General features: G+C 30.0%; 48 protein-coding genes (1 of these 48 running past the window's edge). 13 read left to right on the forward strand and 35 right to left on the reverse strand.

Going from position 1 to position 57,671, the window contains the following annotated elements:
- Positions 1-164 precede the first annotated feature (164 nt).
- Positions 165-1,229, reverse strand: a complete 1,065-nt coding sequence (locus AXF11_RS03160; RefSeq protein WP_068154849.1) for a zinc-binding alcohol dehydrogenase family protein — start codon at positions 1,227-1,229, stop codon at positions 165-167.
- Between the two features lie 168 nt (positions 1,230-1,397).
- Here AXF11_RS03160 and AXF11_RS03165 point away from each other — a divergent pair, with 168 nt between their 5' ends.
- From AXF11_RS03165 to AXF11_RS03195, 7 genes are all read left to right on the forward strand, one after another.
- Positions 1,398-1,847 (forward strand): MarR family transcriptional regulator, encoded by a 450-nt coding sequence (locus tag AXF11_RS03165; protein WP_068154852.1) that lies wholly within the window; start codon positions 1,398-1,400, stop codon positions 1,845-1,847.
- 66 nt (positions 1,848-1,913) lie between these two features.
- Positions 1,914-2,660, forward strand: a complete 747-nt coding sequence (locus tag AXF11_RS03170) for an ABC transporter ATP-binding protein (protein ID WP_068154853.1) — start codon at positions 1,914-1,916, stop codon at positions 2,658-2,660.
- Positions 2,653-4,167 carry an ABC transporter permease/substrate-binding protein gene (locus AXF11_RS03175; RefSeq protein ID WP_068154855.1) on the forward strand — a complete coding sequence of 505 codons (1,515 nt, stop codon included), beginning with the start codon at positions 2,653-2,655 and terminating at the stop codon, positions 4,165-4,167. Before AXF11_RS03170 ends, AXF11_RS03175 begins: the two co-directional genes overlap by 8 nt.
- Before the next feature lie 448 nt (positions 4,168-4,615).
- On the forward strand, positions 4,616-5,701 hold the full coding sequence (locus AXF11_RS03180) for a hypothetical protein (RefSeq protein ID WP_068154858.1): 1,086 nt from the start codon (positions 4,616-4,618) through the stop codon (positions 5,699-5,701).
- A 241-nt stretch (positions 5,702-5,942) separates the two neighbouring features.
- Positions 5,943-6,992 (forward strand): hypothetical protein, encoded by a 1,050-nt coding sequence (locus AXF11_RS03185; RefSeq protein ID WP_068154860.1) that lies wholly within the window; start codon positions 5,943-5,945, stop codon positions 6,990-6,992.
- Between the two features lie 204 nt (positions 6,993-7,196).
- Positions 7,197-8,834: a L,D-transpeptidase family protein gene (locus tag AXF11_RS03190; RefSeq protein WP_231724755.1), complete on the forward strand. Its 1,638-nt coding sequence runs from the start codon at positions 7,197-7,199 to the stop codon at positions 8,832-8,834.
- Positions 8,835-8,856: 22 nt separating this feature from the next.
- On the forward strand, positions 8,857-10,464 hold the full coding sequence (locus AXF11_RS03195) for a L,D-transpeptidase family protein (RefSeq protein ID WP_068154864.1): 1,608 nt from the start codon (positions 8,857-8,859) through the stop codon (positions 10,462-10,464).
- Between the two features lie 59 nt (positions 10,465-10,523).
- Here the strand turns inward: AXF11_RS03195 and AXF11_RS03200 are convergent, their stop codons facing one another.
- The 15 genes from AXF11_RS03200 to AXF11_RS03265 form a co-directional block, all read right to left on the reverse strand.
- Positions 10,524-11,975, reverse strand: a complete 1,452-nt coding sequence (locus AXF11_RS03200; RefSeq protein WP_082729368.1) for a ComEC/Rec2 family competence protein — start codon at positions 11,973-11,975, stop codon at positions 10,524-10,526.
- Positions 11,976-12,518 (reverse strand): type II secretion system protein, encoded by a 543-nt coding sequence (locus AXF11_RS03205; RefSeq protein WP_068154866.1) that lies wholly within the window; start codon positions 12,516-12,518, stop codon positions 11,976-11,978.
- Positions 12,519-12,703: 185 nt separating this feature from the next.
- Entirely contained in the window at positions 12,704-16,276 is a 3,573-nt protein-coding gene (nifJ, locus tag AXF11_RS03210; protein ID WP_068154868.1) for a pyruvate:ferredoxin (flavodoxin) oxidoreductase, read from the reverse strand.
- A gap of 287 nt (positions 16,277-16,563) precedes the next feature.
- Positions 16,564-17,400 carry a sulfate ABC transporter permease gene (locus AXF11_RS03215; RefSeq protein WP_068154870.1) on the reverse strand — a complete coding sequence of 279 codons (837 nt, stop codon included), beginning with the start codon at positions 17,398-17,400 and terminating at the stop codon, positions 16,564-16,566.
- Between the two features lie 25 nt (positions 17,401-17,425).
- Positions 17,426-18,289, reverse strand: coding sequence for a sulfate ABC transporter permease subunit CysT (gene cysT / locus AXF11_RS03220; protein WP_068154872.1), 864 nt, complete (start codon positions 18,287-18,289; stop codon positions 17,426-17,428).
- Between the two features lie 53 nt (positions 18,290-18,342).
- Positions 18,343-19,377, reverse strand: a complete 1,035-nt coding sequence (locus AXF11_RS03225; RefSeq protein ID WP_068154873.1) for a sulfate ABC transporter substrate-binding protein — start codon at positions 19,375-19,377, stop codon at positions 18,343-18,345.
- 16 nt (positions 19,378-19,393) lie between these two features.
- The gene (locus tag AXF11_RS03230) at positions 19,394-21,082 is read right to left on the reverse strand and encodes a sulfate adenylyltransferase subunit 1 (protein ID WP_082729369.1); all 1,689 of its coding nucleotides are present in this window, start codon (positions 21,080-21,082) and stop codon (positions 19,394-19,396) included.
- Positions 21,082-21,984, reverse strand: a complete 903-nt coding sequence (gene cysD / locus AXF11_RS03235) for a sulfate adenylyltransferase subunit CysD (RefSeq protein WP_068154875.1) — start codon at positions 21,982-21,984, stop codon at positions 21,082-21,084. Before cysD ends, AXF11_RS03230 begins: the two co-directional genes overlap by 1 nt.
- A gap of 400 nt (positions 21,985-22,384) precedes the next feature.
- Positions 22,385-22,513, reverse strand: a complete 129-nt coding sequence (locus AXF11_RS11000) for a hypothetical protein (RefSeq protein WP_257720979.1) — start codon at positions 22,511-22,513, stop codon at positions 22,385-22,387.
- A 147-nt stretch (positions 22,514-22,660) separates the two neighbouring features.
- A complete protein-coding gene (locus AXF11_RS03240; RefSeq protein WP_068154877.1) occupies positions 22,661-22,987 on the reverse strand; it encodes a 4Fe-4S dicluster domain-containing protein in 327 nt (108 codons plus the stop codon).
- The gene (locus tag AXF11_RS03245; RefSeq protein ID WP_231724756.1) at positions 22,971-24,677 is read right to left on the reverse strand and encodes an adenylyl-sulfate reductase subunit alpha; all 1,707 of its coding nucleotides are present in this window, start codon (positions 24,675-24,677) and stop codon (positions 22,971-22,973) included. Before AXF11_RS03245 ends, AXF11_RS03240 begins: the two co-directional genes overlap by 17 nt.
- Positions 24,678-24,701: 24 nt before the next feature.
- Positions 24,702-25,766, reverse strand: a complete 1,065-nt coding sequence (locus tag AXF11_RS03250) for a sulfate/molybdate ABC transporter ATP-binding protein (protein WP_068154881.1) — start codon at positions 25,764-25,766, stop codon at positions 24,702-24,704.
- Between the two features lie 24 nt (positions 25,767-25,790).
- A complete protein-coding gene (locus AXF11_RS03255) occupies positions 25,791-27,500 on the reverse strand; it encodes a nitrite/sulfite reductase (protein ID WP_068158196.1) in 1,710 nt (569 codons plus the stop codon).
- A 176-nt stretch (positions 27,501-27,676) separates the two neighbouring features.
- Complete coding sequence (locus tag AXF11_RS03260) at positions 27,677-28,348, reverse strand: potassium channel family protein (RefSeq protein WP_068154883.1); 672 nt, start codon at positions 28,346-28,348, stop codon at positions 27,677-27,679.
- Between the two features lie 16 nt (positions 28,349-28,364).
- A complete protein-coding gene (locus tag AXF11_RS03265; protein WP_068154885.1) occupies positions 28,365-29,705 on the reverse strand; it encodes a TrkH family potassium uptake protein in 1,341 nt (446 codons plus the stop codon).
- Positions 29,706-30,324: 619 nt separating this feature from the next.
- Between AXF11_RS03265 and ppc the strand changes: the two genes are divergently transcribed.
- Positions 30,325-33,138, forward strand: coding sequence for a phosphoenolpyruvate carboxylase (ppc, locus tag AXF11_RS03270; RefSeq protein WP_068154887.1), 2,814 nt, complete (start codon positions 30,325-30,327; stop codon positions 33,136-33,138).
- Between the two features lie 88 nt (positions 33,139-33,226).
- Here ppc and AXF11_RS03275 read toward each other — a convergent pair whose 3' ends face one another.
- Positions 33,227-37,726 (reverse strand): PolC-type DNA polymerase III, encoded by a 4,500-nt coding sequence (locus AXF11_RS03275; RefSeq protein ID WP_068154889.1) that lies wholly within the window; start codon positions 37,724-37,726, stop codon positions 33,227-33,229.
- 136 nt (positions 37,727-37,862) lie between these two features.
- Between AXF11_RS03275 and AXF11_RS03280 the strand changes: the two genes are divergently transcribed.
- The 3 genes from AXF11_RS03280 (at position 37,863) to AXF11_RS03290 (ending at position 40,351) form a co-directional block, all read left to right on the forward strand.
- Positions 37,863-38,684 (forward strand): tetratricopeptide repeat protein, encoded by an 822-nt coding sequence (locus AXF11_RS03280; RefSeq protein ID WP_068154892.1) that lies wholly within the window; start codon positions 37,863-37,865, stop codon positions 38,682-38,684.
- Positions 38,685-38,747: 63 nt separating this feature from the next.
- Positions 38,748-39,695 (forward strand): DUF4037 domain-containing protein, encoded by a 948-nt coding sequence (locus tag AXF11_RS03285; protein ID WP_068154894.1) that lies wholly within the window; start codon positions 38,748-38,750, stop codon positions 39,693-39,695.
- A gap of 23 nt (positions 39,696-39,718) precedes the next feature.
- Positions 39,719-40,351 (forward strand): DUF4125 family protein, encoded by a 633-nt coding sequence (locus AXF11_RS03290; RefSeq protein WP_068154896.1) that lies wholly within the window; start codon positions 39,719-39,721, stop codon positions 40,349-40,351.
- Positions 40,352-40,445: 94 nt separating this feature from the next.
- Here the strand turns inward: AXF11_RS03290 and AXF11_RS10565 are convergent, their stop codons facing one another.
- From AXF11_RS10565 to AXF11_RS03305, 4 genes are all read right to left on the reverse strand, one after another.
- Positions 40,446-40,583 (reverse strand): hypothetical protein, encoded by a 138-nt coding sequence (locus AXF11_RS10565; RefSeq protein ID WP_156440373.1) that lies wholly within the window; start codon positions 40,581-40,583, stop codon positions 40,446-40,448.
- Between the two features lie 121 nt (positions 40,584-40,704).
- Positions 40,705-41,766 (reverse strand): hypothetical protein, encoded by a 1,062-nt coding sequence (locus AXF11_RS03295; RefSeq protein ID WP_068154898.1) that lies wholly within the window; start codon positions 41,764-41,766, stop codon positions 40,705-40,707.
- Between the two features lie 252 nt (positions 41,767-42,018).
- Positions 42,019-42,585 (reverse strand): cob(I)yrinic acid a,c-diamide adenosyltransferase, encoded by a 567-nt coding sequence (locus AXF11_RS03300; RefSeq protein WP_068154900.1) that lies wholly within the window; start codon positions 42,583-42,585, stop codon positions 42,019-42,021.
- A 32-nt stretch (positions 42,586-42,617) separates the two neighbouring features.
- The gene (locus tag AXF11_RS03305; protein ID WP_068154902.1) at positions 42,618-44,159 is read right to left on the reverse strand and encodes a YifB family Mg chelatase-like AAA ATPase; all 1,542 of its coding nucleotides are present in this window, start codon (positions 44,157-44,159) and stop codon (positions 42,618-42,620) included.
- Positions 44,160-44,377: 218 nt separating this feature from the next.
- On the opposite strand from AXF11_RS03305, the gene guaA reads away from it, so the two are divergent.
- Entirely contained in the window at positions 44,378-45,931 is a 1,554-nt protein-coding gene (guaA, locus tag AXF11_RS03310) for a glutamine-hydrolyzing GMP synthase (protein ID WP_068154904.1), read from the forward strand.
- A 250-nt stretch (positions 45,932-46,181) separates the two neighbouring features.
- On the opposite strand, the gene AXF11_RS03315 is transcribed toward guaA, so the two are convergent.
- The 12 genes from AXF11_RS03315 to AXF11_RS03365 form a co-directional block, all read right to left on the reverse strand.
- Entirely contained in the window at positions 46,182-46,832 is a 651-nt protein-coding gene (locus tag AXF11_RS03315) for an NUDIX hydrolase (protein WP_068154909.1), read from the reverse strand.
- A gap of 24 nt (positions 46,833-46,856) precedes the next feature.
- Complete coding sequence (locus tag AXF11_RS03320) at positions 46,857-47,258, reverse strand: hypothetical protein (protein ID WP_068154911.1); 402 nt, start codon at positions 47,256-47,258, stop codon at positions 46,857-46,859.
- A gap of 84 nt (positions 47,259-47,342) precedes the next feature.
- A complete protein-coding gene (locus tag AXF11_RS03325) occupies positions 47,343-48,488 on the reverse strand; it encodes a restriction endonuclease subunit S (RefSeq protein ID WP_082729370.1) in 1,146 nt (381 codons plus the stop codon).
- Between the two features lie 8 nt (positions 48,489-48,496).
- Positions 48,497-50,539, reverse strand: a complete 2,043-nt coding sequence (locus AXF11_RS03330) for an HsdM family class I SAM-dependent methyltransferase (protein ID WP_156440375.1) — start codon at positions 50,537-50,539, stop codon at positions 48,497-48,499.
- 65 nt (positions 50,540-50,604) lie between these two features.
- Positions 50,605-51,786, reverse strand: coding sequence for a phosphopentomutase (locus AXF11_RS03335; protein WP_068154916.1), 1,182 nt, complete (start codon positions 51,784-51,786; stop codon positions 50,605-50,607).
- Between the two features lie 75 nt (positions 51,787-51,861).
- On the reverse strand, positions 51,862-52,440 hold the full coding sequence (locus AXF11_RS03340; RefSeq protein WP_068154918.1) for a hypothetical protein: 579 nt from the start codon (positions 52,438-52,440) through the stop codon (positions 51,862-51,864).
- A 21-nt stretch (positions 52,441-52,461) separates the two neighbouring features.
- Positions 52,462-52,959, reverse strand: coding sequence for a hypothetical protein (locus AXF11_RS03345; protein WP_231724757.1), 498 nt, complete (start codon positions 52,957-52,959; stop codon positions 52,462-52,464).
- 22 nt (positions 52,960-52,981) lie between these two features.
- On the reverse strand, positions 52,982-53,440 hold the full coding sequence (locus tag AXF11_RS03350) for an immunity 51 family protein (protein WP_060918367.1): 459 nt from the start codon (positions 53,438-53,440) through the stop codon (positions 52,982-52,984).
- Between the two features lie 277 nt (positions 53,441-53,717).
- The gene (locus tag AXF11_RS03355; RefSeq protein ID WP_060918368.1) at positions 53,718-54,404 is read right to left on the reverse strand and encodes a hypothetical protein; all 687 of its coding nucleotides are present in this window, start codon (positions 54,402-54,404) and stop codon (positions 53,718-53,720) included.
- Positions 54,405-54,485: 81 nt separating this feature from the next.
- On the reverse strand, positions 54,486-54,593 hold the full coding sequence (locus AXF11_RS10395) for a huntington interacting protein HYPE (RefSeq protein ID WP_082729371.1): 108 nt from the start codon (positions 54,591-54,593) through the stop codon (positions 54,486-54,488).
- 6 nt (positions 54,594-54,599) lie between these two features.
- On the reverse strand, positions 54,600-54,779 hold the full coding sequence (locus AXF11_RS10400; RefSeq protein ID WP_082729372.1) for a hypothetical protein: 180 nt from the start codon (positions 54,777-54,779) through the stop codon (positions 54,600-54,602).
- A gap of 281 nt (positions 54,780-55,060) precedes the next feature.
- Positions 55,061-55,414 carry a winged helix-turn-helix transcriptional regulator gene (locus tag AXF11_RS03365; protein ID WP_068154920.1) on the reverse strand — a complete coding sequence of 118 codons (354 nt, stop codon included), beginning with the start codon at positions 55,412-55,414 and terminating at the stop codon, positions 55,061-55,063.
- 132 nt (positions 55,415-55,546) lie between these two features.
- Here AXF11_RS03365 and AXF11_RS03370 point away from each other — a divergent pair, with 132 nt between their 5' ends.
- Complete coding sequence (locus AXF11_RS03370; RefSeq protein WP_068154923.1) at positions 55,547-56,347, forward strand: amidohydrolase family protein; 801 nt, start codon at positions 55,547-55,549, stop codon at positions 56,345-56,347.
- A gap of 325 nt (positions 56,348-56,672) precedes the next feature.
- Here AXF11_RS03370 and AXF11_RS03375 read toward each other — a convergent pair whose 3' ends face one another.
- Entirely contained in the window at positions 56,673-57,428 is a 756-nt protein-coding gene (locus AXF11_RS03375) for an endonuclease/exonuclease/phosphatase family protein (protein WP_335338997.1), read from the reverse strand.
- 6 nt (positions 57,429-57,434) lie between these two features.
- Positions 57,435-57,671: the end of a DKNYY domain-containing protein gene (locus tag AXF11_RS03380; RefSeq protein ID WP_231724758.1), read on the reverse strand. The gene runs 267 nt beyond the window's last position; 237 of the gene's 504 nt are visible here — the last part of the coding sequence; the start codon falls outside the window, past its right edge — the gene reads right to left on this strand; its stop codon occupies positions 57,435-57,437.

Below are 57,671 nucleotides of genomic sequence, written 5' to 3' on the forward strand. Positions count from 1 at the left end.
GAGTTTTTTGTCAGTGCATAAAAATGTCGAAGACTAGCCGGGGTGCAGGGGTGCGGCGATGAGCACTTCTGCTTAAAAAAGAAAAAATTATTTTAGTAACTTTCTGGATTGAATGAAAAACTTAAAATAAGATTTTTTATTTACCCCTAACTATTTTACTTTAATTAATCTACAACCACAACAACTTTCCCATTCGCCATATTTCCTTCCAAAAATTCATGTGCATCTGCAATTTCATCTAATGAGAAAACTTTTGAAATCTTAGGTCTAATCGAATGTTTTTCAAGAAAATCAAACATTTCATTAACTGTATCTTTATTGACATTTGTGCTGTCAAATGAAGTTAAATACGATTCTGAAATGATGTCTACCAACGGCTCAAAATATTCAATTATCCATCCACCAAGACATCCTGTCATACAGACAATTCCACCTTGCTTTACTGATTTTAGTGATGATTTCAAAGTTGGTCTTCCAATTAATTCCAAAACTTTATCCACGCCATCTGGGAACAATTTTCTCAGATTTTTATCAAAATTTTCATCTCCAACAATCACTTCATCTACACCTTTTTCCTTCAAAAACTGCTCTTTAGATGCACTTCTGCTCGTAGTGATAACTCTCGCATTGATAGCTTTTGCCAACTGAATAGCTGCTAATGCCACCGACCCTGTTCCACCTCGAATTAAAAGTGTTTCTCCTTCCTTTAATTTTAAACTTTTAAAAAGTGAGCCATATGCTGTATAATAAAGTTCTGGATACGCTGCAATTTCTGACCAGAAAATATTTTTTTCTGTGATTTCCAAATTTTCTGAAAATCTTTCTTTTAACAATTCTTTGCTTTTTAATTCGATATTTTTGAAAGAATCTTTTTCATCAGGCAATCTATAAACCTGATTTTTGGGAATTAAAATATATTCTGCATAACTTCCGTCAAATTCTCTTCCCATGCCATTCATCATCGAAAAAACTTTGTCTCCTTTTTTAAAATCACTGTTAGACGGATCTTCCACAACGCCGACACATTCGATCCCAATTACTCTTGGAAGTTTTACCGATGGCGAATTTCCTTGACGAGTGAAAATTTCCGCTCTATTTATTCCAAATGCCTTTATTTTCACAAGAATCCAATCTTTTTTCACTTCTGGAATTGGAACATTTTTTATTTTCATTTCTTCAGCACTACACGGTTTTTCAAGCACCATTGCTTTCATGAATTTTCTTTTCATAAATTTTAACTTCCTTCCTTTTGTTTTTTTATTTTTAAAACATTTTATCATTTTTATAAAAAATATTTGACTTTTTTATTACTATATAGTAATATAAATTTACGATATAGTAATATTTTTATATAAATATATTATCATATAGTAATAATTTTGTAAAGGAGGAAATCTATGAAATCAAACTCTGGATTTTATATAAGCAGAATAAAACAAGTAAATACTAGACTTTTGAATAAATTTTTGGCACAAAAAAATATAACGGCGTTTAATGGAGAGCAAGGTCGAATTTTGCATGTACTTTGGGAAAATGATGGGATTAGTAACAGAGAATTGTCGAAAAAATCTGGTCTTGCTATGAGTTCGCTTACAACGATGCTTGAGCGGATGGAAGAAAAAAATTTATTAATACGAAAATTTTGTCCGACTGATAAACGGAAAAGTTTAATTTTTTTGACAAATTATGCTAAATCTTTGAAAAGTGAATATGATGAAATTTCTGATAAAATGAATGAAATCTCTTTTGAAGGAATTTCAGATGAGGATCGATTGGCTTTTGAGGCAACTTTAGAAAAAGTTTTGTATAATTTTGAGAGAGCTGAGCAAAAATTTAATAAAAAATAATTGAAAATGCCGAATGAATTCTGAAATTTATAAAAAATTATTTGGTGTCTAATTGGAGGTAAATAAATGATAGAATTTATCAATGTTGGAATGACTTATCCAAATGGGAATGTTGGATTAAAAAATATTAATTTGACTTTAAATGAATCTGAAATTACGGTTTTTATTGGACCGTCTGGGAGCGGAAAAACTACACTTTTGAAAATGATTAATCGGTTGGAAGATAATACGACTGGAGAAGTGAAAATTAATGGTAAAAATGTGAAAGACTACAATATTCACAAAATGCGTTGGGATATTGGATATGCTTTGCAGCAAGTGGCACTTTTTCCGCATATGACGGTTGAAGAAAATATTGCAATTGTGCCTGAATTGAAAAAATGGAAGAAAGAAAAAATTGATGCAAGAATTGACGAGTTATTAAATATGGTTGGACTTGAGCCTGAAAAATATCGAAAAAGAAATCCTCCGGAATTGTCTGGTGGAGAAGCACAAAGAGTTGGAATTGCAAGGGCTCTAGCTGCTGATCCAAAAATTATTTTGATGGATGAACCGTTTAGTGCATTAGATCCTATCACTCGTGCAAATTTACAGGAAGATGTGAAAAAACTTCAGAAACAAATTCACAAAACAATTGTTTTTGTAACTCATGATATCGAAGAAGCATTTTTATTGGGGGATAAAATTTGTATTATTCAAGACGGCGAGTTAGTTCAAGCTGGAACAAAACACGAAATAGTCTCAAATCCTAAAAATGCTTTTGTGAAAAAATTTATAGCTATTAAAAAGAAAGAAGGTGAAATTTATGAATAAATTAATTTTGACTTTTTTAGAAAAAAAAGACGAACTTTTTAGTGGAATTGTGGAACATATTCAAATTTCTTTTATCGCACTAATAATTGCTCTAATTATTGCCATTCCACTAGGTATTTATTTAAGCTATCACAAAAAATTAGCGAACATTGTTATTGCGATTAACGGCGTTATTCAAACTATACCGTCTTTAGCAATTTTAGCACTTTTAATACCAATCGTTGGAATTGGAAGAAAACCTGCGATAATTGCTCTTACACTTTATGCTCTGCTTCCAATTTTACATAATACTTATACTGGTATTACTGGCGTAGATCCAATGTATATGATAACTTCAAGAGCTTTAGGAATGAATAAATTTCAGCAACTTACAAAAGTTCAGCTTCCACTGGCTATGCCTGTAATAATGACAGGAGTTAGAACGGCTGCTGTTTTGATTATAGGAACTGCCACACTAGCTTCCCTTGTTGGTGCTGGAGGACTTGGTAAACTGATTTTACTTGGTCTTGATAGAAATAACAACTATTTGATTTTGTTAGGAGCTATTCCTGCTGCTTTACTTGCAATTTTATTCGATTTCATCTTTAAGCAATTGGAAAAATTGAGTATCAAAAAAATATTAATTCTCCTAATTTTAATCACATTTGCGTGTCTTTTTGGATCAATTAGCAGTTTTAATAATACAAAAAAAGATAAATTGATAATTTCTGGAAAACTTGGTTCGGAGCCAGAAATATTGATAAATATGTATAAAATTTTGATTGAAGAAAATAGCAAACTTGGCGTTGAGTTAAAACCTGGACTTGGAAAAACTTCTTTTGTATTCAATGCCTTGAAAAATGGCGATATTGATATTTATCCTGAATTTTCAGGAACTGCAGTTTTCACTTTCTTGAACGAAACTCCTGTGAATAACAATGCCGAAGATGTTTTCAATCAAGCCAAAAAAGGTATGGAAACTAAATTTAAAATGGTTATGTTAAAACCTATGAAATACAATAATACTTATGCAATCGCTGTTAGCAAGAAATTTGCCAATGAAAATAATTTGAAGACAATTTCTGATTTGGCGAGTGTGAAAGATAAGATAAAGGCTGGATTTACAAGGGAGTTTAATGATCGTGAAGATGGTTATCCTGGACTTAAAAAATTGTATCAGTTTGAAATTCCGAATATTAAAGAGTTCGAGCCGAAACTTCGTTATGTTGCTGTTCAAAGTGGCAATATTAACTTGGTTGACGCTTATTCTACTGACCCCGAACTTGCTCAGTATAATATGGTTATTTTAAAGGACGACAAGCATTTATTCCCGCCATATCAAGGTTCTCCGATGATGCGGGAGGAAACTTTGAAAAAATATCCTAAATTGAAAAAGATTTTGGAAAAATTGAGTGGCAAAATTTCAGATGAAGAAATGTCGACAATGAATTACCGTGTTTCTGTAAAAGGTGAGAACGCTTACAACGTGGCAAAGGAATATCTAAAGAAAAATAAAATTATAAAATAAAAAATGTAAATTTGTTTAAAATAAAATTTTTTATAATTGATAAAATAATTTTTTTATGGTAAAATACTCTTAGAAATATTATTGTTAAAAAGTTATTCCTACTTCTAATTATTTAGGTCCTTCCCGGCAATGCTGCAATTTTTTGAAAGCTCCGGGAATAAATATTAAGAATAATACGTACAATAATATTTCAACTAAAATTTATTATGAGGAATTGTCAATAAAAAGTCATTCCTTATTTTTATACCTTATCTTTAAATCTAATATTTTATAAATTTTTCTTAAACCAAAAAAGAATAAAATTCAAAAAAAGAAAAAAATTTTTAATAAGGTATTGCAAATTTTAAATTATGAGGTATAATAATTGTGTACCAGTTAGGTACTTATTAATTTTAGTTAAGATAAAATAGTATTTAAAATAAAAATTTAAAAGTTGGAGGAGAAAAAAATGAAAAAGTTATTAGGTTTATTAGCAATGATATTGGTTATATCTTCACTATCTTTTGCTGAAAATGATCAAGACGTTTTAAAGGACATTTCATTAGATTCTAAATGGAGTCAAACTTACTATGATAAAGATGGAAATGACGCAAATAGACTTGGAAATGAAGGATTTAAGAAAAAAAACAAAGAAAGATTCAGATGGACTGAAGAAGTACAAGGAACTTTAGGTCTTAACAACGAATGGGGATTAGATGCAAATTTCCATTATCGTGAACATAATGATAGATTTTATGAAAATGGAAAAAGAACAGGTGCCAAAGGATCAGAAAAGTTTTCAGCTATAGAATTTGCTAAAGCGGCTCAATGGGGTTCTCTTGACACAACTACAAAATTGGGATGGAGAAACTGGACTTATCGTGAAAACGGTGGAGTTGGTTCTCAACACACAGTTGGACAATCAAACGAATTTTATTTTGGACCTACATTTAATCTAAAAGTATTCGGACAAAATGTAACAACAACAGCTGAAGCAGTATATTTCAATCAAAGAGGTACTGCTAATCAAGACTCTAGATATTACACAGTTCGAGATAAAAATGGTGAAATTAGAAAAACAGACGGATTAGGAGCGAATTTAATCTTTAATATTGGAAACACTATTTTTGACAATGGATTTGGAAAAGCAAATTACTATGTTGATTTAGCTCACTACTTAAGAGACGGGAAAGCTAAGGACGCCAAGGATTCAGTTGCTTTAGCATATTTAACAGGAGTTGGATATCAAACTCCTAGTTTTGCAGGATTCTATGCTGGATTAAATGTTGAAAATGAATTTAAAAAGAGAACAGCTAAAAGTGGATTTACAAATGAATTTTCGGTTTGGACTCATTTAGGTTACAAAGCTGATATCGACACACCGGCTGGTGTACTTACAATTAATCCAAGAATTGGTTATCGTCCTGTAGACAAAAATTACAAAAAAGGAAATGCTTGGAAATATGACTATTACAACTCTGAAAGCAAACGAAAAATTGAAGAAGAAAATGAATTAAATTTTGGATTAAAAATAGGATTAGCAGTTAAACAATAAATCAAAAAAACAGAAAGACTTTATAAACACCTTTTTTTCATTAATAGTAGCTCAAATAACTCTATTATGACAAAAGGTGTTTTTTAATATTTGAAAATTTTGCTATTTGTATTTATACTTTTAAACGCAAATAATTTCTTTTAGAAACAAAAATTTAGAAAAAAACTTTACAAAAAATTTTAATTATGATAAAATACTTTTAAATTATCAAAAAATTTTAGGTTTTTTAGGAGGAGAAGCTATGAAAAAATTATTAGGATTATTAGCATTTATGTTAGCAACTGTTTCTTTTGCACAAGGAGAACAAGATGTCGTTAAAAGCATCCGAATAAATTCGGACTGGAGACAAGGATATACTGATAAATCCGGGAATGATGCAAACGAAATAGGAAACGAAGGATTTAAAAAAGCAAACAAAACTAAATTGAGATGGAGAAACGAATTTGGAACTACTCTAGGACTAAATGACGAATTTGGTTTAGATGCAGATCTTTTTTATAAACATGATGAAGATAGATTTTACAACAACGGAAAAAGAACAAAATCAAAAAAAGGTACAGATTTGATTGATGCAAATTTATCAAAATCACTACAACTAGGTTCACTTGACACTACAACAAAATTAGGAGTAAGACACTGGACAAAGTTGGATAATTTTAGCGATGGTTCTAAACATACTTCAGGAGAATCCAATGAATATTATTTCGGACCAACATTTGGAGTAAATGTATTGGGACAAAATATAAAAACAACAGCACAAGCTGTATACTTTAACCAAAGAGGTACTGGAAATCAAGACAACAGATATTATAGATCTGGAGATGACAAAGCAAGAGATGGTTGGGGAGCCAACTTATCATTAGCAACTGATGGTAAGCTTTTGGATGGAAACTTTGGAACAGTTAGTTATGATGTATCATTGGATCACTTTTTAAGAGACGGTAATGGAAAAAATAACAAATCAAATGTTAGACTTGATTACACAGTGGGTGTAGGTTATGATACACCTTCATTCGCTGGATTTTATGCATTTATTAGACCTGAAAATGAATGGTCTAAACATACTGCAACTGGTGGTTATGAAAATGAATTTACAGTATGGACTGGACTTGGATATAAAAAAGGATTTGACACTTCAATTGGAACAATTAATGTTAATCCTAGTGTAAGATATTCTCCAGTTAATAAATTGACTGACAAAGGTGAATACTGGAACGGTAGTGACAAAAAAACTACAGTTGAAACAAATGAATTAAGAGCTGGAGTAAAAGTAAGTTTAGATGTTAAATAAATTTAATAATTGAAAATAATAAAATTGGTGGTAAAAACTGCCAATTTTTTTATGTGAAAAAAAGAAAATTATTATAAAATCAGTTCACAAATGATTAAAAATTTAGTATAATATAAACGTTAAAATTAATTGTAAAATAAAAGGAATAAATTTTAAAACAGGAGAAAAAATGAAGAAAAAAATTTTTAAAGGGGGTAATATATTTTGAAAAAAATTTTTAAAAAGGAGATGAAGGAAAAAACAAAGAAAGGAAATGGTTCAAAAAAATTAAAAATAGGAATTTTTGCTCTGTTAAATACCTTTGTGGGAATGACTGCGAGTGCTATACAAAATAGTAATGTTAATTTACCTAAAGAATTTACTCAGGATATAGCAGCAAATGGCTACGAAAACGAAGTTTTTGACTATGATTTTGACAATGATGGAACTGATGAAAAAGTTGTAGTGAGCTATAACGAAGAAAATAATTTTTTAAATGCGATCGTTTCCATTTATACAAATCAAAATGGAAAAAATATGCTAAGTTATCAAATAACTTTTAATAAAAAAATAAACATTTTAAATTTAGAAGAGATGTCTAAATTACTGGATAAAGTAAAAGAGTATTATAGCGAATATTCAAAAAATATGTCTCCAGACGAAACTAGGCACATAATGATTTATGATGACAATAGAAATTCCGAAATAGTATTTAGTAAATTAAAATTTGATAAACATTCTCCCAAAGATTTAGATAATTTTTTATTTGTGAAAAATGCCTCTGAATTGCTCGATGCACCGAAAGGAAAATCAATTGTAACGCTAAAATATAGCGAAAAGCCAAAACTCTTATTTGAGATGGTATCGGATGCAAACCAGCAAAAATTGTACTATACTGAGATTACAAAAAAAGGAAGTACAAATGTAAATCACATTAAAGAAAAAAAATCTAAAATAAAGCCTTTAACTTTTAAAGGATTTGTGGTAGATAGAGGAAATAACGTGATAAAAAGAGGATTTTTCTGGGATAAAATGGTTACAAAAATGGATAATGTCAATAAATTTATTGAAGAAACATTAGATGCAGGACAAGATATTAATATAATCACTGAATATGCACCACTTTCTCACGATAAAGAAAGTAAAAAAGATAAATTTGGAAACAAAAACAACCAAAGTGTAGTGGCATATACAAATCCCGACAAAAAGGGGGAAATTATAAATGTCCCAGATCAAACTCTATTTAGAATTTTAGGAGAAGAAAAGGGAATGCTAAAAATTGAAACGCCATTTTATGGAGGACCTTATTACATTTCCAAAGATAAAGATAGCTACAAAAAAGTTGAAAATATAAACGGTGCGATTAATAAATTCGTTGCCATTGATCCAAGCAGTCAAGCAGAAATGCTTTTTGAGCGAGATCCAGAAACAAATAAATATAAAGTTGTAACTTATTCGTTTGTAACAACTGGAAAAGATGGAAGCGGTTCTTACGAAACACCCCATGGCGCATTTTTAATCGCGTTTACCAGAGGGTACATGCCGTTTACAAGAAAAGCTAGAGAAGGCGACACTCCTCTTCCAGAAAGACCTGATTTGACAATTGCTGGAGTTGCTAAATTTGCCGTTAGATTCAGTGGTGGAGGATATTTACACGGAATACCTGTTAACACTCATTTTAAAGGTGAAACAGCTCTAACTGAAACAGCTGCAAAGATAGGAACTTTCAAAGAATCACATAAATGTGTGAGACATTTTGACGATCAGGTTGGATTTATTGTTGATTGGATAAACGCTGGAAGTAAAATTAAAGATGGAGATAACACAATACCTGAAGAACCAGTAGTTGCAATAGTTTTATAAAATAAATAAAGGAGAAAAATTTATGAAAACAAAAAAAATAAAATTTTTTATTTTGGCGCTGACTTTGATTTCTATGATTTCAGTAAATAATTTTTCAGCTCCAAAAAATTCACAAAAAATTGAATGGAAAAAAGTAACTCTTGAGCCAGATTTAAATGAAGACGGTGTTAAAGACAAGATAGAAGTGGAATACATGCAATCTGGAGACAGTGTAAAAATGAGATTTACACCGTTTGTAACTAATGAAAAAGGGAAATATACCAAAGGTGAAAAAATCGAAAAAACAATAAAAAAGGGAGATTTTGAAAAAGAATTTGATAATTTTATCAAAAGCTATATAGCGGAATATCCTAAAAAACAAAATACGAAAAAAAAACAGCAAAATGAAAATAAAAATTCAAATAATCTGAATAATATAAAAAATGCTCAAGATTCAGTAATCACCCCCGAAAACCATAAAAACGAAAGTGATAAAAAAACTCAAATAAAAAATTCAAATTCGATAAAAGGTCCTTACAGTTATTCGACTTACTACTTAAAGGAAAGACCAAAAAATTTGACTTTTAATTATGAATATGACAAAAATTCACCAAAGGATATGGACGAGTTTGTTTTTATAAAAAACAAGTCAAACATCAGAAAAGAGCCAAATACAAATGCTAAGGTCATAAAAGAAGCAAAATATGGAAATAAATTTAAAGTTATAGGTCTTGTTAAGAGTAATAGTGAAGGAAAATCTGATGACTGGTATGAAGTGTTTTTAGACGGTCAGCTTGGATATATTCCAAAATCTTCCGCTGAAAAAAGAGAATTTGACTGGCAGGATATGATGCAAAAAGTAAACAAAACAAACGCTTTCATTAGAGATGCACTTGCAAAAAGTAAAAAAATCTATGTCTTGGACGACTATGTCCCATTAGGTGGAAGTGGCGGTGGAAATCGGGATAAATTTGGAAATAGAGCAAACCAAAGTGAGCCAGCTTATGCTAACTCAAGTTTTAAAAATGCAAATGCAATAAATATACCTGACAGAACGATTATGACCATCGAAGAAGATAATGATAAATATACAAAAGTAAAAATAGACGCTTTTGATGAAGGAACTTACTACATAAAACCGTCAACTCGAAACATGTTAAAAGATTCTGGGATAACAAAAGAAATCGAAAGATTTATCTACGTTGATAGAAGTAGCCAAAATGAAATGGTTATTGAAAAATCAGGAAACAACTGGAATGTAGTAACCTCATCATTTGTAACAACTGGGAAAGATAGTGGAAATTCTTTTGCAACACCATATGGAACATTCTTAATTGCTTATGCTAAACCTGTTATGCAATATACTGGCTCTGATAACAAAGATGTTGTGGGAGATGCTAAAAATGCTGTAAGATTTAGTGGAGGAGGATATATGCACAGCATCCCTTCACTATTTGAACCTAAAAATACAAGAGAACAAAGAAAAAAAGTTACAGCTGAGAAAATAGGAACTTATCCTGAATCACACAAATGTATAAGACATTACGACGATCAGATTAAATTTATCTATGACTGGTTAGGAAACTCAACACCTGGAGATAAAAATGGACTTAGAGTGCCTAGTACGCCAACTGTAATGTTAGTCAAATAAAAAATTAAATTTATAAAAAAAGAGAAAGTATCTTAAAAATTAGATATTTTCTTTTTTTATTATTTTTTGTCAAATGAAAAAAAAGGAATAATTTTAAAAACTAAAATGAATAAAATTAAATAAAAAATAAAGATAAACAAAATCGAAAATTTTTGTGAAACTTCAATTTGAAGTAGCGGAATTTTGCTTCCAGCGTAAATAAACCCTTCAAATGCACCAAAAATAATTTTTGTGATAAATACTAAAATTGAATTTAAAAATGTTATTTTTAATATGTTTACAAGCATTATAAAAAATAAAATTTGAATTACAATTGTTCCAATCGGTACACCAATTATATTTAACAAAAAAGAAAATAATGGTAATTTTTGAAAATAATATAAAAATAAAGGAATGCTCGTAAGTTGAATTACAAAACTTAAAAACATCAAATCAATGGTATTTCTTAAAATTTCATTTTTTATTTTAGAAAAAATCGTTTTTTCAAAAAATTTTTTTATTGGTGGATACACAAAGATAATAGCAATTACCGCCATATAAGAAAGTTGCATCGAAATATCAAAAATTGAATAAGGATTTAGTACAACATTTACAACAAACGATATTAAAAGTGATTTTTTACTCTCTTCTTTCTCAAATAAAATTCTGGCCAAAATCATCATTGCACCCATAATATAAGCTCTTAAAATTCCTGGAGAAAATCCTATCAATGCACAGTAAAATGTCAAAATAACGAGAGCAAAAATATATTTTGGACGGTATGCCAGCGAAATCATGTCCAAAAGTTTGACAATTCCAATGATGACAAGGGAAATATGTGTTCCAGAAATCACAATTAAATGCGCAAGTCCCGTATATTTGAATTTATCTTTCATATCTTTTGAAACTTCAGATTTTTCTCCTAAAATTGCTGCTTTTGAAAAAGCGTAGAGATTATCTTCAGTCAAAAATAAATCGTCAAAAATATTTAAAATATATTTTCTAAAAATATTTAGTTTTGACTCTTTCCAACCAATTATTTTTCCATCAAAAGTTGTATAATTATTTTTCATCGTAACTCTTTTTACATCAAATTTTATCAAATAAGTCCCATATTCAAAATTTTTTGTATTTTTTATGGACGCCTGATTTTTTAAATATTTGTTGTCTATTTTTAAAACACTCCCACGACTTCCGTCCATTTTCACATAAAGGATTTTTTCACCTTTAAAATTACCTTTAAACGTTACAAAATCAAGATAAAAAACAAAAATTATGGCACTGATTAAAATCAGAATAACAAATTTAAAATTATTTTTTATTTCTTCAACTCCGATCTTTTTATTGAAAAAATTTAAAAATTTTTCTTTTTCACTTTGAAATCTCTTTTGTAATTCGATTTTTTTCTTTTCTTTTTCCTGCAACTTTTTCATTTTGGAGTCATATTCTTCAAAAAGACTATTTTTTTGCGAATTATTTTTTTGAATTTCTATTTTTTTAAAATTAATTTTATCAAAATCCCTTTTTGTCATTTAAATTTCCTCTTCCCACAAACTCGCTTTTAAATAATCTTCGTTCAATTTTATCGGAGTTTTTGCACGATAAATACTTATAATCGGATATTTTGCAGCATTTATAGTATTTGTAGAAATTCTGTAATATATTTTTTCGCCTTTTTTATCCAAAAGATAAATTGAAAATCCTTTTTCAAAATTGCCTTCATTTGTGGTATTTCTCAAAAAATTGGCATTTTTATTGGAATTATTTGTCATATAAGACAGATTATCTGAAATTTTTAATTTATCAATTATTTCTTTTTTCCCTTTGACATTATCCAAAAAATACGCCGTTTTTTCAGATATTTTAAAATCCAACGTATAAATTTTTTTGTTATACTGCGCATATTGCTGAATTTTACGAATAAATCCACTTATATTTCGCTTCTGGATTGCAAATTCTTGGAGCTGTTTTTGTTTTTGTAAATTATTTGAAATAGCTAAAAATAAAATAGCTACAATTGAAATGTATAACAAAACCTCAACAAGAGTAAATCCACTTGATTTATTCTCGTTCATTTTAACCGTCCCCTTTTCTTTTTTATTTCTTTATTTCTTTTCTTTCTTTTTTTATTTCTCCCTTTGATTTTATTATACAATAAAAATTAATAAAAATCAATATATAATTAATTCATTTTTAATTTAAAAAACTATCTCGAAAATTTGAATTTCTAAGATAGTTTTTTTGTATTATTATTTTTTAATTATTCTTCTACTGAATAGTCAATCGACGCTAGTCTTCTGTAGTAATTCCAAGTTGCTCTTGAATCGCTCATATTAGCTTCAAGCAATACTTTAGCTTTTTCTGGGAATTCTTTTGCAAGTGTTGCATATCTTCTTTCACCCAACAAAAATTCCTCGTATTTGTCCCAAGCCGGACTTCTTGAATCTAATTGCAATGGATTTTTACCTTTTGCAACCAACTGTGGATCAAATCTGAATATTGGCCAATATCCAACTTCTGTAGCTAATTTTTCTTCTGACATAGCTTTACCCATACCTGTTTTAATTCCGTGTTCGATACAAGGCGAATATGCTATAATTATTGAAGGTCCTTTGTAATTTTCAGCTTCTCTTATCGCTTTTAGTGCTTGATTTTGATTTGCTCCCATTGAAATTTTTGCAACATATATATTTCCATATGTCATAAGCATTGCTGCCAAATCTTTTTTCTTAGATGGTTTTCCTGATGCGGCAAATTTTGCAACAGAACCTATTCTTGATGATTTAGATGCTTGTCCTCCTGTATTTGAGTAAACTTCCGTATCAAGTACCAAAATATTTACATCTTGTCCTGACGCAAGTACGTGGTCAAGTCCACCAAATCCGATGTCATAAGCCCATCCATCTCCACCGAAAATCCAAATTGATTTTTTAACTAAATATTGTTTTAAGGCTATCATATCATCAATTTTTGATTTAATTTTGACATCAGTTGCTGCATCTTTACTTTCTTTTTCAAGCAATTCTACCAATTTATCTCTAATTTCAGCTGTTTTATCTCCATCGTCAAAATTTTCGATAAAGTTATTAAACACTTGGGCCAATTCTGGTGAAACTTTTTCTTTAATTTCTTCCATATTTTCCAAAATTCTTTGTCTGATTGTATCGATTGCGTGATGCATTCCAAATCCATATTCTGCATTGTCTTCAAATAGTGAAGAAGCCCAAGCTGGTCCACATCCACTCTCAGCTGTCGTATACGGTGTTGAAGGAACTGAAGCTCCATAAATTGAAGAACATCCTGTCGCATTTGCAACCATCATTCTCTCACCAAATAACTGAGTTACTAATTTTATGTAAGGAGTTTCTCCACAACCTGCACACGCTCCAGAAAATTCAAATAACGGTTTTGAAAATTGTGAACCCTTTACAGTATTTTTACCTAAAATTTTATCTTTGTATGAAACATTGTTAAATAAATAGTCTGTATATTCAACTTCATTTTTTTCAATTTGTGATTCAATAGGTTTCATAACAATTGCTTTTCCTTTTGGTGCAGGACAGACATCTACACAGACACTACATCCTGTACAGTCAAGAGTCGACACTTGAATTTTGAAGCTTAAATCGTTCATTCCACGTCCCATTGCTTTGATTGTAGGCATTCCTTCTGGTGCTTTAGACATTTCTTCTTCATCTATCAAAAATGGTCTAATTACAGCATGTGGACAAACATACGCACATTGATTACATTGAATACACATATCTGGTTGCCATTCTGGAACTTCTGAGGCTACTCCTCTTTTTTCATAATTAGCTGTTCCGCTTTTGAATGTACCGTCGACCATTCCGTTTTCAACGATTGCAGATACCGGCAATTCATTTCCTTTCATTAAATTAATTGGGTCAACGATTCTTTTTACAAATTCAGGTTTTGCTTCATCTATAATTTTTTTGTCAACTTCTAAATTTGCCCATTCTGGTAATACTTCCACTTCTTCCAGTCCATCTGTTCCTTTGTCAATCGCATTCCAGTTTTTCTGAACTATGTCGTCCCCTTTTCTACCGTAACTTTTTTTAGCATATTCTTTCATATATTCTTTAGCTTCTTCATAAGGAATTACATTTGCTAAATTGAAAAATGCCGATTGCATAATTGTATTTGTTCTATTTCCCAAACCGATTTCTTTTGCCAATTTTGTCGCATTTATGATGTAAAATTTAGCTTTTTTAAGTGCTAACGTTCTTTTAACTTCATTTGACAGATGTTTAACTAATTTTTCCTTGTCCCAAATTGTATTTAATAGAAATGTTCCACCTTCTTTTAATCCTGAAATCATATCGTATTTTCCAAGATATGCAGCCACAGAACAAGCAACAAAATCTGGTCTAGTTACCAAATATGTCGAACGAATTGGCTTTCTACTAAATCTTAAGTGGGAACGAGTAACTCCTCCCGCTTTTTTAGAATCATACGCAAAATATCCTTGCGCATACAAATTTGTTTTATCCCCGATAATTTTAATTGAGTTTTTATTCGCTCCAACTGTTCCATCTGAACCAAGTCCGTAGAATAGACATTCTTTTACATCATCATTTCCTGTAAACACTTCTTCTTCCAAAGCTAGTGAAGTAAATGTTACGTCATCAATGATTCCTATTGTAAAGTTATTTTTTATTTCTTTTTGCGCCAAGTTTTTATAAACTGCAACTATTTGTTCAGGTGTTGTATCTTTTGAAGAAAGCCCATATCTTCCTCCAACTATTTCAGGTGCATTTTCTTTTCCGTAATATAACGCTTTAACGTCGGTATATAAAGGTTCCCCAACTGCACCTTGCTCTTTTGTTCTATCCAAAACTGCAATTTTTTCAACTGATTTTGGCATTGCATCAAAGAAATATTTGCTTGAAAAAGGTCTATATAAGTGTACATTTAAAACTCCTACATTTTCTCCTTTTGCATTCAAATAATCCACCACTTCTTTTATTGTTTCATTTACTGACCCCATTGCAATTATTACTCTTTTGGCATTTTCTGAACCATAATAAACAAATGGTGCATATTTTCTTCCGGTATACTCGCTTATTTTTTGCATATAGTCGTTTATTATGTCTGGTACCGCTTCGTAATATTTATTTTGAGCTTCTTTTGCCTGAAAATAAATATCGTCATTTTGCGCTGTTCCACGAGTTACAGGATTTTCCGGGTTTAACGCTTTTTGTCTGAATTCACGTAAAGCATCTTGATCAATCAAACTTTCTAAAAATTTATAATCCATAACTTCCACTTTGTTAATTTCGTGAGAAGTTCTAAATCCATCAAAGAAGTGTAATGTCGGAACTTTAGATTTTAGTGCCGAAAGATGAGCAACTGCCGCTAAATCCATAACTTCTTGCACAGAACTTGTTGCAAGCATAGCCCAGCCAGTCATTCTCGCTGAGTAAATATCTTGATGATCTCCAAATATTGAAAGTGCATGAGAAGATAGTGAACGAGCTGCCACATGCATAACTCCTGGCAACAATTCTCCTGCAATTTTATACATATTAGGCAACTTTAAAAGTAGCCCTTGTGATGCAGTAAAAGTCGTAGTCAGAGCTCCCGCTTGAAGTGAACCGTGAACCATTCCCGCAGCTCCCGCTTCTGATTGCATTTCCACAACTTTAACTGGTTTTCCAAATATATTTTTTTGTCCATATGCCGCCCACTGGTCAATCACTTCTGACATAGTAGATGACGGCGTAATTGGATAGATTCCTGCTACTTCGGTAAATGCGTACGCCACATGTGCCGCAGCCATATTTCCATCCATTGTTTTCATTTCTTTAGCCATTTTTCCCTCCAAAAATTAAAATTTCACTGATTTTCTATGATTTTTATCAAATACATTTTATAACTAATATAGATGTATTTTCTATTATGCAATTTAATAAATTATCCACAATTTTATTAAATTTTCTTCTAAAATATGCACTTTTCAAATAGAAATAATTATATTAAAATGATTTGAATTTTCAACAATTACTAATAAAGATTTTAATACCTTTTTCTTTTATTGTCAAGTATTATTATATATTTTTTAAACTATTTTTGTCAATTAATTTTTTTTTATCAAAATTTTTAAATTTTTTCTGACTTATGTTCCACAATATTTTTTATTATAAGTATAACAATTGAAATTAAAACCAGCACTGATGATACAGCAAATGCTGAAGTTACTGCGTCTGATGCGCCAGATAAATAAAGCGCATCAATTTCAAGCGGCAATGTAAATGTTTTTCCTCTCACTTTTGACAGAGCATTTACCGCGCCAAATTCTCCCAAAGCTCTTGCCGTACAAAGTATTATCCCATAAAAAAGCCCCCATTTTATCTGTGGAAAAGTTATTTTTCTGAAAATTGTAAAACCACTCGCTCCCATCAATGCCGCCGCTTCTTCTTCAGATTTTCCCTGCACATTCAAAATTGAAATTATTTCTCTTGCAATAAACGGAAATGTGACAAAGATTGTAGCAAGAATTACTCCTGGGATTGCAAATACAATTTTTATATCCAAGACAAAAAACTGATTTATTTTTTCAATAATTGCATTTGCCCAGCCCATTCGACCAAAGGTCGTAATAAAAGCAAGCCCTGCTATCACGGGAGAAATTGAAAAAGGAATGTCAATTAATGTTGCAAGAATATTTTTTCCACGAAAAGAAAATTTTGTTATTAGCCACGCAACTGCTATTCCAAAGACAGTATTTACTAAAACTGCTGAAACTGTAGCAATTATTGTAACTTTTAGCGCCGATAAGACATTTTTGTCCGTTATGCTGCTAAAATAAAACTTCCAGCCTTTTTGAAGTGAATTTAGAATTATTGAAGCGAGTGGCAGCAAAAGCATTGTAAATACAAATAAAAAACTTATTGTGATAAGAACATATTTTATTATATTATTTTCTTTTTTCGTCATCTTCTTTCTCCATTTTTTATTTTTTTTAAATATTATTTGTTCTTTTAAATTGTTTCATTTGCACCATATTTATTAAAAATAGTAAAGCAAAAGAAATTACTAACATAAGTAAAGCTATTGCCGTTGCTGATGGATAATCCACATAATTTAATTTTTGCATAATCACATATGAGATAACTTGCGTATGTTCTTTGAAACTGTTTCCAGAAATATAAATTACGCTTCCATATTCACCAATTCCCCTTGAAAAAGCCAATCCAAATCCTGTGAGAAGCGCAGGTTTTATCTCAGGAAAAATTACTTTAAAAAAAGTCGTAGCTTTATTTGCGCCCAAAATATATGCAGCTTCTTCATACTGACCGTCCAGCTTTTCCAAAATTGGCTGGACACTTCTCACAACAAAAGGAATTCCAACAAATATCAAGGCTATAACAATCCCTATATGAGTGTACGAAATCTTTATTCCGAATTTTGCAAAATATTTTCCAACCATTCCCGTATCTGAATACATTTTTGCAAGAGTTATTCCTGCAACAGCTGTTGGAAGCGCAAAAGGAAGTTCTAGGAGTCCATCTAAAAATCTTTTTCCAAAAAAATCATATTTTACAAGAACCCAAGCTAAAATTAATCCAAAAATACAGTTTACAACCGCTGCTAAAAAAGAAAGTGAAATACTTGTAAATAAAGCATAAACAACTGATTTTTGTAAAATTAACTTCCAAAACTGACTTGGCGACAATTTAAACGAATAAATCAGTATGGAAACAAGTGGGATTAAGACCAAAACTGAAAGCATCGCAAGTGTTATTCCAAGCGATAAATTAAATCCGGGAATTGTTGCTTTGGCACTTTTTTTTGCAAAAAAACTTTTCTTTAATTTTAATAACATCTTCCACTTCCTTTCTATTCCATTCTATTCTATTCTATATTTTAACCTATATTTTAATTTTCCATAATTTTGTCAAAAATTTTACCTTCCTCAAAAAATTTCTCATAAACTTTTTTCCATCCACCAAAATCTTTTATTGTTGTTAGTTTCACATTCAAATTAAATTTATCCTTATATTTCTCAAGTATTTCTTTATTATACGGTCTATATCCGCTTTGTGCTATAATATTTTGAGCTTTATCCGAATACAAATACTCCAAATATTTTTGGCTAATTTGAAAATTTCCATTTTTCTTTGCAATCTTATCCACTACAGCAACTGTCGGCTGAGCTAAAATACTCACAGTCGGATAAACAATCTCAAAATCATTTGGATATTCCTTCACTGTTGCAAGTGCTTCATTTTCCCAAGAAATAAGCACATCTCCTTGTCCATTTTCCACAAAAGTCGTAGTTGCAGCTCTAGCCCCAGAATCCATAACCGCTACATTTTTATAAAATTTTTTCACAAATTCAATGATTTTATTCTCATTATTTCCAAATTTTTTTATTCCATAAGACCAAGCCGCTAAAAAATTCCAACAGGCCCCTCCGCTGCTTTTTGGATCTGGAGTTATCACTTTTACTCCATTTTTTGTCAAATCTTCCCAATCTTTTATATTTTTAGGATTTTTACGTCGAACGAGAAACACAATTGTCGAAGTGTATGGCGAAGAATTTCCTGGAAAATTATTTATCCAGTTTTTTTTCAACAAATCAACTTTTTCCAAAAGCGAAACATCATTTTCTAGCGCCAAAGTTACGACATCCGCATCAAGGCCTTCTATTACAGAACGAGCTTGAGAACCCGATCCACCGTGAGATTGCACAATGTTTACATCTTTTCCATATGTCTTTTTATAATATTTTGAAAATTCCTTATTATATTTTTCGTATAATTCACGAGTTGGATCATAGGATACATTTGTAATTTCTATTTGAGATTTTTTATTTTTAATTTTAGCATTTTGTCTTACAATTCCAATTGTATATAAAATTATTGCTGCAAAAATAAGAATTATTGGTATTTTAAAATTTTTTATTCCCATTTTTCCCCCTTTTGTGCTATATCACATAAGAGTAATCGGTGCTCACAACTCTTCTATAAGTTTCAAATTTTGCCCATTTATTATGAATTTCAGAAATATTTTTATTTTTTTGCCAGTCTTCTAAAAAGTCTTGCATACCCTGTTTTTTATTGATATTTAGTGCACATCCTCCCGTATCAACAAGCGGAAGTCCTGTGTAATGATAATCAGAAAGTTTAATTATATCAAAAATTTTATAATTTCTCACAAGCACTGCTGCTCCATCTTCAACTGAAATAATGTCAAAATATTCTGGATATTCAAAACTATCCCCTTTTCCAGTAATTTTGTCATCCACAAAATAAGTTTTTTTATTTTCTTCAGATTTAGAAAGTCTTGCGTTTTTTAAGTCAAAATACATTTCTTCAAAAATATAACCATTTTTTATAACTATGTCATCTTTTTGAAAATACGGTATTTCTTCGCTAACTTTCACATTTTCCACAACTCCAGCGGCAGCCGTCTGATGTGACAATCTATCAATTAAGATAAGTTCCCCCAAAATCTTATTTTTCTTAAATTTATCAACTATTACTTTATCTGAAAATGCTATTTCACAAAGTGCAATTTCATTTTTAGTTATCGAATCTGCTTTTATCTTTTCTCCAGTATTTACATCAATTTGATATTCAACTTTTTTAATTATCGCAGGAATTTTTTTAGTTCCAATTTTTGCCAAATACTCTTTTCCAACTGTCAATTTGTTGTCGTCCGTCCAAAGCAACGTCGCACTTATATTTTTTGCTGCAAAAAGTTCATTATTATCAGTTATAACTGAACCACGGCTCACATCAACTTCCCTATCCAGCTGAATAGTTACCGCTTGTCCTACAAAAGCGCTATCTACAGTTTTATCTCCATTCAAAATTGATTTTACAACGGCAGTTTCATTACTTGGCAGCACAGTTACAGTTTGTCCAACTTTCACTTCACCGCTCTCAATTTGCCCTTGAAATCCTCTAAACTTATGATTTGGTCGGCAAACTCTTTGGATTGGCACATAAAAAGATGAATTTTTATCTTCGCTTGTAACATCGACTGTTTCTAAATATTCAAGAACACTCTCACCTTTGTACCATTCCATATTTTGGGATTTCGTTGTAACATTATCCCCTTCAGTTGCACTCACAGGTATAATTTTAATATTTTCTAAATTAAGTTCTCTTGCAAGCTCATCAATCTGTGCCACAATTTTGTCAAATTTTTCTTTGCTATAATTTGCCAAATCCATTTTATTTACTGCAAAAACAAAATATTTAATTCCAACTAAAGAACAAATTCTAGCGTGTCTTCTAGTTTGAATTAAAACTCCTTTTGTGGCATCTAAAAGTAAAATTGCAACTTGTGCAAAAGATGCTCCAACAGCCATATTTCTAGTATATTCCTCATGACCAGGAGTATCTGCCACGATAAAACTTCTCTTATCTGTCGTAAAATAACGATAAGCCACATCTATCGTTATCCCTTGCTCTCTTTCTGCAATAAGTCCGTCTAAAAGCAATGAATAATCAATTGCGCCGCCTCTTGAACCAACTTTACTGTCCAAAATAAGCGCTTCTTCCTGATCCGCATAAAGTAATTTGGAGTTGTATAAAATATTTCCAATTAAAGTGGATTTTCCGTCATCCACACTTCCGCAAGTTATAAATTTTAATAATTTTGCCATTAAAAATACCCCTCCCTTTTTCTTTTTTCCATGCTTCCAGTACCGTTATCACTGTCAATGACACGGCTTGTACGCTCTGATTCCACCGAACTTAATGTTTCATCTATTATTTCTTCCAAAGTTACAGCATTTGATTCAACAGCACCTGAAAGTGGGTAATCTCCAAGTGTTCTAAATCTCACCATTTTCATTTCAGGAACTTCTCCGTCATTTAATCTCATACGTTCGTCATCCACCATAATTAAATTTGTTCCTCTTTTTACAACAGGTCTTTTCTTTGCTGAATAAAGCGAAACTATCGGTATATTTTCTCTTTTTATGTATTCCCAAATGTCTTTTTCAGTCCAATTTGAAATTGGAAAAACACGGATACTTTCTCCTTTATTTATTTCCGTATTGTAAAGTTTCCACATCTCAGGTCTTTGATTTTTTGGATCCCAAGCCTGATTTGAATTTCTAAATGAAAAAATTCTCTCTTTTGCACGACTCTTTTCTTCATCTCTTCTTCCACCACCAAATGCGGCAGTAAATCCATATTTATTAAGCGCTTGTTTTAACGCCTGAGTTTTCATTATATCCGTAAAAGACGAACCGTGGTCAAAAGGATTGATATTTTTTTCAACTCCTTCAGGATTAATGTATTCAAGCATCTCAATCCCCAACTCTTTTGCCCTCCTATCTCGAAACTCTATCATCTCTCGAAATTTCCAAGTCGTGTTTACATGTAAAAATGGAAATGGCGGTTTTTCTGGATAAAATGCCTTCATTGCCAAATGCAACATAACAGAACTGTCTTTTCCAATTGAGTAAAGCATAACTGGATTTTCACATTCTGCCGCTACTTCTCTTATGATATATATCGCTTCTGCTTCTAATTCATCTAAATGAGATAATTCTTTCATATTTTACTCTCCCTTTCTCTTTTTTTTACTGCAAATAAATAATTTATCTTTATTTTTTATTTTTCATAGCTCATTATCGCATATAATATTTGTATATTCAATTGTATATACAAACTAATTAGAGATAATTTTAATTTGATTTTCAAAATTATTTTAAGATATCTTATATCAAAATCATAATTTGTTATTTTTAAGAATAAAAATTAAATTATACTATTACCCATTTAAAAAGCGAAAATTATATTTTAATTATTTAGAAATATTAGGTCTTTTTTCCTCGTTGAAAAAATTTTAATAAATTCGTTATTCAAATGAGATTTAGTATTAATAAAAAAAGACCGGTTAATACTATATTTAACCTAATCTTTTTACAAAATAATTAAAATTTTAATGATAACTTTTATTTTTCATAATTGTGGTCATATCTTATACACGCTGTTCTCGAACCCATTTCACATAAATATCCATCGCAACCAACTAGTGACATTACTACTACGACAATAACCACTAACTTAAATAATTTTAACATTTTTATTCCCCCCTTGAAAAATATAAAACGCTCAATTTGTTTTAATTATATCATTTTAAAATTATATTTTTATTATTTTTTAATTTTTTATTAATTATAAATCAAAAAAAATTTTATTATTCAAAATCATTTAAAAAATTATATTTTCTAATATTTATTTGCATCTTTTCTATTGATGTCAATCACTTGAGTTGTACCGTCTCTTTTTTCGATTATCCAGCTCAAAATATCGCCTTTTTCCTTTGTTACCATTGTACTTCCATTTCCTCCGATATCAGCTCCTAAAAAAAATGAAATTGCTTGTACTGGACATTCTTTTACGCATGAAACGCAGCCCCAGCAGTCTTTTGGATATTTCATAACCGCTTTTTTCCTGTCCATTTTTAAATCAGTCATTTCTATCAAAGTTCCTGGACAGACTTGTGTGCATTTTGTGCATCCTATACATTTTAATGGATCAATTACTATGCTCATAGAAATCCTCCTTCACTATTTCTCTTGTAAAAACTTCCAACTTATCATTTATCAATTTTGAATTAACATACTTAAAAAATTTCTCGTCCGTTTTTGGATGATCCAAATTTTCATTAAATGTATGCCATCTCGTCTCTTTTCGGTAAAGCAAATGTGCAATTAACGATTTACAAACTAAAAGTCTATCTTTTAATTCATATGCAAACATCAAATCATGCATATCTTCCGCTTTTACACCTTTTGAAAGTTCGATTAGCTGAGAAATTTTTTCATCTGCCAATTTTAACTGTTTTTCATTAAACTGATAATTCGTAGAAATTCCTCCAGCGTATTCGTCCATCACCTTTTGCATTCCCTCTTCCAAATCTTCTATTGAAAATTCATTTGTCTTATTTTTCTCAAAATTTAAAATATTTTCATATTCTTTTATTATTTTTTCAGATTGTTCAGAAAAATTTTGATTTTCTTTATTTTTTTCATTTTTTCTATTTTCCAATTTTATTTTTGAAATTACGTCAAGTGCAGCGATTTCCCCTTCTGCCAACGCTCCTGTGACATATTTTTGTGGAAAACCACCAGCTACATCTCCTGCTGCATAAAGTCCTTTTACAGTTGTCTCTCTATTCGTATTTATCCAAAAACCACTTGCTGTGTGTCCTCCAACTATGTAAGGCTCTGTTCCTTGAATTTCCACATCCTGCTCATTTGGATTTTTTCCACTCTCTATCCATTTAAGCGTCTGACTTGGCGCCATATTTAAATACGCTTTTAACAAACTTTCACTCTCTTCGTCAGTAATTCCACTCGTCTTTAAATAACATGGACCATTTCCCAGCTGATTTTCCTTAACTGTCCCATAAACCCTCTCACTTGTTGTAATCCCATATTTATCTTCATACACAAAACCTCTTGAATTTACTTGTTTTGCTCCAACTCCCTGTGCAATCGTTCCAGTTGGTGCAATCGTGTCTTTACATCTAAGCGCGATAAACCTCATCTCAAAAGTTGTCATCTCTGCTCCAGCTTTTATTCCCATCGCATACCCCGCACCTGTATTAAATGGTGGATACCACATTTTATGTCTGGAAAAGCCAGGATTATTTGGTTTATAAAGTCCAGAGGCCCCTCCTGTCGCAACAATCACTTTTTTTGCTAAAATTTTATAAGCTACCTTTTCTTTTATGGAAAAACCTACCGCTCCTTTAATTTTGCCATTTTCTGTGATTAAGTCTGTTATATTTACAGTATTTAACACTTTCACATTTTTAGACTTTTTCACAGCATTGGCAAGTATCGGTTTAAAATTTTCTCCATTTATTTTAATATTTCTATTTCCACGGTTGACATATTCCCCATTTTCATCTTTCAAAATTACAAGTCCTAATTTTTCAACCTCAGCCGTAATTTCGTTAAATCTATTTGCAGCGGTTAAAACCAAATCTTTTCTCACAATTCCATTTGCATCTTTTATCGTGTAATCTACATAATCTTGCGGAACTCTTCCTTTCACATTATACGCATTAATGGCATTGATTCCAGCTGCAAGACAGCCACTTCTCTTAATGTTAGCTTTTTCCACGACAAGTACTGATAAATTAGAGTTTTTGCTAATTGTTACAGCCGCATAGCAACCAGCTGTTCCACCTCCAATAATTAGCACATCCGTTTCAAGTTCTTTTACTTTTAGCACATTAAATCTCCTTTTTATAAGTTTTTAAATTACAACATCATTCTGATTTCGAGTATTTGCATTTTCCACAATTTTCACTTTTTCGTCGCCATCAAAAACAAAAGCACGATAAATATACACGTTTACATCTTCATTAACTGTAACCACTGGTTCTTCAACTTTTCTATTCCCTTTTATCAAAATGCCATTAACTCTGACCCCAACTTCTACTTCTTTTCCACGAAAAAGTGTATATTCCACAACCCCTTTTTCAGTCGAAGCCGAATATCTAAACTGTTCCCCATTTTTTATGATCGTAACATTTTCCGCTCTAATTATCGCTTTTGAATTATTTTCCAAATGTTCAAATCCTTTAAATTTATTTATACTCTCAAGCTCAATTGGATTTCCCATAAATTTTGCCACAAATGCAGTTTTTGGATTACTGTAAATTTCTTTGGGAGAACCCACTTGCTCAATTCTCCCTTTATTTGTAACAATTATTTCATCGGCAACTTCTATCGCTTCATCTTGGTCGTGCGTCACAAAAATACTCGTAATTCCAACTTTGTCAATAGTTTTGCGAAGCCAGTTTCTAAGTTCCTGTCTAACTTTGGCATCAATTGCAGCAAAAGGCTCATCTAACAAAAGAAGTTCTGGATTTGGTGCTAATGCCCTTGCAAAAGCCACTCTTTGTCTTTGTCCACCAGATAGCTGATTTGGATAACGATCTCCCAAATTTTCGATATTTACAAGTTTCATAAGTTTTTCAACTCTCTCTTTTATGACACTTTTTTTCTCTTTCATAATTTTTAATCCAAATGCAATGTTATCAAAAACAGTCATATACCGAAAAAGTGCATAATTTTGAAACACAAAGCCAATTCCTCTCTTGCTTGGCAAAATATCATTTACAACTTTTTTGTCAATGATTATCTCTCCCGAATCAGGTGTTTCAAGCCCCGCAATCATTCTTAAAATCGTGGATTTTCCACTTCCAGAAGGTCCTAACAATGCCACTAATTTCCCTTTTTTTATTCCTAAATTGATGTCATTTGACGCTTTGTAGTCATTGTACATCTTATTCACATTTTTTAATTCAACATACATGATTTTCCCTCCCTTTCCTTTATTCTACCAAGCCTTTTCGGCATCAATTTTACGAAATTCATTAAAATCAACATTTTCTACTTCAATTTCCTTATAATCTTCAATCAATCCAAGAAATCTATCTTCATTTGCAAATTTTTCAAATTCAATGTTTTCATTTTTTAAAATATTTGCAATATCTTCAAGAAAATATGGTATTTTATTTGCTTTTATTTCTCCCAAATTTTCATTAAGTTTAACAGTTTTTCCGCTAAATTCTCCCCTTGCATAAATTGCAAAATATTCTCCGTCTTTTTTTCTTCTTCCACTAAAACCAAGTCTGGCAATTTGTGGAGTTGCACAAGAATTTGGACATCCAGTAACTTTTATTTGTGGCAAATAATTTGTAAGCTCTCTTTTTTCATCATTGTCAAAAAATTCAAAAATGTAGTCCAAAATTGGCGGAGTATCCAAAATTCCAACATTACAAGTTGTACTACCAATACAAGAATATGAACTGTAAAATTCATTTCCTCCGTAATATTCGCTCATAATTTCTTTTAGTTTTAGTACATCTTCTTTTTTTAGTCCACGAACTAAAATACTTTGAAAACTTGTAAGTTTCAATTCAACTTTGTAATCCAAATTTTTTACAAATTCAATTAATTTTTCTCCATCTTCCTTATAAATATTTCCTCTCGCAGGTCTTAAATAATATCCGTATTCTCCTTTATACTTTCCTGCCACGATATTTTTTTCATTTTTCAAAAATTCATCGTTTTTAATACTTTCATCTGTATTTTCTTCGCTAGAAAATATTTCTATTCTTTTTGCTCTCTTTTCTTTATCCAAAATTTCTCTTTCTTCAAGTAATTTTCTCGTATAAATTTTAAGGCTGTCTCCTTTTTCTGCATAAAAATTAGAAATATATTCGTTACACAATTCCAAGAATTTTTCTTCTCCCAAATTTAGCAAAATATAACGAAGTCTTGCTCTAGCACGAATTTTACGATTTCCATGATCATTAAACAAATTTCTAATTGCGTGAATGTAATACAAAAATTCGTCTTCTTCAATAAATTCTCTTAAAACAATCGCATTAGTTGAAATCGGTCCAATTCCTCCGCCGACATACACTCGAAATCCTTTTTTCCCGTCTTTAATAACCGCTTGAAATCCAATGTCATTTATTTTCACATAAAGTGAATTTGCTTCTTTATTTGAAAAAGCAATTTTATATTTTCTTGGCAAATGCATAAATTCACGACCATTTAAAATATAGTCTGTAACAATTCTCGCATGAGGCGAAACATCGAAAACTTCTTCTTCAAATCCAGTTGTCTCAGGAGTAATTACAGCTCTGGTTGAATCTCCACAAGTTGCTTTTGTAAAAAAACCTCTTTTTGAAATAATTTCCAAAACTTTGGGTAAATTTTCTTTTTTCATTCCGTGTAACTGAAAATCTTGTCTAGTCGTAAGATGAAGTCTACCATCACAATATTTTTGCACAACATCAAGCAAATACTCAAAATCTTCAATGTCTATTTTACTTTCAAAAAAACGAGGTCTTGTCATATAAGTCCCTTTAATTCTACCTTCGGTATAAAGTGCAAACGAAGTCCTAAGCTTATTCCACTCCTTTTCTTTTTCCTTGTCCACAAAAGATTCCTGAGTCAGATTTAAAATAAAATCCAACTCTTTAATTTCCCTCTCTTTTTGATAATTTTCAACTTCCTTAAAATCATTCAATTTCATATTTTTCCCTCCAAAAATTATTTTATATTTTATTTTATATTCAATAAAAAACATATTCATCCACAATTATTTTTTATTTATTATATACTTTTTTACACTATTTTATAATTGTATATACAAAAATAAAACTCTATTTTAAATTTTTATAAACTGTTTGTCAAAGTTTTGTTTAAGCTCTAATTTTCCAGATACTCCTTATTAAACTGTATCATTTTTTCAACATTTACAACAACCAAAAGCATGTCATTTTCTAAAATTTTTTCATCTGGAGAAAGTGATATTCTAAGTTCTTCACCTTTTCTTTTTATCCCTATTACGTTCATTTCATATTTTTTTCTCAAATCTAACTCGACAAGACTTTTTCCTATAATTTTTTTTGGTGCTTTAAATTCAAAAATCCTATATTTTTCAGAAAATTTCAAATGCTCTGTCACATCTGGTTTTAAAAATTCAAAAGCCAATTCTCTTCCAACACTTTCATCAGGAAATACAACTTTTCTTGCTCCTATTTTTTCTAAAATTTTTCCTTCAATTTTTGTAATAGCTTTACAAATAATTGTCTTTATTCCTAGCTCCTTTAACATAACTGTAACTAATGCACTTGTTTGCAAACTTCCTTCAATGCAAATAAAAGCTACTTCAAAATCATCACTGCTCACCACTTTTTTTAGAGAATTTTCTTCTGTTACATCAAAAGAAACCGCTTCTCCAACAATTCCGTCATCTATTATCTGCTGTGTAAGTTCTTCATTTTTATCAATTACAAGCACAGTTTCGTTGTGACTATATAGTGTCTTTGCAACACTTCTTCCAAATTTTCCCGCTCCTATAACTAAATATCCTGCCATTTTTTCCTCCTAAAAATTATCCTATTAAAATATTTTCCTGTGGATAAGTGTAACGTCCTTTTTTTAAATTTGACTTCGATAATGCCAAAGCAATTGTAAGTGGACCAACTCTTCCAACAAACATCGTAACTATAAGTATAAATTTTGAAATGTCCGCAAGGCTTGGAGTCAAATTTCTTGAAAGTCCGACCGTTCCAAACGCTGAAAACACTTCAAAAACCAAATCCAAAAGATTCTTATTCCTTTCAAATAAAATCAATAAAAATACACAAATTGTCGTATAAATAAGTGAAATGAATAATACAGTTATTGCTTTACTGTAGATCCTCCAGCTTACGCTTCTTTTATCATATTCAATCGTATCTTTATTTTTTAATGTCGCTAAAGTTCCTAAAATTATAAGTCCAATCGTTGTAGTCTTTATTCCGCCACCAGTTGATCCAGGGGAAGCTCCAATAAACATAAGAATAACAAATAATAGTGAAGTTGACCTCTTTAGACCCAAAATTGAAATGGTATTAAATCCTGCTGTTCTCGTCGTTACACTTTGAAAAAATGATGCTTCCAATTTTTGTCCAAAAGATAAATTTCCAATTGTACTTTTATTGGAATATTCCAAAAAAAATATCGCAACCATTCCTATTATTACTAAGAAAATAGATATTTTAATACTTAATTTAGTTGTTGAAGTCAATCTTTTTTCTTTTTTCCGCAAAACATTATAACAATTTAAAATCGTTGAAAATCCAATTCCACCCAAAAATATCAGAAGCGGAATTGTCATATTTATTATAAAACTATTTTTAAATCCGTATAAATTATCTGAAAATAGTGAAAATCCCGCATTACAGAAAGCCGAAACAGAATGAAAGAAAGAATAATAAACTGCTTTTAAAAAACCAAATTTTTTTATAAATTCAAAAAATAAAATAACAGTTCCGATAAATTCAATGACAATTACAGACAAAATAACTTTTTTCACATATTCTTCGATTTTAAAAGTCGTGTCAATATTTATATCTTCCTGAACGATTTTTTTCGTGTAATACCCAATTTTTTTGGAAATCATAATGATTATAACTGAGGTGAATGTTATAACTCCAAGCCCTCCAAGCTGGATCAATACTAAAATCACCATTTGCCCAAAAATATTATAAACACTGCCTATATCAATACTGGAAAGCCCTGTCACACAAATAGCTGAAGTTGCTATAAAAAATCCGTCAATCAATTTCACACTTTTACCATACCTCATAGAAATTGGCAAAGACAACAAAATCCCACCTAAAATTGTAACTACCATAAATGAGAGCAATATTGTCATATATGGCGAAAAAGATTTATTTTTTAAAAACATTTTATTTTCCTCCATTCATTCACTTTTTACTTTTCTAAAATAAATTTATCACATTCATTTTTTTTTGTCAATAAAAGTAAAATATTTAGATGGTTTAAAAATTTTAGGGGCAGATTTTTTAATTTCAAATTTTTTAGCTTATTTTTGATTACAAGATGTTATTTTGTTTAATATTATTTTTTTATTTTTTTACATAAGGGGAAAGGACCGCCATTTCCCCTTATAATCCCCACGCTCGTCTAAGCATTTTTTTGAAGCAAAGCCGAAACTCGCACTAAACGTGCTCAAACAGTCGTCTTTACTCCAAAAAAATCACGACACCTTTTGTATAATAGTAAAATTTAAACCGTCGGAGCATTTTTATGTGCTGACAAAACTGCCCCGCCGTAAGCGAGTTTTTTGGCAGTGCATAAAAATGTCTTGAGCCTTGCCGGGGTGCAGGGGTGCGGCGATGAGCACTTCTACTTAAAAAATAAAAAAATATACTAAATAAAAGAACATCTCGTAATCAAAACAAATATTAAAAAAAAGATTTCTCTTAAAATTGTATTTTAATTCTAAATGTGATAAAATGAATTATAAAAAACTACAACTATAATTACAAAGGAGAGTAAAAATTATGAGTTTAAAAAATTTGCCAATAACTCCGCTTTTATCGGTACAGCTCGATGAACAGCAAGAGGCTTTGTTTGCAAATAATGAATTATTAGCTAACCTTTTGGGAGAAACTATATTCAATTACGCTGGACTGCATATTTATCAGACTACTGAAAATCTTACATCAGCCTCGAAAAATTACTATAAAACACTTAAACATGAAGCTAGGGAAAACTTATCTTCATTTTGCTCTGATTTAACTGATAGTGAGATTTTGCGTGTGATTAGAAGTTTTTCTATTGCAGCGGCACTGGCTAATATTGCAGAAGATGTATATCAAACGCACCAGCAAAGAAGAGCCCGTATTTCCAACAAATTACAAATCGGTACACTTGAAAAATCTCTGCAAAATCTAAAAACAAAAGGCATTTCTCAAGAAAAAATACTTGAAGCGATGGAAAAAGTGTCAGTTGTCCCTGTCCTAACGGCCCATCCGACACAAGTCCAAAGAAAGTCCATTTTGGATATCACAAAAAAAATAACTGATGTCTTAGATCAATATGAAAATGTAAAATTAAGACAACTTGATGAAAAAGAATGGATTGATAAATTAAACCGTGAAATTCAAATTTGGTGGCAAACTTCAATGCTAAGGGAATCTAAACTTCGTGTAACAGATGAAATCAGTAATGCTCTAAGTTATTACAACATCACATTTTTTAATGAAATTCCAAATTTAATAAATAAATTTCAAGAAATTTCACAAAAAATAGGAAATTCAACTCAAAATTCACAGTCTTTGATTCCGCTTACAATGGGAATGTGGATTGGTGGAGACAGGGATGGAAATCCTTTTGTAACAGTTGACACATTGGAAAAATCTGCTCAAGCTCAAGCAATTACATTATTTCAGCATTATTTTTCAGAAGTGGAAAAAATTTACAGAGATTTGTCAATGTCTATTACAATGACAAACGTAACAGAAGATTTACAAACTCTGGCAGACGCCTCTGGAGAAGTTTCTCCTCACCGTACAAAAGAGCCATATAGAAGAGCAATCACAACAATAAGAGATAGACTTATCGCAACCGCTTATAACTTGTGCGACAAAAACATTGATTTATTGCCACCAAAAAGAAAAAACGGAGTTGATGTGCCATACAAAAACTCTGGTGAATTTACAAAAGACTTAGTTATCGTTGCTGAATCACTTATTCGAAACAACAGTGAATTTTTAACTCACGGAACACTAAACAACTTAATTTGTGCAACTGAAATTTTTGGATTTCATCTTGCCACAATAGATTTAAGACAGGATTCAAGCATTCATGAAGTCTGTGTTGCAGAATTACTAAAAAGTGCGAATATTTTAGGAGATTATTTGAGTTTGCCAGAAGAAGCCAGATGTGAAATTCTACTTCGGGAACTGGAATACGATCCTAGAATTTTAAGCGATCCAACTATTCCACAAAGTGAACTGCTTTCTAGTGAACTTGCAATTTTTAGGAAAGCAAAATCACTCCACGAAAGATTTGGGAAAAAAATTATTGAAAAAAATCTTATCTCTCATGCCACAAGCGTGTCAGATATGCTTGAAGTAGCTATTTTATTAAAAGAAGCAAACCTTGCTAAAGGAAACGAAGGAAATGAATTTTGTGATTTATATATAGTTCCATTGTTTGAAACAGTTGAAGACTTGGAAGCCGCACCAGATATACTTAGAAAATGGTTTAGCCTTCCAATCGTTCAAAAATGGATGGAAAAAAATGGAAGAAAACAGGAAGTTATGCTGGGTTATTCCGATAGTAACAAAGATGGTGGATATTTGAGCTCCAGCTGGTCTTTATATAAAGCGCAAAAAGAACTTACAGCTGTAGGACATGAATTTGATGTACAAATTTCATTCTTCCATGGTCGTGGCGGAACTGTCGGTCGTGGTGGTGGACCAAGCTATGAAGCGATTTTAGCTCAGCCTGAAGGAAGTACAGATGGAACAATAAGACTTACAGAACAAGGAGAAGTAATAGGAGCAAAATACGGAAATCCAGACTTAGGATTTAAAAATTTGGAGGCGTTAGTTTCTGCAGCGCTTGAATCTAGTGCTTTGACAGTGGAAGATGCCGCTTGGGAAGAATACGAAAAAATTATTGAAGAAATTTCTAAATTGAGTTATGATTCTTACCGAGATTTAGTTTATAACACAGAAGGTTTTTCAGACTTTTTCTTTGAAGTAACTCCAATAAACTTTATTTCTGGTCTAAATATAGGTTCTAGACCATCATCAAGAAAGAAAAAACAGACACTTGAAAGTCTTCGTGCAATTCCTTGGGTATTCTCGTGGTCGCAAGCCAGAATTATGCTACCTGGTTGGTACGGCGTTGGAACAGCTTTTACCAAATGGATAAATGGTGATGAAAAAAAACTTGAAGTTTTACAAAAAATGTATGTTGAATGGCCATTTTTCAAATCTACAATTTCAAATGTGGATATGGTTTTATCAAAATCAGATGTATCAATCTTTGCAGAATACGTAAAACTTGCAAAAGATCAAGAAGTAGCTCAGGAAATTTTAAAAGAAATTGTAACAGAGTGGGAACTTACAATAGATGTTCTTAAAAAAATTACAAAAAACGATGTCTTATTAGCTGACAATGCAGAACTTGCAAGTAGTTTAAGAAACCGTTTGGCATATTTCGACTCAATGAACTTCTTACAGATTGAATTGATAAAAAGAGCAAGAAAATTTGAATCTATGGACGAAATTCCAAAAGAATTAAGAAAAGCGATTCACATTTCAATAAACGGACTGGCAACAGGACTTCGTAACAGTGGATAATAATAAATAATTATTTTGTAAAATAAAAAGCTGCACCTTTTATTAGATGCAGTTTTTTTCTTGATTTTAAGTTTTAGTGAAAAAATTTCTAAAATAATTTTCCTTGATTTTCTTTTTGTATTCCTTCCACGCATTCATAATCTTCCAGTATTTTTAATACGGTTTTATTTAACTTCGTTCTCTTCGTCAAATCTTCCAGAGACAAAAATGGATCTTTTTCTCGCTCTGATACAATTTTTTCAGCGACAGATTCGCCAAGTCCGTCCACCGCAATGAGCGGCAACTGAATTTTTTTATCTTCTGTTATCGTGAAAAGCTTTGCGTCGGATGTCAAAACATTTGGCTTTGCAAGTTCAATGTTACGATAATTCATTTCTATTAAAATTTCATACAAAAATAATTCCTGCTTTTGTTTTGCATTTAAATTTGGATTTGATTCCAGCTTCTTTCTTAAATTTTTTATTTTTTTTAGAGAAGGTGAATCTTCTTCTGTACCAGATTTTTTCTTTTCAAAAAACATCGCAGTCATTTTAAAATCTCCGACTTTTCTATTTAAAAAAGCTGTATAAAATTCCACAGGATAATGAACTTTAAAATATGCAATTCTCACCGCCATCATAACATACGCCACAGCGTGTCCTTTTGGAAACATGTATTTTATTTTTTCACAAGAATCTATGTACCACTGCTCGACACCTTTTTCTTTCATCAATGCTGAGTACTCTTTCCATTTATCAGGATCTTTTGTAGGTCGCCCTTTTCTCACAAATTCCATAATTTTAAAAGCTAAAGATTTATCGAGTCCGTCGTCGATAAGTTTATTCATAATGTCATCTCTCACCGTTATAATCTGGCTCAATGTTGCAACTCCACTTCTTACATAATCTTGTGCATTATTTAACCAGACATCCGTTCCGTGCGAAAGTCCCGAAATTCTAACTAATTCCGCAAATGTCTTTGGTCTTGTGTCAACTAGCATTTTTTTCACAAAAGATGTACCAAATTCTGGAATTCCTGAAGTCCCAGTTGGAGAACCTATATCATCTGGACTTACCCCAAGTGCTTCAGTGCCGCTAAAAAGGCTCATAACCCTTTTATCGTCAAGAGGAATTTTATAGATGTCCACTCCTGTCAAATCTTGTAAAATTCTAAGCGTAGTCGGATCATCATGTCCTAAAATATCCAATTTTACTAACTGTTCGTCCATCACATGATAGTCAAAATGTGTCGTTTTGAAAGTTGAATTCATGTCATTTGCAGGTCTTTGTACGGGACAAAAATCGTAAATTGACTTATCTTTTGGAACTACTATCATTCCACCGGGATGTTGTCCAGTAGTTTTTCTAGCTCCTTCACAGCCCATCGCAAGTCTTGTTACTTCAGCCTTTCTCTCCTTGATATTTTCCGTCCCTTCACTCTCTTCCAAATATTTTTTTACATAACCAAAAGCATTTTTTTCAGCTAATGTGGAAATTGTCCCAGCACGAAATACGTTTTCAGAATTTTCAGGATATTCAGAATTTTCAGGATTCTCAAAATCTTCAAAATCTATAATTTTTTCAATATCTTCAACATTTTCAATATTTTTAAGGGCATCCGAATTAAATAACCATTCAGTATATTTGTGAATTTTCCCTTGATACTCTCCAGAAAAATTTAAATCAATATCTGGTACTTTTTCTCCATTAAATCCCATAAACACTTCAAATGGTATTGCATGTCCATCTTTTATATATTTCGTACCACATTTTGGACAATTTTTATCAGGATAGTCAACTCCGTCTCCTTCTTCATTCATAAATTCAGTATGTTTACATTTTGGACATCTGTAGTGTGGATAAAGTCCATTTACTTCAGTAATTCCCATAAGGTAAGCGACAATGGACGAACCGACTGAACCACGGGAACCAACTAAATATCCTTTTCTTACCGATTTTTTAACCAATATTTGTGCAATTAAATAAAGTACGGAAAAGCCATTTCCAATAATCGAATTTAACTCTTTCTCCAGTCTTTCTTTCAAAACTTGGTCAACATCGTTACCATAAAGCTCCTCTAATTTATCATAAGTCATTTTTCTTACTAACTCTTCAGCCCCTTTTATCTTCGGTGGATAAAATCCTTCAGGAACCGGTCTTATTCCAGCATCAATCATATCAGCAATTTTATTTGTATTTTTGACAACAATTTCATTAGCAATTTCATCGCCCAAATATTTAAATTCTTCAAGCATTTCTTCAGTTGTCCTAAAATATAATTCTCTATCAAAAAATTCGTATCTTGAACCATCGACAAATTTAGTTTTTCTTAAATTTCCACTTCCCAAAAGTAAAACATTTCTGTTAATTGCTTCTCTTTTGTCCAAATAATGTACATCTCCTGTAGCAACAACTATTTTTCCCAATCTTTTCCCTAAATCATAAAAATATTTATTCATTTCTTTTATTACTTCTAAATTCTCAATTTCACTCGTATTTTTTTCTACCAGTTCATTATATGTAATTGGTGGGTGTATCTCTATATAGTCATAAAATTTTGCTTTTTCTTCAATTTCTTCTGTTTCTCCACGCAAATAAAGATTTATGAGTTCCCCTCTATTTCCATATATCCCAGTTGCTGAACTTGCAAGAAGTAAATTTTCCCTCATTTGTTTCAATAATGTTTTTGGAATTCGCGGTTTTCTCATCCCAAAGTAGTCAATGTGCGATTTGGAAATTAACTCATATAAATCCCTTAATCCTTTTTGATTTTTTACCAAAATCATCGTATTCAATATTTCAGCATTTTGAATATTTGGCTGAAGATTCATATTTATATCTTTTAGTGTCAGAATTCCTTTTGTTATAATCATATTAAAAAATTTCTGAAAAACTTCAGCAGTTGCTCTTGCATCGTCAATCGCTCTGTGATGTGATTCTAATGTTATTCCAAAATATTTAGTCAAATTTGCCAGTCCAAACCTTTGTTCCTTGGTAAGAAGCGCTCTTGCAAGTGGAAGAGTGTCAACCACGCTTGGAGAAAACTCTAAATTTTGGTCACTTGATTTTTGCTTAATAAATCCCACGTCAAATTTGGCATTATGTGCAACAACTGTGGAATCACCACAAAATTCTAAAAATTTTGGCAAAATTGTTTTGATGTCAGGAGCATCTTTTACCATTTCATCAGTAATTGAAGTAAGTTTTACAATTTCTTCAGGAATAGGAATTTTAGGATTTACAAATTCAGAAAATTCGCCAATAATCTTTTTCCCCTTCATTTTTACTGCCCCAATTTCGATTATCTTATCATTAAATGGATCAAATCCAGTAGTTTCAATATCGAATACGACATATGTTTCTTCTTCAATTCCCATATCTTTTGGATTGGTAATCATTTGAGCTTCATCATCTACAACATACGCTTCCACTCCGTAGATGATTTTAAAATTTTCATCCGCTTCTTTAAATGCAAACGGAAATGAATGTACAACTCCAAAATCCGTAACAGCGATAGCACTATGTCCAAATTCTTTCGCTCTTTTTGCATAATCTTTGATTGACATAACTCCGCTCATTTCACTCATATTTGTGTGAGCGTGAAGCTCAACTCTCTTTTTCGACGCATTGTCCTCTTTTTTTTCGTCTTTCGATTCAATCGCTTCCAAATCTTGTACTCTTATATATTTTTCACCATTATACTCTTCGTAATACCCCACTACTTTTACCCAGTCATCCACTTTAAGTATTGCAACTTGCGCTTCATCCTTTGGATTCAAAAAAATTCTGCAACCTATGGAATCATTGTAGTCAGTTACTAAAAAGTCATACATCAAAGTTTTATTTTTAGTTTCTCTAACATCAACTTTAAAAATTTTTCCTTCAATTTCAACAGCGCGGTTTTCAATTTCAAGGTCTTCCAAATCCGAAATCTGAATTTTTACAGGATTTTTTATCTTAGTTCGATTTTTTCTAAATTCACTTTTTTTAAAATTATTTTCTCCACTTGAAAAAGTTGATTTTTCATTTGTCTCAATTTTTTTTATATTTTCAGGTAAAATTTCTTCGACAAGAACATTTTTGCTTTGTCTATTGCTACCTTCGTTATTTTGAGAATTTTTCCCCACAATTTCTATTTTAAGATCCTTTTTTAACACTTTAGAAATTCTCTTTCCTAAATTTCTAAAAAGTTTTTCTTTCTGCATTTCCTTTGCAGCCTCCAACGAAGAAACTTCCAAATAAATTATGTCTTCCAAAATTTCAATTTCATAATTTGTCAAATACATCACATATTTATTTTTCTCTGTTTTTTTGTATTCAATAACAAAAGTAATAAATCCTTTTACATCATTAAGAATAAGTTCATCATTCACATCAAATTTAACTTCAATTCTTGTATTTTTATCTTTTTTACGAATTAAACTTTTCAATCTTGAAATTTCTTCAATCGCAGCACTGTAATCATTTATGACAATACTGACAATAGATTTTTTCTCAAGCGCAAATAGACTTATAAATTTTATTTCAAAACTTTTCATATTATATTTTTGTAAAAATCCATTAGATGGCTTTATTTTACGATATTTTTCTTCTTTAACACTACTATCCATTTCATCCCCTTAATTTTTTATGCTTTACTTCATTATACAATTTTAAAAAAAATTTTACAACGAAATTTTTGATTTCTTTTTTCAAAAAATATGTTATAATTTTAATGAATATATAAAGAATGGAGAATTTTTAACAATGAATATATTTGAGAAAAAAATAAAAATTAACGAACTTACAAATTTAAGAAATAATCTCATGAAAGAAGGAAATGTTACAAAGGAAGTTGAAGTTTTAAAAGAATTGGCACCGCTTATTGAAGAAGTTTTCGGTGAGAAAAGTGATGAAAATATAAAAATTTTAAATGAAGTTGGAGGAACTCTAAAATATGTAGGAGAATACGATACCGCCAAAAATGCTCTATTAAAAGCGCAAAAATTTATTGTTGAAAAATATGGAAAAGATAGCGTTCCTTACGCCACTTGCAGCTTAAATTTAGCTGAAGTTTACAGATTTATGAAAAAATACGATCAAACAGAAGAAATTTATTTAAATGCAATGAAAATTTATGAGAAAAATAATTTACAAAATGACTATGTTTATGCAAGTGTGTGCAATAATTTAGCTCTTTTTTATCAAGAACTTTCACAATTTGAAAAAGCAATTTCACTACAGGAAAAAAGTTTAAAAATTTTGGAAGAAAAAGGTGATAATCCAATTCAGTATGCAATAACATTAAGTAATCTTGTATTGCCTTACATAAAAGTAAAAAATTTAAAAAAAGCAAACGAATATCTAAAAAAAGCGCTAAACTTAATTGAAATCGAAGTTGGAAAGTCGCATAACTTGTATTCCGCTATTCTAAACAATATCGCAAGTTTTTACTTTGAAGAAGGTGAATACAAAAAAGCTCTGGAACTTTTTAACGAAAGTTTGGAAATTTGCAGAAATACTTTCGGTGAAAATAGTAACAACTACAAAAATATCTTGGAAAATATAAAAATTGTAAAGGAAAAATAGGAGAAGATTCAGAAAAAAATTTAGAATATATCAGCTGGTAAAAAATAAAAATAGGAGAAAAGTATGCAAAAAATTAAAGGACTAGAACTATCAAAAAAATATTTTCAAAAAATTTATTTCCCAATTATAAAGTCAGAATTTCCTGATTTATTAAAAAGAATGGCAGCAGGACTTGCAGGAGAAGGCTCTGAGTGCTTTGGTTTTGATGACGAAATCTCACGTGATCACGATTTTGGTCCCTCTTGCTGTATCTGGCTAGATAACGATGACTTTAAAAAATACGGCTCCAAACTACAAAAAAGACTAGACGAATTGCCAAAAGAATTTATGGGATTTCCCATTTTTGAAGAAAGTGAATTCGGAAACAATAGACGAGGAGTGCTAAATATTGATGACTGGTACTACAAATTTTTAAATAGATCCAGCTGTCCACAGAATTTATACGATTGGCGTCTAATCCCAGAAGAATTTCTTGCAACCGCTACAAATGGCGAAGTTTTTTTGGACAACTTAGGAAAATTCTCAAAGATAAGAAATGATTTAAAAAATTATTTTCCAGATGACATAAGACTAAAAAAAATTTCTGCAAGATGTATGAAAATGGCACAATCTGGACAATACAACTACTATCGCTGTATGCGAAGAAATGAAATTATTGCAGCAAGACTTGCTGAAAGCGAATTTATTTCTGAAGCCATTCATATGATTTTTTTACTGAATAAAACTTACAAGCCTTTTTATAAATGGATGTCTAAAAAAATGAAAGAACTTCCTATTCTAGGCGAAAAAACTTATTTTTTAATTGAAGAATTAGTAAATCTTCCAACAGGCGCACAAAATAGAAAAGCTGAAATAATAGAAAAAATAAGTATGCTTGTAATTAGTGAACTAAAACGACAAGATTTAGTTCCAAGACAGATTCCAAGCGATTTTTTACAAGACTACGGATTTTTTGTCCAGCAAAAAATTAGCGACGAAAAGTTACGAAACTTACATCCTGCAATGGACTAAACTAAATAAAAAGGAGGTTAAAAATGGATACAAACGTCACGAAGAAAGAGAGTTATATAAGACAGATTTTAAAAAGAGAATGGGAATTTTTTCAAAAAGTGCACCACACTGAAGGAAGAGCTGAATGTCAAAATAATCCAACTGAATTTGAAATTATGAGAAGAAGCCAGTGGGAAACATTCCCTTGCGAAATTTTGGAAAGTTATTTGGAAGATTTAATTTTAGCAAAACACAAAAATCAAAATTTAATTCAGGATAAATATGCCAGAATGATGGAATTTAGCGCTCCTTCGGAATTTGAACTAATAAAATCATATTTGCCAGAAATTTCTTTAGAAAAAAAAGAAATCATAAAAAAAATTGTAGAAATTTATTTAAACTGGGAAATTGAAGCAATAAAAAAATACCCGCATCTAACTTCAAAAGCAAGACCGCTTTATTCAAAAGACGACACGCCAAATTATACTTCGATTGAAACATACTTAAAAGGTGAATTAGCTTCATACTCTCTAAAAACTCTAAAATTATATTATAATTTTATTTTGGAATATTTAAAAGATAACAAAAATTTAGCACTTGAAAATATTCAAAATGTTGTTTTAAAAAAAGGTTTTTCTTCCCTGGAAGAAGCTGAAAATATAAAAACAAAATTCTAAACAAAAAAACAGGTTTTTTAAGGACCTGTTTTTTTACTTACCTGTACCATAATATTATATTTTGAGTTTATACAAAATTCTGGACACTCTCTACTTATCTTATCTTTCTATTTTTTTTATTAATTTCATCTGCCATTCTTTTTGCAGTTTCATAATCGTACAGTCCTTCAACACCATCTACTCTATATAAATCTACACCTTTATCTGTTTTTACATATTCTATTTTTACCATTTTTCTTACCTCTTTTCAAAAAAATATTTAAATAGATTATGTCATACTTAAATAATTTTATCAAACACAAATTAGCACAGAGATAGTGTAAAAATTTTAGGGACAAATTTTAATTTCAATATTAATTTAATAAATTTTTATATTCGACTTCTGTTTTTTTTATGATTTCTTCTTTCTTTTCTTTTATCATATTTTTAAAAAATACATTTTTTATTTGATTGCTTTGAGATAAAAAGTAATTTCTTACATTTTCTATAATATTTTTTACATATTCTTCTTTTGTTTTTTCCTGCGCTTGTTTTAATGTTTCCTTTTTTTCTTTTAATAATTCTTCCAATGACTTTATTTCTTCTTGCCAACTCAAATCAAGCCTTTTTGTTTCATAGACATTCTCCACATCAAAATCATCCAGAATATTCATATTTTCTATCTGCGTATTAAATTCATTTTCAATATCTTCTTTTTTTTGATCCCATTCCAGCTGCTTTGAATTATCTTCGTAAGGAACTTCTATCATTTTAGTTTTTTTACCAAAAATTTTATTGCTTAATTTTCCAAAAAATCCATCGCCACGACTTACTTTTTCAAATTTTTTTAAATATTTTGTTTCAGTTTGCGGTCTTTCGCCTAAATCATTCAATTGAGAATTTCTAATATTTCCAATTTTTTCCAATCTTTCTTTTTTTACTTTATATTTTTCAGATTTTTCAATAGCCCACTGTTCCCTTATTTTTTGATTATTATAATTCATTTTTTTATAAAAAATTTCTCTTTTTAATTTTTCTATTTCATCTTTTTCACTTTTAAAATCTTCTATTTTTCTTTTTATTTCCGAATCAAAAAAAGAAATTTTATTACTCTGATTCAATTCTTCAGAATAATTTTTTATTATTAGTTTTACTTCTGAAAATAAATCATTAAAATTTACATTCACAAATTTTTTGTTTTTTTCTTTTATTTCACTTATTTTTTGAATCATATCTTTTTCCAGTGATTGACTCACATAAACCTCAATATTTTCCAAACTCCCATACACTTTTCCTTCCAAAATTTTTACAATTTTATTTTCAGATTTTTTAAACTCTGATTCCAATTTTTTATTTATCGAATTTTCTATTTCATTTGTTCTAATTTCCAAAAGATTTTTTATATTTTGTAATTTATCTATTTTTTGTCTTTCCATTTCAACTCCAATTTTTTTAATTTTTTATTCTTCAATATATTATACTAAAAAATTGAATAGAAAACAAAGGTTTTTTTATTAAATTTATAAATTTTTTCTAAAATAAAGTAAAAAAATCAATTTTATCAATTCTTTTCACATTTAAAATTTAAAAATTTCTTTACTTAATTTGAGATTCTACTAAAAAATAAAACTTAAATTTTCGCTAAAAAAGAAAGAAAAAATTTTTTTTATTCTACGTTATCATAAATTCTATTTAAATACTTTCGGACTTTTTTTATACACCACTTCTTTAACACCCATTTTTACATTTGACACACATGCAACTACAAAAAAGTAATCTGAAAGTCTATTTATGTACTGCAACCCATATTCATTCACATCTTCATTCCCCTCGAGAAGTTTTACCATTTTTCTCTCCAACTTTCTAGTATTTGCACGAATCAAATGAAACAAGCTTGAAATTTCACTACCACCTGGAATTATAAAACTCTCCAATTTTGGCATTTGTGGAATATATTTATCGAGCAATTCCTCTAGCCATTTTACATCTTCATTTGTCTGTTTATAAGGTCTTAATTTATCAGGTGTTGATAGATCGCTACCACAGTCAAATAGCTGTTGCTGTATTCTCTCACATTCTTTTTGAATTTCTTGTAGTTCCACTACATTTCGCATTTTTGCAACGATTATTCCAAGTAATGAGCAAACTTCATCTGCAGTCCCATAGGCATCCACACGGATATTACTTTTACTGATTTTTTTCCCGCCATATAATTTTGTAAATCCTTTATCCCCATATTTTGTATAAATTTTCATAATTTTTTATCCTTTTTATTTTATTAATTTTTTTATTTTTTTCGGTAATTTAGCGCTTCCAGCAAATGCTCCTTTTTTATATTTTCTTCTCCCCCGAGGTCGGCAATCGTTCGAGAAACCTTTAATAACTTATCAAACATTCTCGCTGATAACTTTAAATTATCAATCGCTTCTTTCATTATTTCTTGTGTTTCCGCATCAATTTTACAATATTTATTTATTTGCCTTTTAGTCATCGCATAGTTTAACATGTCTGATTTAAAGCGTCTTTTTTGGATAACTCTAGCTTTAATTACTCTTTTTTGAATACTTTCAGACTTTTCCGACAAAGTTTCACAAAACATCTCCTCTTTTTTTAACTGGTGCATTTCCACATATAAATCCATTCTGTCCAAAAACGGTCCTGAAAATTTTTTCTGGTATCTCTTTATGTCCAATAGACTGTCGCTGCATAGTGGATTATCCGGGAAATATCCGCTTGGAGTGGGATTTGAAGCTGTGATCGTTATACTTTTTACAGGATACGTTATTGTAAAATTTGCTCTTGAAATAACTATTTTCCCATCTTCAAGAGGCTGCCTCAAAGTTTCCAGTGTCTTTCCTTCAAATTCTCCTATTTCATCCAAAAACAGTACTCCATTTAACGCCAAAGTTATTTCTCCCACTCTCGTTGCTCCCCCCGCAAGTGCCACTTCTGTTGCCGAATAATGTGGTGCACGAAAAGGTCTTTTGGTAATTATTGGATCTTTTTCACTTAAAAGTCCTGAAATGCTGTAAATTTTTGTAGTTTCAATTATTTCTTCTTCTGTCATTTCGGGAAGTATTGTCGTAAATCTTTTTGCAAGCATTGATTTTCCTGAACCAGGATCTCCTATTAAAAATACATTATGACCTCCTGCAGCTGCTATTTCCAGCGCTCTTTTTGCCAAAAGCTGTCCTTTCACATCACAAAAATCTATTATCTCATCTTCATTTTGAGAATTTTTTTCTTTTATTTCTGCACTTTCCAATATCTCAATATTTTTTTTGTCCGCATTTTTGCAAAGTTCTTCCACACTTATTTTATTTTCCAAAAAATCCAAAACTTCTTGTATATTTTGCACGGGAACCACTTCAACTCCCGAAATCAACTTAGCTTCATTGTAATTTTCAAGTGGTACAATAACTCCTAAAAAATTTTTTTCTTTTGCCAAAATAGCTGCATTTATCGCACCAGTTACCGACTTTATTTTCCCGTTTAATGAAATTTCTCCCAAAATTAAATATTTTCTAAAAATTTCAATATTTGAAATATTTCCAATATTTGCAAGTATTCCCAAAAAAATACTCAAATCAAAATGACTTCCTTTTTTCTTTATATTTGCCGGAGATAAATTCACAAGAACTCTTCTTACAGGAAACTCAAATCCCATATTTTTAAAGCAGCTTCTGATTCTTTCTTTACTTTCAGAGATTGCCTGATCTCCCATTCCAACAATATTAAACACAGGAAGTCCACGTGATAAATCAACTTCCACTTCCACAATATATGTATCTATCCCAAAATAGCTACAACTAAATAAACTTATAGCCATTATTTCCCCCTTTTAAATTTAATAAAATTTTAACAATATTATTATACCATTTTTATTTTAGTTTTTCAAACAAAATAAATATTTTTTCTCAAATAAATAGAAAAAATTTAAAAATAATGGTAAAATATAACAAATAATGTTAATAACTATAATATAATCTAAAAATTGAATTTTTTTTAATAATTTTATAAAATAAAAACTATTACGAGGTGAAAAAATTGAACGAGAAAAGAAAAAAAATTTTAATTGTTGATTTTGGATCGCAATACACTCAATTAATTGCAAGAAGAATTAGGGAAATGGAAGTTTACTGTGAAATTGTTCCATTAATCGATATAAAAAAAATTAAAGAGGGAACTGAACTTGTAAAAGGTATCATTCTTTCGGGAGGACCTGCCTCAGTTTACGAAAAAGGTGCTCCAACGGTTGATAAAGCTATTTTTGATTTAAATTTACCAATTTTAGGAATTTGTTACGGAATGCAGCTAATTACATACTTAAACGGTGGAAAAGTTGAAAAAGCTGATTCGAGAGAATTTGGAAAAGCAACTTTGGAAGTCATTGATGAAAAAAATCCTTTATTTAACGGTATTAAAAAAACTTCAAGCATTTGGATGAGCCACAGCGATCACATTACAGAATTACCCAAAGGATTTGAAATAATTGCAAAAACTGACTCTTCCATAGCTGCAATTACCAATAATAATGGAATTTATGCACTGCAATTCCATCCAGAAGTAGTTCATTCTGAATGTGGAACTCAAATTATTTCTAACTTTGTTTTTAACATCTGCGAATGTGAAAGAAACTGGAAAATTACAAGTTTCATTGAAGAAAAAACAAAAACGATTAAAGAACTCGTTGGTAATGAACACGTGTTACTCGCATTGTCAGGCGGTGTAGATTCTTCAGTTGCAGCTGTTTTGATTAATAATGCAATTGGAAAACAGTTGACTTGTATGTTTGTAGACACTGGACTTCTTAGAAAAGATGAAGGAAAAAAAGTTTTAGAATACTACAAGGAACATTTTAATTTAAATATTGTCTTTGTTGATGCAAAAGATAGATTTTTAAATAAATTAAAAGGTGTAGATGAGCCAGAGAATAAAAGAAAAATTATTGGGCATGAATTTATCGAAGTTTTCAATGAAGAAATTAGAAAATTAAAAGGTCGCAAAGGTGCAAAATTTCTAGCACAAGGAACAATCTATCCAGATGTAATCGAATCGCAATCAATAAAAGGTCCTTCTCATACGATAAAATCTCACCACAACGTTGGGGGACTGCCAGAAGACTTGAAATTTAAACTATTGGAGCCCTTAAAAGAATTGTTTAAAGATGAAGTAAGAAAAGTTGGACACGAATTGGGACTACCTGACACAATTATTAATAGACACCCATTCCCAGGACCAGGACTTGGAATTAGAGTAATAGGAGAAGTTACGCCTGAAAAAGTAAAAATTTTACAAGAGGCTGATGACATTTTTATTAACGCTTTGATGGAAGAAGGATTATACGATAAAGTTGACCAAGCATTCGTTACACTATTACCAGTTAAAACAGTCGGAGTTATGGGAGACCAAAGGACTTACGAATATGTAGCAGCTATCCGTTCTGTAAACACTATTGATTTTATGACTGCAACTTGGTCAAAACTTCCTTATGAATTTTTAGGAAATGTTGCGAACAAAATCATCAATAATGTAAACGGTATAAACAGAATTGTTTATGATATTTCTTCTAAACCTGCAGCTACGATTGAGTGGGAATAATTAATAAAATTAATTTTAATACTTTAATTACTGCCTTTGAGTATATCAATAAAATATAAAAGTACTAAAAAAGTACTAAAATGAGAGTGTCCAGAATTTTGTGTAAACTCAAAATATAATATATGGTACAGGATGGTATTTTTATCATCCTGTTTTTAAATCCTTCCTTCAAAATAAATACTTAACTGATATTATATATCTTCAATCATTCAATGATAAAAAATTCATATTTTCACCTTTATTCAACTTTTTAATCAAAAATAACTTTCCATTTATCCCTATTTCTATTCGCCTCAAAACACATTCTTATATGTTCAACCGTAATTTTTTTTGCTTCCAATTCAGGCAATTCATCAATCCCAAAATATCTACTATCAATCGTTTCAATATTTTTCTCAAATTTTCCACTCACATACTCACATAAAACAAATACTTTCGTTATACCATACGGTATCTTTTTACCTTGATTTTTTGTAACATCAAGCAAAGCTATAATCATCTCAGCATTAGCCTCGATCCCAGCCTCTTCCTTAACTTCCTTTAACACATTTTCCTTCACAGAAAGATAAACATCCGCCCATCCACCTGGTAACGCCCATTTCCCGTTACTTTCCTGAATTAAAAGAATTTTATCATTTTCAAAAATCACGCCTCTCACATCAATCTTAGGCGTCTGATACCCACTTTCATTACAAAATAAATCCTTTACCTTTTCCACCGAAATCTCAGTTTTGTGTGCCACCATTTCTGCTGAAATTTCCCTAATTCTCTCAAACCGCTCAATATCAAATTTATCTTTTCCATAAGCAAGTCCTGCTTGTGCTAGACTTTGAAGTTCAATTGCCCAGTCTAGCCATTTTTGTTCTTCCATTTTTTTCTCCGATTTTTTTCCATCTTTCATTAATCATTACTCTCCATCAAAACTCTACTCCTCAACATCCACTTTTATCACTTCTCTCATAAACATCAAATACAAAAATAAAACTAAAAAAATAAAACTAATACTTGTTCTCAAAAGAGACGGTTTTGGCAAAATAAAATTATTTATTATGAGCTGCATTACTATCATCATTATCGGCAGACTAACATCTATCCTTACAGAAACCCTTGCCTCCTTCTCCGCCACCTTAATTTTCTTCACAACCTTTTTAAGTCCAGTCCTAAATATCGTAACTTCATGCTCCCCTTTTGAAACTTGAATTTCCAAATATTTTTTTCTAAATTCTATCGGATTTCCACCATCTATTTTTACTCTGTAGCTGGTTGTTCCGTTTTTATCGGCTTTTTTTTCTTTTATATTTAGATTATTTATTATTAATTTTGGCATTTATTCACCTCCTTATTAAATCATTCGTAAAACTTACTCAATAATTTCAACTTTCTTTATTACAAAGCAAGTTCTACTATTTGACTATTTATTTGATATTACTTTTTTCGCTACTTTAATTTTTTTATCAGTATATAAAACAACATCTTTTATAATATCTTTTTGAATCGCTAAGATTAACATTTCTATAAATTTAAAATCAATTTCATTATTTTTTATTGGCAAGTATATTTCTTGATTTTCGATAATATTTATATTAAAACTTGAGCTTCCCCAAGCAAACATACTAAAAGATTTTGCCATTGCGCTCACAAAAAAATGAGAATTTAATTTATTAAACTCTTTGTATTTGGATTTTATAATTTTTATTTTATCTCCTGTAAAATATGGTTTTTCTTGATAAAACATTGTTGCAGTATCTTGACCAAATGATATTGTATTTCCATCATTTAAAAATTTTTCATCTTCTTCTAAGTAACCTCGAATTCCATTATTCAAAGCTGTTCTAACAACATAAGGATGTCCTTTTTCTAAAATATTAACTTTATTTGCATCAAATCTTTTTTTATAAGAATTTACTTCAAATAAATCTCTTATTTTAAACTCTTTCCATTCAATTTCATCTTTTCTAAAAATTTCCAAAATTTTCTTCTCTTCAAAGGTTAAAACATAGTCCGAAAATCCTGTAATTACTAAATAAGCCTCCAGCTTGGATATTTGACAAGCCTCCAGCTCGGATATGAACCCTGTCATAAACTCAAAATCGATTGAGCCATCATTTTTAATGGGTAATTGTATTTTCTCTTCCTTGACTTTTTCCCAACCAGCTTTATTAGTCCATTCGTATTTTCCATGAAGAATTTTTGAAATACTTGCAACAAAATACAAATATTGATTATCTGTTAGAACATTATCTGTAAATATCCATTTTATTGCATAAGCATCCTGTAAAATGGTAAATTCATTTTTCTGATAAAACGTTGCACCCGTATTTGCTCCATTTGCTGAGATTGAAATTACATTTTTTAATATTGTTGCTCCTTCTATATTTGCATAATTATTCAATCCTTGATTTTGAATCCCTGCAGTTAATACCGGTAATGTAAAATTTTCTTTATATATACTAGATAATTCACTTGTTTTATACGGTAATCTATTTACTTTTATTTTTTCGAATAAATCTCCTATTTTAAACTTCGCCCACTTAACTTTTTCTAATTTTTTAGCCAAGTGGGTATCTATTTTCCCAGTTCCTCATCTTCTTTATTTTCGTTTTTCAAAAGATTTGATACTTCCCAAGCTAAATAATCCCGAACTGTCTTTTTAAAATCTTCCAATGTTGGTTTTGTGTCTATTGGAGCTGATTTGTTCCAATCTGTACCACTTTCTGGATCAATAGTGTCTTCGTAGTATTCTTTTTCTGTAAAAATATTTAATTTTGATTTTCCAAAACGAACTAAATTTATTAGCTCCTCGTATCTTCCTTTTGCATTATTTGTGTCTTTTAAGTTATTTTTTGCTTTTTTACGGTTTGTTCTAGTGTAACCGTCATCACTAAAGTCTATAAATTTTACCATCTCATCTTTTTCATGCCGTTCTCCAACTTTAAAAACGTAGATATTAGTTTGAACGCTTGATTTTCCAATGAATAAATCAATTGGCATTTTTATACTTGCTAACAATGTGTTATTTTTTAATATTCTTTTATTTATTTCTTTTGCTTTTCCGCTTCCTGCTGAATTTTGAATAATAATCGCAGCATATCCTTTATTCATCATGTTTAATGCTTTCTCAACAAAAATCATACCGTTTCCTTCTGCTGAATACGGTGGATTTAAAATAAATGCTGTTGCAGGAAATTTTTCATCTTTTTTTATAAATCCATATTCTCCATCAAAATCTGTTAATGAATTTTTATTTAAAATATTAGAACTTCCGTCTCCCATCATAATCATATTCAGAATAGCAAGTATATAAATGCTCGGTAGCAATTCCAGTCCTAAAAGTTGCTCAGATTTTATTTTTCTTTCCTTTTCGTATATTTCTTCAGGTGAATTAAGCGTATTTTTAGCATCGTTTATCATTTCATTCATTGCAGCAACTAAAAGACCCGCAGAGCCTGTTGCAAAGTCCCACACATACGAATCTTTATTAACTCTTGCAAGTTTTACAAGTAAATTTGCAACATAAGCTGGTGTAAGTACAACATCATTAAGTTTATCCTGTGTAAATCCAAGCCACGAATACATTTCATTAAATAATTTTCCTGTAAAATCAGTTGTAAGCCCTATTTTATAGTAAATTCCCAAATCATCCACTATTTTTGAAAATACTCTTTTTAATTGTGTTTCTCCATTTTCTATTTTATTTAAATTTTCAGATAAAATCGTATTTTCTAAAGTTCTAATTATTAAGTTTTGCTTTTCTCTTGGCAAATTTTTCTCTTCTAAAAAAGCCCTTACTCTTCTCATTAAAATTTCGCCATCTGTTTCACTTTTCATTGGAGATGATTTTAAGTCTTGTTTTTCTAATACTGGAACTTTTCCTGGAATACCAATTGTCGCAATAATTGAAGCTGCAACAAGATACACTCTGTCATTTTCTCCAAGACCTTTTTCATTTTGATAAATATCATTATTTAATTTTGTAAGACTGCTGTCAATTTCTCTTTCTCTTTGTTCTTTTATTTTATCCAATTCTTCCTGTGATAATTGCAAAGTTTTAACATCATGTATAAATTCGTCAAAATGTTCTTTACTTAAAAAAGAAAAATCATCATATTCCTTTACTTTCTGTCCAACTCCAAAATTGGATTCTGAAACATAATAAACTCCTATTGAGTGTTTTATTTCACCTTTGCTGTCTTTATACCCTGTCATTCCAATAGAAATTATATCTTTATAATTTGTATAATGAAGTAATGCATTTGCATAGTGAACAGCTCCGTTTACAGCATACGAATTTATATTTTTCAAATTAGGTTCATTATTGCTTTTTATATTTTCCACATTTCCATTTTTATCCAGTTTTTCTAATTTATCTTTGTAACCTTTATATTCAACTAATATCGGATAATTATTTAATTCTTTATCTTGTAACAATAACTTAACATCTGGACGATTTGTACCTTTTCCACCACTTTTTGAAAAGTATTCTTGCAATGCTTTATCAATTTCATCATTTAACTTTTCCTGTTCCAGTTTATAATCAAGATTATAAGATTTTAGCCACGAATTTGCTAAATCTGCTATATTAGGTTCTATACTTTGTGCTTTTGCCATTATTTATTAGCTTCTCCTTCTTTATGTTTTCCCTCAATCGTATATCCCCTAATCTATTTTTTCAATTAATCCTCCAAAATTTCTTTGGCAAAACTCCCCTCTTTTTCAGTCCCCAATAAAATTTCCTCAACAGTTGCTGCAATATCAGAAAAAGTCTTTCTAGTTCCAATATTTACATTCTTTTTAACATTTTTACCGTAAATCAATATTGGAATGTACTCTCTTGTATGGTCAGTCCCTTTGTACGTAGGATCATTTCCGTGATCAGCTGTGATAATCAAGATTTCATCATCTTTCAAATTCTTTTCGATTTCAGGAAGCCAGTTATCAAATTCAATCAAAGCATTTACATAACCTTCCACATTTCTTCTATGCCCATAAACTGCATCAAAGTCAACTAAATTTGTAAAAATTAATCCTTTTGTATCTTCCTTCAATGCAGCTATTGTTTTCTTAATTCCATCCAGATTATCTTGATTAGCTTTTCTGTTGTCTGTAATCCCTTTTCCATTGAACAAGTCGCTCGTTTTCCCAATTCCAACTACATCAAGTCCAGCTTTTTTCAATCTTTCAAGCATTGTTTCTTTTGGCGGATCAATCGAAAAATCGTGTCTGTTTGCAGTTCTTTTAAATTCTCCAACTTTTTTACCAACATAAGGTCTTGCAATTACCCTTGCCACAGGTGATTTCTCATTACAAATTTCAAGTGCAATTTCACACGCTTTGTAAAGTTCTTCTAATGGTATAATTTCTTCACTTGCAGCAATTTGAAACACAGGATCTGCTGAACCGTAAACTATCCAATTTCCTGTTCTAATTTGTTCTTCTCCATATTGATCAATCGCTACAGTTCCTGAGATTGGCTTATTCAACATAACCTTTCTTCCAGTTTTTTCTTCAAATTCCTTTATAACTTCATCTGAAAATCCATTTTTATAATTTGGAAACGGTCTTTCTAGCGGCACACCAGCCATCTCCCAATGCCCAGTCGTAGAATCCTTTCCTTGCGACACCTCAATCGCTCTTCCATAGGCCCCTTCAGCATTTTCCACAGCTGGAGTCCCTTCAATCTCAGTAATATTTCCAAGTCCCAATTTACCCATATTAGGCAAATTCATTCCCCCATGAGCTTTCGCCATATTCCCTAAAGTATTTGACCCACAGTCATCAAATAAATTCGCATCAGGCAATTCTCCTGCTCCAACACTGTCTAAAACTATTATTGTTATTCTTTCTATTTTTTTCATTTTCTTATCTTCCTTTCTTTTTTATTTAATTATATCTTTTATCTGTTTTAAAAGCAATTAATTTTAAGATTTTTTTTATTCATCAGAGCCATAAACAATCATTAATAAATATTCTTTATACCGTATTATTCCTGCTGAAAAAACATTGTATGCATAAAATTCACTTAAAATAGCTTCATATTTCTTTATCGCTACATAAAAATTTACAGGCTCACCAAACCAATGTGTTATTTGATAAAAAAAATGTCTTACATTCCAGTATTGTTCCTTTTTATCTGCTTTATTTTCTAAATTTTCAATTATTTCCTCAACAGTAAATTCTGTTTGCAATTTAATAAATTCAGAAATTTTATCGTAACCAGTTTTTGTTTCATTTTGTTTTATCAGCTTTTCGTATTTTCTATTTTTTTTGAAAACAATATTCAATTTTTCCAATTTTTTTCTAATATTATCATCTTTTTTCTCAGATGAACCACTTTCATAATATTGCAATAATTTTTTCTTTATTATTTCATTCAAATCATTATTTTTATCATTATCAATAAAAAATGTATCAATATATATTGCCGTATATTCAGGACAAACCTTCATCCCATTATTCCAACACACTGAGACACCTTCAATAAACCCTTCAATGTAATCTCTATTCTTCATTGTGATAATTCCTTTTCAAAATTATGATTTTTTATAAATATTTGTCAAATCGTCAAAAACAACTTTCTCATAAATCTCAGCATCAGTTATAAACATATATCCATCAAAAAATACTTCATCATAAGCCCACACACTAAATTGACTAATAGAATATGGCATTATTTCATCAATTATTAAATTTTGAAAGAAAAAGTTTTCTGTAATAATTCCATTTCTAGCATTTTCTACATCGTATTTAGTTAAGCTATTTTCCAATTTTTGAATAACCTTCTCCAATGGAACAGACAATTTATTCTCTTTTAAACGGCTGTTCGCCATACCTAAATATTTTTTTACAATGCTATTTTTTATTTTGACATCCCATTCTTTTACATTATCAAGAATAAGAGACATCTGTTTTTCCAATTCCTTATTATAAATTTCAGCTTCTTCCATTGATACATGCACTTTTTTCCCAAGCCAATTAACTTCAAAGTCCTCAATTTCGCCATTATCATTTACATTAAACGCTATCTTCATTTTCCCTCATTTCTATTCTTACCTAGAATGAATCCCAGAAAATATCATCTCCGTTTTCCTCAATATACTTATAAATTTTATCTTCATTTTCAATCAAATCCTCAACTATTTCAGCCACTTTCCGTATTTTTTCCCAGTTTTCCTCAGTATTACCAATATAACGTCCGACATATCCACCTGCTTCAGGATCAGAATCATAATTTTCATAAAGTTCCGGATAATTAGTCTCCAAATAACTTTCAATTAAAGCCGCCCATCCATAGCCGTTTAAATAAGCTTCTTCATTAATCTCAGATACTTTTTCAAAAATTTCATCAAATTTTTTATCATTATTCATTAGGCAAAAGGCTACTTGATTGTTAATATCATTCTTTATTTCCTGTATTTCTTCTTCTGAAAGTTCCATTCCACTTTTTTTCAAACTTTCAATATATTCCTCAAACCCTTTGTAATCTTGCTCATCAACTGCTACATATTTCATAAATTTCTCCTTCTTTTCTTCATTTTATTTTTAACCAATCTCCAAAACCGCCATGTATGATAAATGTTCATTCCTATAAATCATTATTTTTAATAGAATATATAAATATGTGTAATATTCATATAAATACGTACTTTATAATTTTATTTATCATATTTTTTATAATTTTTAGGCATTACATTATTTTGAAAATAATAAAAATTAAATTTTACACTATTAAAATTTGTATTTTCATAATTAATTATTACTTTTTTATCTATTTTAAAAACAATTAATTTTAAGATTTTTTATAATATTTCTCTGCAATATCTGTTACATCTATGCTTACATCTAGTTCTGTATTCAAATATATTTTATCATCCTTTTTCAAAAATGCTTCCCAAATTTTCCCTGTATTCAAATAAACCATAACAATTTCAAAATCATTTTTTAAAATTGTTACTATTTCTCTATTTTTTAATTCCGATATTTCTTTAAAAAAATTTTCAATATTATCATCTAATTTATCTATATCAACAAAATATATATCATAAAATAATTGTTTTTTATATTCTTCAAATGTATCAAAATATCCTTTAAAATTACTCAATCCTAACCACTGTAACAAAATATCTAAACAAGAAATTTCATCTATTAAACTTATTTCTTCTTTAGACATCAACCTCAATAACTGCTGTTCAGTAAATTTTAAAGGTAAATATTTATAATCGTACTGATAAATTTTTTCTCGATATGGAACCATCAAAAAATTATTCTCAAATTTTACTATACCTGTATCACATTTATTTTTTATATCTCCATAATTAAATTCAAACACAAACTTATATCGTACTTCTTCATTATAAGAAATTAATTCATACCAATATCCATAATAAACAATTTCATTATTTTTCATAATTTGAAGATAATCCTCGTAACAACTATCATAATAATTTTCATCCCAAGTAATTATACTTACATCCATTTTATCTCATCCTGTTTATATTAATTTATTCTTGAATTATCATAATTTTTTATAATTCTTAAATATTTAAAAATTTAAATTTTATTTCTTCCTATACTTTCTCCCTTTCTTCTCTCCAATCGCCTCCAAAATCCCATTTTTCACAAGTTTATTCAAAAATCTTCTTGCCGTAGAATCCGAAACATTCAAAATTTTTTAAGCCTCACTATTGTCAATATAATTATTTTTCTCAAAATACACTTCCAGTATTTTCAGTCTTCGTAGCTCTTTATCAGTCATTTTATCAGTCAAAATATCAGTCATTTTTAAGTCTTTTTTTTCTTTTTTCACAATATTTCTAATTTTTTCTATTATATACAATAGTAAATTTAACAACTATTCTTCTTTTTTATAATCATTCATTGATATTCTTGCTGGTATTTCAAGACAATATTTTTCTTCCATCAACAAAAATTACAACGAAAAAATGTTCTTATCACACACTTTTTACAACGAAAAATGCAAATATATTGCAAAAATTACAACGATACTTTATCATTTTTAAATTTATTAAAAGCCATACAAACACCTTTATTTCATTAAATAATAGCTTTAACAACTCTATTATGATAGAAAATATTTCTTACTTGAAAATTTTGTTTCCGCATAACTTATTTTTAAACCTTATTTATAGTATTATTATCAATCAATTCCAAATATTCATTTCCCCAATCGCATAAAGTTTTTAATACAGGCTCAATAGAACTGCCTATTTCAGTCAGAGAATATTCAACTTTTGGAGGAATTTCAGGATAAATAGTTCTTTTTATCATTCTTTTATCTTCAAGTTCTCTCAATTGCTCTGTCAAAGTTTTCGTAGTAATATTTCCCAGGTTTCTTTGCAATTCATTAAATCTGACTACTTTTTTAATATACAAATTCCATAAAATCCTTAATTTCCATTTTCCACTGAGTATGTTTATTCCTAACTCCATTGGACAAGCGTTTGAAACTGCTTCTGTTTTTGACATATTTTTCCTTCCTTTAATAAAGTATCAAAAAAGATACTTTATATCAAAAATGTGCGTACTTGTATTGATTACAAGAGGTATGTTATACTTTATTATATCAAAAATAATAAAAATATGAAAGGATGAGACGACATGATAATAGATAGCCACGAACATTTAATGTTGCCAACAGAATTACAAATTGAACAAATGAATAAAGCAGGAGTCGACAAGGCAATACTTTTTACAACGACTCCACATCCTGAAAAAGCTAAAACATTGACTGAATTTAAAAATGAGATGTCAATTTTATTTAAAATTTTAGGTGGAGAAAATTCTCTTGAAAATAATAAAAAAAGATTTAAAAAGGATATTTCTGATTTAATGAAAGTGATAAATAATTATCCTGATAAATTTTATGGCTTTGGAACAGTTCCACTTGGATTATCCCTTGAAGAAACTCAAATTTGGATAAAACAATATATTATTGACAATGGATTAAAAGGCATTGGCGAATTTACACCTGGAAATGATGAACAAGTAAGCCAATTAGAAACAATTTTTAAAGCACTAAAACAATATGAAAACTTTCCCATATGGGTTCACACTTTTAATCCAGTCACTCTAAACGGTATAAAAATTCTCGAAAATCTCACAAGAAAATATTCCAAAACACCAGTAATTTTTGGGCATATGGGAGGTTATAACTGGATGGAAGTAACAGATTTTGTAAAAAATACGCCAAATGCCTACATTGATTTATCCGCTGCTTTTTCTACACTCGCATTAAAAATGATAATAACAGAAGTTCCTGAAAAATGTCTATTTAGTTCTGACGCTCCTTACGGTGATTCATTTTTAAATAAACAAGCAATAGAATATTTAAGCCCATCTAAAAAAATATCAGATAAAATACTTGGAGAGAATATCATAAAATTATTAGAATTAAAATAAATATATTTTTTGATTTTTTTTAGCAGGGATATTCTCGCCATGCCCCTATTAATCTTCGAAATTTTTCTACACTGACCAAAAACTCCCTTCTGATTTAAAATAAAAAGTTTTTTAAAATTTAAATAGGGGTATAAAGATTAAGCTGTGTCTGAAAACTCAAAATCTATGTTATTTTTAATATTTTTTGATTTTAGAAATTGTACAAAGTACGATAAAATCAGTATTTATTATTTTTGAATTTAGAAAAATTTGTTAAAAATTCATCATTTTGAGAGTTTTAAGACATGCCCTAATTCAAAAAATTTCAAAATCATTTCCAATAAATTTATTCCACCTCAAAAACCGCCATATACGGCAAATGATCCGACAATTTCGTCCAATCCCTCGAATCATCATTAATATAAAAACTCTTTTTTACTTTGTAATCCGTCCCCTTTTTGACCATTACATAATCAATTCTAGATGTTTCAAGCTCCCTATTTTCAGAATTTTTCTTATTTTCCAAATCTTTACCCTCAAAATAGCTGTCATTCCAATCTTTCCTAATTTTCGCATAATATTCTGTCGTTGGCAAAAGATTAAAATCTCCACACAAAAACTTCACATCGCCCTTAAATTCCTCAATTGCAGCAAACAAATCAGCCAATTCCTCAGTTTTATTGTCCAAACTGTTATCAAGATGTGTATTTACAACTAAAATTTTCTTTTTAAATTTTGAAGTATTTAATCTAGCCGCCAAAACTTGCCTTTTTTCCTTGCTTTTTCCAGGTAGCTGATGAATGTAAATATTTTTCACATCATACTTTGAAATAAACGCAATTCCAAACTCACCTTTATCAAAATACATCGTTTTCTGAAAATAATGATAATGATAACCCAATTCTTGTGCCATTTCCTGTACAACATTCCGAAATTTACTTCTTTTTGTATTTCTATCGACTTCCTGAAGTCCGATAAAATCTGGATTATACTTTTTTAAGCTCCGAGCAAGTTCCCTTCCATTAGTGAGTCTTGCCCCGAAAATATTGTATGTTATAAGTCTAAATTCTATTTTTTTATTTTTTCTGTGTAAACAATTGATTTATTATTAATTAATCCATCCCCATTCATCTTCAGTCAAATTTTCATAACTTCGATTTTTATCTTTCCCATCTCCATTAGGAAGCACTTCAAATGTATTATAATCCGCACCTTCTAAAATTTTTCCCTTAAAATAAATATTTTTATCATCTTTTATAAACCAGTCATTCAAAACTTCTACTTTATCTTTATTAATTCCATTTATTTCTTTAATAGTATAACATGAATAAAAACATCTTATTGG

This window comes from Leptotrichia sp. oral taxon 847, assembly GCF_001553645.1.
In the GTDB taxonomy this organism is placed as follows: Bacteria; Fusobacteriota; Fusobacteriia; order Fusobacteriales; family Leptotrichiaceae; genus Leptotrichia.

What these genes read in the sequence shown, in the direction of transcription:
- AXF11_RS03160 (WP_068154849.1), bottom strand. Translation starts at nt 1,229, where the DNA reads ATGAAAAGAAAATTCATGAAAGCAATGGTGCTTGAAAAACCGTGTAGT.
- AXF11_RS03165 (WP_068154852.1), top strand. Translation starts at nt 1,398, where the DNA reads ATGAAATCAAACTCTGGATTTTATATAAGCAGAATAAAACAAGTAAAT.
- AXF11_RS03170 (WP_068154853.1), top strand. Translation starts at nt 1,914, where the DNA reads ATGATAGAATTTATCAATGTTGGAATGACTTATCCAAATGGGAATGTT.
- AXF11_RS03175 (WP_068154855.1), top strand. Translation starts at nt 2,653, where the DNA reads ATGAATAAATTAATTTTGACTTTTTTAGAAAAAAAAGACGAACTTTTT.
- AXF11_RS03180 (WP_068154858.1), top strand. Translation starts at nt 4,616, where the DNA reads ATGAAAAAGTTATTAGGTTTATTAGCAATGATATTGGTTATATCTTCA.
- AXF11_RS03185 (WP_068154860.1), top strand. Translation starts at nt 5,943, where the DNA reads ATGAAAAAATTATTAGGATTATTAGCATTTATGTTAGCAACTGTTTCT.
- AXF11_RS03195 (WP_068154864.1), top strand. Translation starts at nt 8,857, where the DNA reads ATGAAAACAAAAAAAATAAAATTTTTTATTTTGGCGCTGACTTTGATT.
- AXF11_RS03200 (WP_082729368.1), bottom strand. Translation starts at nt 11,975, where the DNA reads ATGACAAAAAGGGATTTTGATAAAATTAATTTTAAAAAAATAGAAATT.
- AXF11_RS03205 (WP_068154866.1), bottom strand. Translation starts at nt 12,518, where the DNA reads ATGAACGAGAATAAATCAAGTGGATTTACTCTTGTTGAGGTTTTGTTA.
- nifJ (WP_068154868.1), bottom strand. Translation starts at nt 16,276, where the DNA reads ATGGCTAAAGAAATGAAAACAATGGATGGAAATATGGCTGCGGCACAT.
- AXF11_RS03215 (WP_068154870.1), bottom strand. Translation starts at nt 17,400, where the DNA reads ATGACGAAAAAAGAAAATAATATAATAAAATATGTTCTTATCACAATA.
- cysT (WP_068154872.1), bottom strand. Translation starts at nt 18,289, where the DNA reads ATGTTATTAAAATTAAAGAAAAGTTTTTTTGCAAAAAAAAGTGCCAAA.
- AXF11_RS03225 (WP_068154873.1), bottom strand. Translation starts at nt 19,377, where the DNA reads ATGGGAATAAAAAATTTTAAAATACCAATAATTCTTATTTTTGCAGCA.
- AXF11_RS03230 (WP_082729369.1), bottom strand. Translation starts at nt 21,082, where the DNA reads ATGGCAAAATTATTAAAATTTATAACTTGCGGAAGTGTGGATGACGGA.
- cysD (WP_068154875.1), bottom strand. Translation starts at nt 21,984, where the DNA reads ATGAAAGAATTATCTCATTTAGATGAATTAGAAGCAGAAGCGATATAT.
- AXF11_RS11000 (WP_257720979.1), bottom strand. Translation starts at nt 22,513, where the DNA reads ATGTTAAAATTATTTAAGTTAGTGGTTATTGTCGTAGTAGTAATGTCA.
- AXF11_RS03240 (WP_068154877.1), bottom strand. Translation starts at nt 22,987, where the DNA reads ATGAGCATAGTAATTGATCCATTAAAATGTATAGGATGCACAAAATGC.
- AXF11_RS03250 (WP_068154881.1), bottom strand. Translation starts at nt 25,766, where the DNA reads ATGTATGTTGAATTAAAAAATGTGAATAAGATGTACAATGACTACAAA.
- AXF11_RS03255 (WP_068158196.1), bottom strand. Translation starts at nt 27,500, where the DNA reads ATGAAATTGAATGATTTTAAGGAAGTTGAAAATTATCAAAAAGAGAGG.
- AXF11_RS03260 (WP_068154883.1), bottom strand. Translation starts at nt 28,348, where the DNA reads ATGGCAGGATATTTAGTTATAGGAGCGGGAAAATTTGGAAGAAGTGTT.
- AXF11_RS03265 (WP_068154885.1), bottom strand. Translation starts at nt 29,705, where the DNA reads ATGTTTTTAAAAAATAAATCTTTTTCGCCATATATGACAATATTGCTC.
- ppc (WP_068154887.1), top strand. Translation starts at nt 30,325, where the DNA reads ATGAGTTTAAAAAATTTGCCAATAACTCCGCTTTTATCGGTACAGCTC.
- AXF11_RS03275 (WP_068154889.1), bottom strand. Translation starts at nt 37,726, where the DNA reads ATGGATAGTAGTGTTAAAGAAGAAAAATATCGTAAAATAAAGCCATCT.
- AXF11_RS03280 (WP_068154892.1), top strand. Translation starts at nt 37,863, where the DNA reads ATGAATATATTTGAGAAAAAAATAAAAATTAACGAACTTACAAATTTA.
- AXF11_RS03285 (WP_068154894.1), top strand. Translation starts at nt 38,748, where the DNA reads ATGCAAAAAATTAAAGGACTAGAACTATCAAAAAAATATTTTCAAAAA.
- AXF11_RS03290 (WP_068154896.1), top strand. Translation starts at nt 39,719, where the DNA reads ATGGATACAAACGTCACGAAGAAAGAGAGTTATATAAGACAGATTTTA.
- AXF11_RS10565 (WP_156440373.1), bottom strand. Translation starts at nt 40,583, where the DNA reads ATGGTAAAAATAGAATATGTAAAAACAGATAAAGGTGTAGATTTATAT.
- AXF11_RS03295 (WP_068154898.1), bottom strand. Translation starts at nt 41,766, where the DNA reads ATGGAAAGACAAAAAATAGATAAATTACAAAATATAAAAAATCTTTTG.
- AXF11_RS03300 (WP_068154900.1), bottom strand. Translation starts at nt 42,585, where the DNA reads ATGAAAATTTATACAAAATATGGGGATAAAGGATTTACAAAATTATAT.
- AXF11_RS03305 (WP_068154902.1), bottom strand. Translation starts at nt 44,159, where the DNA reads ATGGCTATAAGTTTATTTAGTTGTAGCTATTTTGGGATAGATACATAT.
- AXF11_RS03315 (WP_068154909.1), bottom strand. Translation starts at nt 46,832, where the DNA reads ATGAAAGATGGAAAAAAATCGGAGAAAAAAATGGAAGAACAAAAATGG.
- AXF11_RS03320 (WP_068154911.1), bottom strand. Translation starts at nt 47,258, where the DNA reads ATGCCAAAATTAATAATAAATAATCTAAATATAAAAGAAAAAAAAGCC.
- AXF11_RS03330 (WP_156440375.1), bottom strand. Translation starts at nt 50,539, where the DNA reads ATGGCAAAAGCACAAAGTATAGAACCTAATATAGCAGATTTAGCAAAT.
- AXF11_RS03335 (WP_068154916.1), bottom strand. Translation starts at nt 51,786, where the DNA reads ATGAAAAAAATAGAAAGAATAACAATAATAGTTTTAGACAGTGTTGGA.
- AXF11_RS03340 (WP_068154918.1), bottom strand. Translation starts at nt 52,440, where the DNA reads ATGAAGAATAGAGATTACATTGAAGGGTTTATTGAAGGTGTCTCAGTG.
- AXF11_RS03345 (WP_231724757.1), bottom strand. Translation starts at nt 52,959, where the DNA reads ATGAAGATAGCGTTTAATGTAAATGATAATGGCGAAATTGAGGACTTT.
- AXF11_RS03350 (WP_060918367.1), bottom strand. Translation starts at nt 53,440, where the DNA reads ATGAAATATGTAGCAGTTGATGAGCAAGATTACAAAGGGTTTGAGGAA.
- AXF11_RS03355 (WP_060918368.1), bottom strand. Translation starts at nt 54,404, where the DNA reads ATGGATGTAAGTATAATTACTTGGGATGAAAATTATTATGATAGTTGT.
- AXF11_RS03365 (WP_068154920.1), bottom strand. Translation starts at nt 55,414, where the DNA reads ATGTCAAAAACAGAAGCAGTTTCAAACGCTTGTCCAATGGAGTTAGGA.
- AXF11_RS03370 (WP_068154923.1), top strand. Translation starts at nt 55,547, where the DNA reads ATGATAATAGATAGCCACGAACATTTAATGTTGCCAACAGAATTACAA.